The sequence below is a fragment of the Micromonospora sp. NPDC047548 genome (assembly GCF_040642975.1).
GTDB lineage: Bacteria > Actinomycetota > Actinomycetes > Mycobacteriales > Micromonosporaceae > Micromonospora.
Window position 1 is genome coordinate 56,617 of the sequence record NZ_JBEYTI010000024.1, and the last position, 44,413, is coordinate 101,029.

At 71.1% G+C, this 44,413-nt stretch carries 39 protein-coding genes and 3 pseudogenes (1 of these 42 cut by a window edge); 17 read left to right on the forward strand and 25 right to left on the reverse strand.

Annotation, left to right across the window (positions count from 1 at the left end):
* From ABZ807_RS22515 to ABZ807_RS22525, 3 genes are all read right to left on the reverse strand, one after another.
* Nucleotides 1-412: the beginning of an acetylxylan esterase gene (locus tag ABZ807_RS22515; protein WP_357161229.1), read on the reverse strand. It extends 581 nt beyond the left edge of the window; the window shows 412 of its 993 coding nt (coding positions 1-412); the start codon lies at nt 410-412; its stop codon lies off the left edge, out of view.
* A gap of 79 nt (nt 413-491) precedes the next feature.
* Nucleotides 492-2,360, reverse strand: a complete 1,869-nt coding sequence (locus tag ABZ807_RS22520) for a sialidase family protein (RefSeq protein WP_357161232.1) — start codon at nt 2,358-2,360, stop codon at nt 492-494.
* Nucleotides 2,361-2,612: 252 nt separating this feature from the next.
* Complete coding sequence (locus ABZ807_RS22525) at nt 2,613-3,311, reverse strand: FadR/GntR family transcriptional regulator (protein WP_357161234.1); 699 nt, start codon at nt 3,309-3,311, stop codon at nt 2,613-2,615.
* A 222-nt stretch (nt 3,312-3,533) separates the two neighbouring features.
* Here ABZ807_RS22525 and ABZ807_RS22530 point away from each other — a divergent pair, with 222 nt between their 5' ends.
* Nucleotides 3,534-5,525 carry a beta-galactosidase gene (locus ABZ807_RS22530; protein WP_357161237.1) on the forward strand — a complete coding sequence of 664 codons (1,992 nt, stop codon included), beginning with the start codon at nt 3,534-3,536 and terminating at the stop codon, nt 5,523-5,525.
* Nucleotides 5,526-5,570: 45 nt separating this feature from the next.
* Here the strand turns inward: ABZ807_RS22530 and ABZ807_RS22535 are convergent, their stop codons facing one another.
* Complete coding sequence (locus ABZ807_RS22535; RefSeq protein WP_357161240.1) at nt 5,571-6,797, reverse strand: sialidase family protein; 1,227 nt, start codon at nt 6,795-6,797, stop codon at nt 5,571-5,573.
* 169 nt (nt 6,798-6,966) lie between these two features.
* On the opposite strand from ABZ807_RS22535, the gene ABZ807_RS22540 reads away from it, so the two are divergent.
* The 3 genes and pseudogenes from ABZ807_RS22540 to ABZ807_RS22550 form a co-directional block, all read left to right on the forward strand.
* Nucleotides 6,967-7,251 carry a DUF427 domain-containing protein gene (locus ABZ807_RS22540; protein WP_357161243.1) on the forward strand — a complete coding sequence of 95 codons (285 nt, stop codon included), beginning with the start codon at nt 6,967-6,969 and terminating at the stop codon, nt 7,249-7,251.
* Nucleotides 7,252-7,300: 49 nt separating this feature from the next.
* On the forward strand, nt 7,301-8,023 hold the full coding sequence (locus ABZ807_RS22545) for an RICIN domain-containing protein (RefSeq protein WP_357161246.1): 723 nt from the start codon (nt 7,301-7,303) through the stop codon (nt 8,021-8,023).
* Between the two features lie 180 nt (nt 8,024-8,203).
* Nucleotides 8,204-8,426 (forward strand): annotated as a pseudogene (locus tag ABZ807_RS22550) (DJ-1/PfpI family protein); the annotation flags it as partial.
* A gap of 58 nt (nt 8,427-8,484) precedes the next feature.
* Here ABZ807_RS22550 and ABZ807_RS22555 read toward each other — a convergent pair.
* From ABZ807_RS22555 to ABZ807_RS22585, 7 genes are all read right to left on the reverse strand, one after another.
* Nucleotides 8,485-8,961 (reverse strand): hypothetical protein, encoded by a 477-nt coding sequence (locus ABZ807_RS22555; protein ID WP_357161249.1) that lies wholly within the window; start codon nt 8,959-8,961, stop codon nt 8,485-8,487.
* 307 nt (nt 8,962-9,268) lie between these two features.
* On the reverse strand, nt 9,269-10,333 hold the full coding sequence (locus ABZ807_RS22560; RefSeq protein WP_357161251.1) for a hypothetical protein: 1,065 nt from the start codon (nt 10,331-10,333) through the stop codon (nt 9,269-9,271).
* 74 nt (nt 10,334-10,407) lie between these two features.
* Nucleotides 10,408-11,058: a response regulator transcription factor gene (locus ABZ807_RS22565; protein WP_357161254.1), complete on the reverse strand. Its 651-nt coding sequence runs from the start codon at nt 11,056-11,058 to the stop codon at nt 10,408-10,410.
* Nucleotides 11,055-12,362 (reverse strand): histidine kinase, encoded by a 1,308-nt coding sequence (locus tag ABZ807_RS22570; RefSeq protein ID WP_357161257.1) that lies wholly within the window; start codon nt 12,360-12,362, stop codon nt 11,055-11,057. The genes ABZ807_RS22565 and ABZ807_RS22570 overlap by 4 nt, the downstream gene beginning before the upstream one ends.
* Before the next feature lie 79 nt (nt 12,363-12,441).
* Nucleotides 12,442-12,939, reverse strand: coding sequence for a hemerythrin domain-containing protein (locus ABZ807_RS22575; protein WP_357161259.1), 498 nt, complete (start codon nt 12,937-12,939; stop codon nt 12,442-12,444).
* 5 nt (nt 12,940-12,944) lie between these two features.
* Nucleotides 12,945-13,913 carry an aldo/keto reductase gene (locus ABZ807_RS22580; RefSeq protein ID WP_357161262.1) on the reverse strand — a complete coding sequence of 323 codons (969 nt, stop codon included), beginning with the start codon at nt 13,911-13,913 and terminating at the stop codon, nt 12,945-12,947.
* A gap of 103 nt (nt 13,914-14,016) precedes the next feature.
* On the reverse strand, nt 14,017-14,883 hold the full coding sequence (locus ABZ807_RS22585; protein ID WP_357161265.1) for a hypothetical protein: 867 nt from the start codon (nt 14,881-14,883) through the stop codon (nt 14,017-14,019).
* 47 nt (nt 14,884-14,930) lie between these two features.
* Between ABZ807_RS22585 and ABZ807_RS22590 the strand changes: the two genes are divergently transcribed.
* The 3 genes from ABZ807_RS22590 to ABZ807_RS22600 all read left to right on the forward strand — a co-directional run bounded on the left by ABZ807_RS22590 (nt 14,931) and on the right by ABZ807_RS22600 (nt 19,157).
* On the forward strand, nt 14,931-15,494 hold the full coding sequence (locus tag ABZ807_RS22590) for a TetR family transcriptional regulator C-terminal domain-containing protein (RefSeq protein ID WP_357161268.1): 564 nt from the start codon (nt 14,931-14,933) through the stop codon (nt 15,492-15,494).
* A gap of 55 nt (nt 15,495-15,549) precedes the next feature.
* Nucleotides 15,550-16,545: an L-glyceraldehyde 3-phosphate reductase gene (mgrA, locus tag ABZ807_RS22595; protein WP_357161271.1), complete on the forward strand. Its 996-nt coding sequence runs from the start codon at nt 15,550-15,552 to the stop codon at nt 16,543-16,545.
* Between the two features lie 338 nt (nt 16,546-16,883).
* The gene (locus ABZ807_RS22600) at nt 16,884-19,157 is read left to right on the forward strand and encodes a DUF4153 domain-containing protein (protein WP_357161274.1); all 2,274 of its coding nucleotides are present in this window, start codon (nt 16,884-16,886) and stop codon (nt 19,155-19,157) included.
* A 122-nt stretch (nt 19,158-19,279) separates the two neighbouring features.
* On the opposite strand, the gene ABZ807_RS22605 is transcribed toward ABZ807_RS22600, so the two are convergent.
* The 7 genes from ABZ807_RS22605 to ABZ807_RS22635 form a co-directional block, all read right to left on the reverse strand.
* Nucleotides 19,280-25,291, reverse strand: a complete 6,012-nt coding sequence (locus ABZ807_RS22605) for a ThuA domain-containing protein (protein ID WP_357161277.1) — start codon at nt 25,289-25,291, stop codon at nt 19,280-19,282.
* A gap of 98 nt (nt 25,292-25,389) precedes the next feature.
* Nucleotides 25,390-26,241: a sugar phosphate isomerase/epimerase family protein gene (locus ABZ807_RS22610; protein WP_357161280.1), complete on the reverse strand. Its 852-nt coding sequence runs from the start codon at nt 26,239-26,241 to the stop codon at nt 25,390-25,392.
* Complete coding sequence (locus ABZ807_RS22615) at nt 26,238-27,413, reverse strand: ABC transporter substrate-binding protein (protein WP_357161283.1); 1,176 nt, start codon at nt 27,411-27,413, stop codon at nt 26,238-26,240. Before ABZ807_RS22615 ends, ABZ807_RS22610 begins: the two co-directional genes overlap by 4 nt.
* A gap of 32 nt (nt 27,414-27,445) precedes the next feature.
* Nucleotides 27,446-28,450 (reverse strand): ABC transporter permease, encoded by a 1,005-nt coding sequence (locus ABZ807_RS22620; RefSeq protein ID WP_357161286.1) that lies wholly within the window; start codon nt 28,448-28,450, stop codon nt 27,446-27,448.
* Nucleotides 28,447-29,472: an ABC transporter permease gene (locus tag ABZ807_RS22625; RefSeq protein ID WP_357161289.1), complete on the reverse strand. Its 1,026-nt coding sequence runs from the start codon at nt 29,470-29,472 to the stop codon at nt 28,447-28,449. The genes ABZ807_RS22620 and ABZ807_RS22625 overlap by 4 nt, the downstream gene beginning before the upstream one ends.
* Nucleotides 29,469-30,971, reverse strand: coding sequence for a sugar ABC transporter ATP-binding protein (locus ABZ807_RS22630; protein ID WP_357161292.1), 1,503 nt, complete (start codon nt 30,969-30,971; stop codon nt 29,469-29,471). Before ABZ807_RS22630 ends, ABZ807_RS22625 begins: the two co-directional genes overlap by 4 nt.
* A complete protein-coding gene (locus ABZ807_RS22635; protein WP_357161295.1) occupies nt 30,968-32,095 on the reverse strand; it encodes a Gfo/Idh/MocA family oxidoreductase in 1,128 nt (375 codons plus the stop codon). The genes ABZ807_RS22630 and ABZ807_RS22635 overlap by 4 nt, the downstream gene beginning before the upstream one ends.
* A gap of 133 nt (nt 32,096-32,228) precedes the next feature.
* On the opposite strand from ABZ807_RS22635, the gene ABZ807_RS22640 reads away from it, so the two are divergent.
* The gene (locus tag ABZ807_RS22640) at nt 32,229-33,401 is read left to right on the forward strand and encodes an ROK family transcriptional regulator (protein WP_357161297.1); all 1,173 of its coding nucleotides are present in this window, start codon (nt 32,229-32,231) and stop codon (nt 33,399-33,401) included.
* Nucleotides 33,402-33,451: 50 nt separating this feature from the next.
* On the opposite strand, the gene ABZ807_RS22645 is transcribed toward ABZ807_RS22640, so the two are convergent.
* On the reverse strand, nt 33,452-34,237 hold the full coding sequence (locus tag ABZ807_RS22645) for a nucleotidyltransferase domain-containing protein (RefSeq protein ID WP_357161299.1): 786 nt from the start codon (nt 34,235-34,237) through the stop codon (nt 33,452-33,454).
* A 128-nt stretch (nt 34,238-34,365) separates the two neighbouring features.
* Nucleotides 34,366-34,773 (reverse strand): MmcQ/YjbR family DNA-binding protein, encoded by a 408-nt coding sequence (locus tag ABZ807_RS22650; protein ID WP_357161302.1) that lies wholly within the window; start codon nt 34,771-34,773, stop codon nt 34,366-34,368.
* A gap of 272 nt (nt 34,774-35,045) precedes the next feature.
* On the opposite strand from ABZ807_RS22650, the gene ABZ807_RS22655 reads away from it, so the two are divergent.
* Genes ABZ807_RS22655 through ABZ807_RS22665 form a run of 3 tightly spaced genes read left to right on the forward strand, consistent with a single transcriptional unit; the run spans nt 35,046 to nt 37,482 of the window.
* Entirely contained in the window at nt 35,046-35,963 is a 918-nt protein-coding gene (locus ABZ807_RS22655) for an NAD(P)-dependent oxidoreductase (RefSeq protein WP_357161305.1), read from the forward strand.
* Complete coding sequence (locus tag ABZ807_RS22660) at nt 35,960-36,925, forward strand: RNA polymerase sigma-70 factor (RefSeq protein WP_357161308.1); 966 nt, start codon at nt 35,960-35,962, stop codon at nt 36,923-36,925. Before ABZ807_RS22655 ends, ABZ807_RS22660 begins: the two co-directional genes overlap by 4 nt.
* Nucleotides 36,926-36,954: 29 nt before the next feature.
* A complete protein-coding gene (locus ABZ807_RS22665) occupies nt 36,955-37,482 on the forward strand; it encodes a GNAT family N-acetyltransferase (RefSeq protein WP_357161311.1) in 528 nt (175 codons plus the stop codon).
* A 127-nt stretch (nt 37,483-37,609) separates the two neighbouring features.
* Here the strand turns inward: ABZ807_RS22665 and ABZ807_RS22670 are convergent, their stop codons facing one another.
* Nucleotides 37,610-38,068 carry an Lrp/AsnC family transcriptional regulator gene (locus tag ABZ807_RS22670; RefSeq protein WP_357161314.1) on the reverse strand — a complete coding sequence of 153 codons (459 nt, stop codon included), beginning with the start codon at nt 38,066-38,068 and terminating at the stop codon, nt 37,610-37,612.
* 100 nt (nt 38,069-38,168) lie between these two features.
* Between ABZ807_RS22670 and ABZ807_RS22675 the strand changes: the two genes are divergently transcribed.
* Nucleotides 38,169-39,101 (forward strand): SMP-30/gluconolactonase/LRE family protein, encoded by a 933-nt coding sequence (locus ABZ807_RS22675; RefSeq protein ID WP_357161317.1) that lies wholly within the window; start codon nt 38,169-38,171, stop codon nt 39,099-39,101.
* A 203-nt stretch (nt 39,102-39,304) separates the two neighbouring features.
* On the opposite strand, the gene ABZ807_RS22680 is transcribed toward ABZ807_RS22675, so the two are convergent.
* Entirely contained in the window at nt 39,305-39,448 is a 144-nt protein-coding gene (locus ABZ807_RS22680) for a hypothetical protein (RefSeq protein WP_357161319.1), read from the reverse strand.
* Nucleotides 39,449-39,661: 213 nt separating this feature from the next.
* Here ABZ807_RS22680 and ABZ807_RS22685 point away from each other — a divergent pair, with 213 nt between their 5' ends.
* Nucleotides 39,662-40,054, forward strand: a complete 393-nt coding sequence (locus tag ABZ807_RS22685; protein WP_357161322.1) for a VOC family protein — start codon at nt 39,662-39,664, stop codon at nt 40,052-40,054.
* A gap of 237 nt (nt 40,055-40,291) precedes the next feature.
* Here ABZ807_RS22685 and ABZ807_RS22690 read toward each other — a convergent pair.
* Nucleotides 40,292-40,591: pseudogene (locus ABZ807_RS22690) on the reverse strand (HAD-IA family hydrolase); the annotation flags it as partial.
* A gap of 80 nt (nt 40,592-40,671) precedes the next feature.
* On the opposite strand from ABZ807_RS22690, the gene ABZ807_RS22695 reads away from it, so the two are divergent.
* Nucleotides 40,672-40,815 carry a hypothetical protein gene (locus tag ABZ807_RS22695; RefSeq protein WP_357161325.1) on the forward strand — a complete coding sequence of 48 codons (144 nt, stop codon included), beginning with the start codon at nt 40,672-40,674 and terminating at the stop codon, nt 40,813-40,815.
* Between the two features lie 57 nt (nt 40,816-40,872).
* Here ABZ807_RS22695 and ABZ807_RS22700 read toward each other — a convergent pair.
* Both ABZ807_RS22700 and ABZ807_RS22705 read right to left on the reverse strand, forming a co-directional pair.
* A pseudogene (locus ABZ807_RS22700) lies at nt 40,873-41,171 on the reverse strand (cyclic-phosphate processing receiver domain-containing protein); the annotation flags it as partial.
* 91 nt (nt 41,172-41,262) lie between these two features.
* On the reverse strand, nt 41,263-41,754 hold the full coding sequence (locus ABZ807_RS22705) for a helix-turn-helix domain-containing protein (RefSeq protein ID WP_357161328.1): 492 nt from the start codon (nt 41,752-41,754) through the stop codon (nt 41,263-41,265).
* Between the two features lie 73 nt (nt 41,755-41,827).
* Here ABZ807_RS22705 and ABZ807_RS22710 point away from each other — a divergent pair, with 73 nt between their 5' ends.
* From ABZ807_RS22710 to ABZ807_RS22720, 3 genes are all read left to right on the forward strand, one after another.
* Entirely contained in the window at nt 41,828-42,415 is a 588-nt protein-coding gene (locus ABZ807_RS22710) for a dihydrofolate reductase family protein (protein WP_357161331.1), read from the forward strand.
* Nucleotides 42,409-43,224 (forward strand): MBL fold metallo-hydrolase, encoded by an 816-nt coding sequence (locus ABZ807_RS22715; protein ID WP_357161334.1) that lies wholly within the window; start codon nt 42,409-42,411, stop codon nt 43,222-43,224. Before ABZ807_RS22710 ends, ABZ807_RS22715 begins: the two co-directional genes overlap by 7 nt.
* Nucleotides 43,225-44,089: 865 nt before the next feature.
* A complete protein-coding gene (locus ABZ807_RS22720; protein WP_357161337.1) occupies nt 44,090-44,407 on the forward strand; it encodes a hypothetical protein in 318 nt (105 codons plus the stop codon).
* Nucleotides 44,408-44,413: the final 6 nt, after the last annotated feature.

Genomic DNA, 44,413 nt, shown 5'->3' on the forward strand with positions numbered 1-44,413 from the left:
GCGACCCGAACGGGTCCGGGTCCGGGGTGTCCCCGGTGAGGGAGCCGTCCGCGCCCTGGCCGCGGGTGTCCATCACCAGGTGGGCGTAGCCGGCGGCGCTCCAGAAGAGCCAGTCGTGCGGGAGGCCACGGCCGCTGCCGTAGCCGATGTACTCGACGACGCAGGGCAGCGGACCGGTCCGGTGGCGGGGCCGCAGCAGCCAGGCGCGGACTGGCTGGCCGGCGTGACCGGCGAAGGTGACGTCGTACACCTCCACCGTGGCGAGCCCGGCGTCGTACGGCTCCAGTCGCGCCGGCCAGGCCGCGGTCGCGGCCTGGCCGGTCGTCGCGGCCCAGAAGTCGTCGAAGTCGTCAGGCTCGATCCGGGCCGGCCGGTAGTCACGCAGCTTCTCCAGTGGCCAGTCGACAAGCACGGGTGTCCTTTCTCATCATTCCGTCGCCCGGCACGGCGGCGCCCGCCTGGGCGCCGCCGTGCCGGGTCAGCGACAGCGGTCAGCGCACGGTCTCCAGCGGGAGCCGCAGGCCCAGTTCGCCGCCGATCTGCAGGTTCTGCTTGCGGATCAGGTCCAGCTCGGTGGGCGACAGGGCCCGGCGGTAGAGGCGGGCCTCGTCGAGCGTCCCACGGAAGCGGTCCGCGCCGTCCACCCGCTGCCCGAGGTGAATCCCCTGGACACCGAACTCCTTGCCCGCCGTCACCGAGCCGGGCGGCACCGCCGCGGCGGCGACCTCGGCACCGTCGATCCGCAGCACCAGGCGGCCGTCGACGCGCTGCAGCACCACATGGTGCCAGTTGCCGTCGTTGTACGCCTGAGGTGAGGAGACCGAGATGTTGAACCGGTCAACCATGATCAACGCTCGGATCCGGTTGCTGGCCGGCTCGGCCCGCAGCCACAGCTGGGGAGTTGTGCCGCTACCGGTGCGGTACGCCCACATGATGGCGTGCGAGCCCTTCGTCTCCGCGTACCGGATCCAGGTCGCGAACGTGAAGTCCTCGCCGCCGAGGTCGACCGAACGGTCGAACGGCACCTCGACCCGGTCGTCCACGCCGTCGAGGTACAGCCCACCGCCGTAGCGCCCTGACGTCGGCTGCGCGCCGCCGCGGACGTACGCCGGGTTGTCGTGGGGCGAGATGTCCGGCGTCGTCGGTCCCGGCGCCGGCGGTCCCGGAATCCCCGGCGGCGTCGGGTTCGGGGCGGCCAGGTATGCCTCGTTGAACCGGGCGTACCGGATCGTCTCGTACGGGCTGGCCTGCCCTGCCTCGTACATCAGGGCGGCCTCGTCCCCGTCGAGCCGGACCAGGTCGGAGTAAGCGGTCGGACCCCAGTAGAAAACCTTGCCCTCGTCCCAGCGCTGCCAGCTCCGTCCCTCGTCGAAGGACGAACGGACCGTCATCACCTCCCGCGCCACCGGGTGGGCCGGGGAGGAGAGCAGGATCCGGTCGGAGGCGTCGCCGGCATCGGTCGCGCTGAACCGCAGCGTCGAGGCCTGCACGTCGGGCATCTCCAGGTCGGGGATGGTCCGGAACGGGGCGTCGAACGTCTGTCCGCCGTCGCTGCTGGTCGCGTACGCCCGGTGCCCCGGGTCGGTGCCCCGTTCCCGGGCGAGCGCGTAGATCCGGCCGTCGATCAGCTCGACGACGGTCACCTCCTGGGCGATCACCGAGCCGTCGTCGCGGAACGTCTCGGCGCCGATCTGCCAGGTCAGGCCGCCGTCGTCGCTGTAGAGCAGGTGGGTGCCATAGAGGTGCGCCCCGACCCCGTCATAGCTCTCGAAGCTGGCGCCGACCACCAGCCGGCCGGCGTGCGGGCCCCGCTGCAGTTGGATGCCGTGCATGGGCCCGGTGGCGTACCAGAAGTTCCACCCCGGGCGCTTGGCCTCGGTCAGCTCGCGCACGGCCGACCAGGTCGCGCCGTGGTCCTCGCTGGTCACCAGGAACGGGTCGCGGGGGCAGCCGTTCGGGCAGGGGGCCGCGCCGTTGCCGGTGCCGACCACCGCGACCCGCCCGGTGCGCTCGTCGACGATGGGCACCGGGTTGCCCCGGGTCTGGCCGTTGCCGTCGATGACCACCTGGAGCGGCCCCCAGGTCCGTCCGCCGTCGGCGGAACGACGCAGCACGAGGTCGATGTCCCCGTCGTCGCCGCAGTCGTCGACCCGCCCTTCGGCGAACGCGAGGACCATGCCGTTCTTCGCCCGGACCACCGCGGGGATCCGGAAGCAGGCGTACCCGAAGTCGCCACGCCCGTAGAGCACCTGCTCGTCGACGAACGGGGCGGCGGCGCCGGTCACGTCGGGCCCGCCTGCCGCCCCGGCGGCGCCTGCGGTGGTGGGAGCCGCGAGCGTGCCGACGATCAGGCCCGCCACAGCCAGCAGGACACCCGCCCGTCGGCGGGTCGACCGCCGACTGGCGTGCTGCCGTGTTCGATGTCCATCTTCCATGTCGTCGCGCCCTTCTGATCGATGAAGGTTGGCGACGGTCATCCTATGTGGGACGTGGGATGTCCGGAAGGGAGAAATTCCACGATTGCCGGCGGCGGGCGGGCCGATCCGCCACGACGGGGCGCGTGCCGGGCGGGCCCGCCCGGCACCGCCAGCCGCGAAGCCGCGAGGGCAAACTCAGGCCGGCTGCTGACCCGCCTCGGTGAGCCAGCGCTCGGCCCGGGCAATCCTGGCCTTGACGTCGCGGAAGTGCAGGCGCATCGCCTCCTGGGCGCCGCTGCCGTCGCGGTCGCGCAGCGCCTCGACGATCCGCCGATGGTTGGCGACGATGTCCGCGGCCCGGTCCTCGGGCGGGCCGAGTGCCGGCTCAACCTCGTGGTAGACGTCCCAGAACAGCCCGATCAACTGGAGTACGAGTTCGTTGTCGCAGGATTCGTAGAGCAGCGAGTGGAAGGCACGGTCCGCCTCCTTGTCCCGGGCCATCGCGGTGACCAGGGCCTCCAACGCCGCCAGCCGGGCCTCGCTGATGTCGAGCACCACCGACCCGATCAATCCGGTCTCGAGGAGCTCGCGGACGGCGACCAGATCCTGCAGCGCACGGATCCCATGCCCGGGCCGGGTACGCACCCGGAAGGTCAACGACGGGGTGAGCACCCCCAGCGGGGCATGCCCCACGAACGTGCCGAAGCCGTGCCGGATCTCCACGATGCCCAGCGCCTGCAGGGCGCGAATGGCCTCCCGCACGCTGTTGCGGCTGGCGCCGAGCAGGTCCATCAACTGCGGCTCGGTCGGCATCGCCGCGCCCGGCGCCAGTCGCCGCTCGTGGATGAGGGAGACGATGCGCTCCTGCAGGCTCTCCCTCGCGCGTGCCCGCATGTTGCCTCCCACACTCCGCGCCAGCACTCTTCTCGCGCTCCTAACATCCCACGTCATGGCACCGACGAGGCGAGGCGGTGGGGAGAATTTACACCGGAGCGCCTTGACGGTCACCACACCCCGACCTAGATTGCCCGAAGGACGGATGACATCCCATGTCCGCCTCGCCCGAACTGGGAGTGTCCGGGGCGGTTTCCCCGACCCGACGAGGAGTGGACCAGGATGACCATGCCCCGAATCATGTTCGGCGGAGACTACAACCCGGAACAGTGGCCGGAGGACGTCTGGGCCGAGGACATGAAGCTGATGGCCGAGGCAGGCGTCTCGCTGGTCTCGGTGGGCATCTTCGCCTGGGCCCGGGTGGAGCCGCGGCCGGGCGAATATGACTTCGCCTGGTTCGACCGGGTGCTGGACCACCTCGCGGAGGCCGGCATCGGGGCGAGCCTGGCCACCATGACCGCCTCACCGCCGCCCTGGTTGTCCCGGCTGCACCCCGAGATGCTGCCCCGCCGGGCCGACGGAGTCCAACTCTGGCCCGGCGCCCGCCAGCACTACTGCCCGTCGAGTCCGGTCTACCGGGAGTACTCCGCCCGTCTCGTGGAACGGATCGCCGCGCGGTACAGCGACCATCCGGCCCTGCGTCTGTGGCACGTCGGAAACGAGTACGGCTGCCATGTCCGGGCCTGCTACTGCGACGTGTCCGCAGCGGACTTCCGGCGGTGGCTACGCGAGCGCTACCGCGACGTGGACGCGCTCAACACCGCCTGGTCAACCGCATTCTGGTCGCAGCGCTACGACGACTGGGCCGAGGTCCTGCCGCCGCGTACCGCGCCCACCTTCGGCAACCCGGCCCAGAAGCTCGACTTCGCCCGGTTCAGCGACGACGCGATCCTCGCCTGCTACACCATGGAACGCGACATCCTGCGCCGGCACACCCCGGACGTCCCGGTGACGACCAACTTCATCGGCCTCGTGCACAAGCCGATCGACTCCTTCGGGTGGGCGGCCGAGCAGGACGTGATCAGCCTCGACAGCTATCCCGACCCGTACGACCCGCGTACTCACGTCGACGCCGGGTTCGGCTACGACCTCGTCCGGTCGGCCCGCCAGGGGCAGCCCTGGCTGCTCATGGAGCAGGCACCGAGCGCCGTCAACTGGCGCGAACGCAACGCCCCCAAGCCGCCGGGGCTGATGCGGCTGTGGAGCTGGCAGGCGGTCGCCCAGGGTGCGGACGGGGTGCTCTTCTTCCAGTGGCGCCAGGCCGCGGGCGGCGCCGAGAAGTTCCACTCGGCCATGCTGCCGCATGCCGGAGCGCACACGCGTGTCCACCGCGAGGTCCGCGAACTCGGTGCGGAGATCGCGGCGGCGGCCGAACTGGCCGGCACCCGGGTGCGGGCTGAGGTGGCGCTGATACACGACTGGCCGAACTGGTGGGCGGTGGAGGGCGAGGCCCATCCGGCTCCGCTGGACCTCCTGGCGGCCCACCGGGCACACTACGCGCCGCTGTTCGACGCTCACGTCACCTGCGACGTGGTGCCACCGGACGCCGACCTGGACGGGTACCGCCTGGTGGCCGTACCCAATCTGTATCTGCTCTCGGCCCCGACGGCCGCAGCCCTGCGCGACTACGTGGACCGTGGCGGAACCCTGCTGGTGTCCTACTTCTCCGGCGTGGTCGACGACACCGAGCGGCTGCATGCGGGCGGCGCGCCGGGCCCGTTGCACGACCTGCTCGGGCTGCGGGTGGAGGAGTTCTGGCCGCTACCCGCCGACGGCACGATCGGCCTGGACATCGACGGCCACCAGGGTCGGGGCCTGGAGTGGTCGGAATGGGTGGAGCCGGCGGGCGCGCAGGTGGTGGGCACGTTCACCGAGGGTGAGCTGGCTGACCGGCCGGCTGTGCTCCGGCACAGTCACGGAGCCGGCACCGCCTGGTACCTGGCGACCCGCCCCGACCCGGCGCTGCTGCGCATGGTGCTCGACCGGGTCCGCGCGGAGGCCGGAGCCGCACCGGTCCTGCCCGATCTGCCCGACGGCGTGCAGGCCGTCCGCCGGCACGGTGCCGACCGGTCGTACCTGCTGCTGCTCAACCACGGTGACACCGAGGTCACCGTGACGCTGCCGACGCCGGCCGTCGACCTGCTCGGCGACGCGGACCGCCCCACGGACCTCGTCACCCTGGCGCCGCGTGGCGTCGCCGTGCTGCGCTCCTGACGCGCGGGTGTGCGCCGCAGCTCAGGCCGCGGCGCACACCCGCGCTCACCCGCGTGGGATCAGCTCACCGGTCGGGACCCGGCGGAACGTGATGGTCTCGTACGGGCCGAAACTGCCCGTCTCGTAGAGCACGCCAACCGTGCGCGAGTCCAGCTGCACCAGGTCGGAGTATCCGGCGGGCAGGCCGGACAGTGCCAGGGCGGGTCGCCAGGTGGCTCCCTGGTCCGTGCTGATCCGCAGCGTCATCGCCGCCCGGCTGGCCGGATCTGCGGGGCCGGAGAAGAGCAGGGGCGCCTTCGGCCCGGTCAACTGCAGGACGCTGCCCTGCACGACCGGCCCTACCAGGGTCGCCTGCGGCCGGTACGGCAGCACGAGGGTCTCGCCGCCATCGGCGCTGTAGGTGTCGGCCCGGTTGCCGGGCGCGCTGCCATTGTGCTCCCGGGTGTTCAGGTAGAGCCGGCCGTCCGGCAGCTCCGCAGCGGTGGACTCGTTGACGTTGACGTACCCGTTGGGGTTGTCGTCGACCGCACCGATCTGCCAGCTCTCACCGCCGTCGTCGCTGTAGAGCAGGTGGCCACCGTAATACTTGGCTTCCGTGCCGAGATCGGCCGAACCGGCCGGTGGTGCGATCGAGTGGTTGGCGGGCACCACCAGCCGGTGCCGGTGGGCCGCGCCGACCAGCCGCACGGCGTGGCCCGGTCCCGTCGCGTACCACCGCCAGTTCTGCGCCTTGGCCTGCCCGGTGATCTCGCGCGGAGCCGACCAGGTCACCCCCTCGTCGTCGCTGTGCTGGACGAAGACCCGGCGGCTCTGCTCGGCGGTGACCTCGCCGCGCATGATCGCGGCTTCTGACGCGGCTGCGGCGTTGACGGTGGAGAGCAGCACGAGACGGCCGCCCGCGGTCAGGACCGGCGCCGGATTGCCGGCGGTGTCCGGCCCTCGATCGTGGACCACCTGCAGCGGCCCCCAGGTGCATCCGCCGTCACTGGACCGCTTGAGGACGAGATCGATGTTCCCGGCGTCGCTCAGCGAGCCGTGTCGGCCCTCGGCGAAGGCCAGCAGGATCCCGGACCGGGCGGTCACCACCGCCGGAATCCGGAATCCGGTGTAGCCCTCGGCGCCGGAGACGAACGGCACGGAGGCGTCGCACCGGTGCCCGCCCACCGGCGCGCCCGCCGTCGCGGGCGGGGCGCCCAGGGCCAGGGATGCGGCGAGCGTGACACCGGCAAGAGCGATCATCGAGCGGGGTGATCGGACTGTCATGACGGACATGCAGGCCTCTTTCGTGGTGGTCGGGGGCCTCCTTGTCGCGGCGCCAGTGCCGTCGCGCGGCAGCGCGTGAGACGCGTCAGCCGAGGAGGTAGGACGTCCACTGTCCGATCCAGAACCTAATGGTGGAGTTCGATGTGGTCAAGGTCGATCGAGGACCTAGTCTTGCGGCATGCCGAAAGCCGTCTGGAACGACCTGGTGATCGCCGAGAGCGACGACACCGTCCTGGTGGAGGGTAACCACTACTTCCCCCGCAGCGCGCTGCGCGACGACCTGATCCGGGAGTCCGCGACCCACACGGTCTGCCCGTGGAAGGGCACCGCCTCCTACTACACGTTGGATCACGACGGCCGGGCCAGCGCGGACGCGGTCTGGTACTACCCGGACCCGAAGCCGAAGGCCGCGATGGTGCGCGACCGGGTGGCGTTCTGGAAGGACGTCACGGTCGTCGACTGAGTCACCGCCGGCCGGGCCGGGTGGCCACCGCCCGGCCCGGTGGGTCAGGATGCCCCCCATGTCCGCCCCCGACGAACGCCCCGACCCCTCCGGCACCGTCTACGGCGCCCGCCGGGCCACCCGACCCGGGCTGCCCCGAGACCCGCTGATGCGGTTCGCGCTGGCCATCGGGCTGGTCGGCGTACTGCTGGGGGGCTTCTTCGCCACCGGCGTGCTCGGCGGCGGCGACCAGCCGGTGGTGCCGACGGCGGCCGCCTCCGCTCCCCCGCCGCAGGCGCCGTCGCCCGAGGTCACTGAGCCGGCGGAGACCACCCCGGCCGCGCCCTCGCCGACCGCCCCACCCACCACCCCGCCCGCCCCGGTGGCCGGGCCGAAGGTGTTCCGGGCGGCCTCCGGCCTCTGCGTCGGCACCGACGGCGACGGCGAGAAGGCCACCGCCGAGCTGGCCGCCTGCACCGGCGGGCCGGAACAGCAGTGGGTTGCCAACCCGGTCGCCCCCGACCTGGTCACCCTGACCAACGCGGCGTACGGCCAGTGCCTGGACGTCGAGGGCGGCAGCACCGACGACGGCGCGAAGCTCCAGCAGTATCCCTGCCACGGGCAGGCCAACCAGCAGTGGCGGCTGACCCCGGTCGGCACCGGGCCGGTGCTGCTGGTGGCGGTGCACTCGGGCAAGTGCGCCCAGGTCGACGACGCCGGCACCGAGGCCGGCGACGAGATCCGCCAGGTCCCCTGCACCGGCGCCGCCGAGCAGCAGTGGACGGTGGGCTGACCGCTCAGCCCCGGTAGCTCCAGGCCCGGGCGGGCGACGCCACCACGGGCACCGGCACCGGTTCCCGGCGGCGCAGCAGCAGGGAGAGCCCGGCCGCGCCGATCGACAGCGCCCCGGCGACGCACCAGGCCAGCGCGTAGTCGCCGAGCCGGTCCCGGACCAGGCCCGCCCCGGTCGCGGCGAATGCTCCCCGACCACGGGCTCGAACTCGTCGAGGCCGCCGACACGGTGGTCGTGCCGGGCATCCAGAGCGGCGCGGCGATGACCGACGGCACCATCGACCCGGAGGTGGCGGCGGCGCTGCGGGCCGCCCACGCGCGGGGGCGCGCGGATCATGTCGATCTGCACCGGCGCGTTCGTGCTGGCCGCCGCCGGGCTGCTCGACGGCCGGCGGGCCACCACCCCCACGGGACCGGGGGCCGCGTACCCCGGCCACCGTCGGCCGGGCTGCCGCCGAGCGGTCAGGCCGGTTGGGGGTGCGGACGGAGCATGCGCAGTTGGGCCAGGTGCTTGGGCAGGTGGACGCGGGTGTGCAGGTCGAGGGTCCGGGACCAGGGCAGGGGCTCGTCGACGAGCAGGTCGAAACCCTCGCGCAGGTGGGTGTCGACCGGGGTGTCCGCCGTCGGGCCGAGCCGGTCCACCAGCGTGCAGAGCTTCTGGCTGGTCGCCCGCAGCAGGGTGGCCAGCCCGTCCAGGCCGCCGCACTGGGCGACCAGCGTGTCCAGCTGGGGGTGGTGGATGGTCTCCAGGTCGTAGTAGGCGAAGGGCGACCCGGCCAGGACCGCCGCGGTGGCCTCGCTCAGCAGCTCGTCGTTGGCGGCCAGGTGGGCGACGATCTGCTCGGCGCTGAGCTGCCCCGGCGGCGGCTCGCCGAAGCCGCCCGCCTCCACCTCGGCGAGCAGCTCGTCGTAGGTTCGCCGCAGCTCAGCGCTCTCCACGCCCCCAGTCAACCCCGCCGCCGTACGCCGGCCGGGGCGTTACCGCACCACGGTCACCCGGACGGGCGGCTCAGCGCCGGCCCCGCCGGGCGCGCAGGTAGTCGGAGACCACGTACTCGCCGAGGTCGTCGAGGTCCGGGGTGAACATCCGGCCCTTCGAGCGGCGGGCCACCGCGTCGACGAAGCAGCGCAGGCCCGGGTCGTCGCCGCCCGTTTCCGCCCGTCCGTGGCGAGCCGGGCCACGGGCGGGCGGATCGGCGCGACCGGCAGCGGCGGGCCCCCGTCGCCCGCGACCCGCCGCTGCCGGTCAGTCCCGGCCGCAGCGGCGGCAGGCGCCCCGCCGGCGCAGGTGGTAGGCCAGGGCCGCCGCGCCGAGGGCCACCCCCCACAGCGGCCAGAGCAGCATCGGCGCCGTGGTCAGGCTCAATCCGTGCTCCCAGAACTGCGGGGTGGAGAGCAGCCCGAGCGAGGCCGCGGTGACCGACAGCGCGACCAGCCCGGCGGGGACCACCGCGAGCGCGATCGGCACCCGCCGGCCGGCCAGCCCGACCAGCCAGCGCGGGAAGCGCTCGCCCCAGGGCCGGACCAGCCCGACGGTGAGCACGGCGCCGACGGTGGCGAAGGCGGCCAGGCCGGCACCCGCCCAGACCAGCCCGGTCTCCTGCATCTCGTCGAGGAACTCCCGGGAGATGCCGAGCGGGATCCCGGCCGCCCAGGCCATCCGGGTGACCGCGTAGGTCAGCGGAATCGCCGCGGCGACCCAGGTCGCCCAGCGTCCCCAGCGGGCCGCCGACCCGGGCGTGGTCCAGCCCCGGGCGTGGCCGTCGCGGCCGCAGGCCAGGCAGGCCCCGGTGGCGCGCCGCTGACCGGCCAGCAGCGCCCCGGCGAGCAGCATCCCGCCGACCAGGGCGGCGCACCGGGCGAACAGCGGCCAGGTGAAGATCTCGGCGTAGTCGACCGGCGGCCAGCCGAACGGCGCCCCGAGGACGAGCATCGGCGCGTACCCGAGCACGACCAGCACCCGGGCGTCGGGGACCACCACGGCCAGCACGAAGGTGAGCGCCCAGCCGTAGCCGAGCAGCAGCGCGCGGAACGGGCCGCGGACCGGGGCGGACAGGGCCAGGGCGGTGACCGCCCCGACCAGCAGCAGCCCGGCGAGCAGCGGCGCGCCGACCGCCACCGGAACCAGCCGCAGCAGGTCCGCCCCGCCGCTGTGCGGGTCGTTCGCGCCGAACGGGTAACCGGCGCCGGTCAGGGTGGCGACCAGGGCGAGCACACCCCAGCCGGCCAGCCAGGCGGCGGCCACCGGCGGGGCCAGGTCGAGCCGGATCCGGGCAGCCCGGCGGGACGTCGATGAGGTGAGTGTCGTCATGGCTCCAGCCTCGGCGGCGCGCCGTTCGCGCCCCTCCCGCGCGGTGACGAACCCGCTCCCCCGGCAGAGGGGGATCAGCCGGCGGGGACGACGAAACCCGACTCGTACGCGGCGATCACCGCCTGGGTGCGGTCCCGCACGCCCAGCTTGGCCAGCACGTTGCCGACGTGCGTCTTGACCGTCTCCACCCCGACCACGAGCTGCCCGGCGATCTCGGTGTTGGACAACCCGGTGGTCATCAGCCGCAGCACCTCCGCCTCCCGCTCGGTCAGCCGCGCCCCGGCCAGCCGGTCCCCGCCCGGCCCCGCGTACGCCCCCGCGAGGCGACGGATCGCGGCCGGAAAGAGCAGCGAGTCACCGGCGGCGACCGCCCGGACGGCGGTGACCACCTCCGCCGGGCGGGCCCGCTTGAGCAGGAACCCGCTCGCGCCGGCGCGCAGCGCCTCGTAGACGTACTCGTCGTTCTCGAAGGTGGTGACCACCAGGACGCGCGGCGGGTCGGCGGAGGCGGCGAGCAGCCGCCGGGTGGCCTGGATGCCGTCGATGGCGGGCATCCGCACGTCCATCAGCACCACCCGGGGTCGCAGCCTCGCCACCAGCGGCGGCACCTCGGCGCCGTCGGCGGCCTCCCCCACCACCCGCAGGTCCGGCTGGGCGTCGATGATCGCCCGCAGCCCGACCCGGATCAGCTCGTCGTCGTCGACGATCAGCACGTCCGTGCTCACCGCGTCTCCCCCCTCGGCACCGGCAGCCGCACCCGGACCCGCCAGTGGCCGTCCTCCGGGCCGGCGGTGATCCGCCCGCCGAGCAGCAGCACCCGTTCCCGCATGCCGTCCAGGCCACGGCCGCCGCGTCCCGGCCGCGCCGCGCCGCCCAGCAGGTTCTCCAGTTCGATCTCCAACCAACGGCAACTCCAGCTCGGCGCGTCGGACGCCGCGGGTTGCCCGGGAGCCGTCGCCTCCCCGGGTACGTCCACCCGCAGGCGCACCAGGCCACGGCCGTACCGGGCGGCGTTGGTCAGCCCCTCCTGCACGATGCGGTAGCCCTCCCGGGACACCGCCGCGGGCAGCTCCGTCAGCTCGCCGTCGACCCGCGCCTCCACCGGCAGCCCGGCCGCCCGGGTGTCCGCGACGAGCCGGTCGAGCTGGGCCAGGGTGCGCTGCGGCGCGGTGCCGGCCGGGGCGCGGCCGCCGTCCTCGGTCTCCCGGAGCAGGCCGAGCACGTGGTCCAGGTCGTCCATCGCGTGCCGGCTGGTCTCCTCGATCGCGGCGAGCGCGCGGCGGGCGAACTCCGGGTCGCCGTCCAGGAGTTCGCGTGCCGCGCCGGCCTGGAGGGTGGCCACGGTCAGCGCGTGGCCCACCGAGTCGTGCAGCTCCCGGGCCAGCCGGTTACGTTCGGCGAGCCGGGTGGCGCGGGCCTCCAGGGCGGCGATCCGCTCGCCCTGGGAGGGGCCGAGCAGCACCGGCGCCATCGAGGCGGCGAGCGTGCCCAGCCCGGCGACCGCGTAGCCGAGGCCCAGCAGCATCACCACCCCGGTGAGGGTGAGCCAGCCGGTGTCCCGCCCGTCGAGCGGCCCGAAACGTTCCTGGGCGATGGTCTCCGCGCCGACGCCGAACTGGGCGGCGATGAACGCCAGCGCCATCGGCAGGGCGCTGATCAGCGCGAACATCACCAGCCCGCCGACAATCATGTGCAGGGCGATCCAGAGCGCGGCGCGCAGCCGGGTCTCCCGGTCGGCCGGATGCCCGGCGGCGGGCTCCGGCAGCGACACGCCGAGCAGGGCGCGCGCGGCGGCGATCTCCAGCGCCCGGCTGCCGTCGAGGAAGAACGGCACCGCGCCGATGACGGCGGCGATCGCCACCAGCCCGAAGACCAGCAGCCAGGGCACCTCCCCGCGCGTGAGCAGTTGGACGAAGGTGCCGACGAGCAGCACGTACGGCAGCGCGAGCACCCCGCCGAGCAGCAGGAACACGCCGCGTCGCCAGGTGCTGGCACGGATCAGCGGCGCGATCAGCGCCCGAGGACTCACCCGGCAATTGTCCCGCGCCGCCGCGCCCGGCGACTCCCCCGCGTCGGGGAGATCGCCTGGTAGCTCGGCTCACCGAGGCTCAACGGTGCTCCTGTACGTACTTCTCCGGGTCCTTGTCGGCGAAGGTCAGGTTGCGACCGTTCTTGTGCTCGCCATAGAAGGTCAGCCAGCGGGCGCCCAACTCGGCGCGGAGTTCCACGCCGGCGTGCCGGCGGAAGTCCGGCAGCGCCCCGTCCTCCTCCTCAGCGAGGTGCTCGCTGTTCTCCCGACGGGCCTTCCACACCGCCGCCCACCACTGGTCGGAGCCCACCGGGTGCAGCTTGGACTCGGCGATCGCGTCGCGGATCTCGTTGTGGTCGCCGATGGCGTCGGTGGTCTCGTCCTCGCCGTCGTCGCCGTGCCGCACCAGGTGCGGGTAGAGGATCGTCTCCTCCGCCTCGGCGTGGATGTCCAGGTGCAGGGCGAGCGCTTCCCAGACGGCCAACAGCTCGGTGGGGTCGCAGGCGTCGTCGAGCCGGGCGAAGCCGCGCCGGAAGGCGGCGTGGTCGTCCAGGATCAGCGCGGTGATGTCATCCATGCTGCTCACTTCCCCGCTCGAGCGCGGATCAGCTTCGGCACCGCGGCCAGGCCGGTGACCGGCTGGAACTGCCGGGCGGCGGTGGCCAGGGCGGCATACTCGTCGTCGGTGAGGTCGATCTCGGCGGCGGCCGCGTTTCGTTCCATCTGCTCCACGCCGGACGCGCCGGGGATGGCCACCACGTTCGGGTGGTGCAGCAGGTAGGCCAGCGCGATCTGGCTGGGGGTGGCGTCGTGCGCGTCGGCCACCTCGCGCAGCGTCGCGATCAGGGCGGCGCCGCGGGCCAGGTTCTCCGGCAGGAAGTACGGGTTGGCCCGGCGCACCGCCCCGCTCGGCGGGTGCTTCGGGTCGTACCGGCCGGAGAGGAAGCCCTGCGCGAGCGGGCTGTACGAGATGACGATCCGGCCGGCCTGCTCGGCGTACGGGATCAGGTCCTTCTCGGGACCCCGGTCGACCATGCTGTAGCGGACCTGGTTGCTCAGCACCCGCCGGCCCAGCGCCGCCTCGGCGAACTGCCAGCGGCGCAGGGTGTAGTTGCTCACCCCGACCTCGGCGACCAGGCCGACGTCCTGCAACGCCCGCATGCCGCGCATGGTGGTGGCGTCGGCGACCACCGGGTTGGGCTGGTGCACCTGGTAGAGGTCGATGCCGCGGACGCCGAGCCGGGCCGCCGAGGCGATCGCCCGCTGCTGCACCACCGGGGCGATCGGCAGCACCGGGAAGATCTTGCTGGCCACCACGACCTTCTCCCGGTCGGCACCGAGGGCGGCACCGAGGATCCGCTCGCTGCGGCCGAAGCCGTACAGCTCGGCGGTGTCGAAGAGGGTGACGCCGAGGTCGAGCGCCCGCCGGACGATGTCCGCCGCGAGGCGCTCGTAGTCGGGGCCGTACCCCCACTCCCGGGAGCCGAACTGCCAGGTACCGAGACCGATCTTGGAAATGGGCTTGAGGGTCTCCAGCGGGATGTATCGCATGATTCGACGCTACCCGGATAGTCCGGCAGGGCACCGGTGTTGGCTCCCATCTTGGACGCACGCCGCGACACCAGCACCGGCACCGCGGCGCTCATCGTGCGCACTAGATCCGGAAGACCCGCACGATCCACGGGGTGTCGATCAGCGTGTGCGGCGCGATGGCGTGGTAGGCCCACAGGTGCACCCAGGCATTGCCGGTCCGGACGGTGAGGAACGCCTTGAACATGCCGGGGAACGTGTAGACCAGCAGCACCAGCCCGATCGAGGTGACGGCCTGCTCGACCGTTTCGAACCGGGCCCAGGCATCGCCGAGGTGCAGTGCGGCGTACGTCAGGCCGCCCAGGAGCACGGCGCCCGAGGTGCCGGTCAGCCGGGCGAATCGCGGTACCAGGATCGCCTGCACGAAGACGAGCGTCGGCAGGCCGGTGCCGAGCAGGTACAGGGTGAAGGTGAGGGGTATCCCGAGCGTGAGCTGGCGAGGGTCCAGGGCCAGGATCGCGGCACTGAGGCCGACGAGTTGGCTGACCGTGCTGAACGCCAGGACGACGCCGATGACGAGGAGATCGCGACGTCGGTCGGAGCTGCGCAGGCACAGTGCGGTGCGGTCGTAGCGGCGGCGGAACCACAGGTACGGCGCGACCGCGTACACGGTGAGGTTGTAGGCGCACCAGCCGAGCGCCTCAGGGATCCCGATGGGCTCATGGCCGCCGATCAGTGTCCCTGCCAGGTGGAAGCTGATCGGGTGCCATCCCAGCGCGATGCCGATGGCCGCTCCGAGCAGTTGGGCCGTCAGCCCGTACGCCAGGACACCGATCGTCTCGCGGCGAGCGGTCGGAACCGCCGGGGCCCGCCCGGCGATGTCCGGCGCCGAGTGCCGGGTGAGGGCCCAGACGAGCAGCGCGAGCACGACGGCCTCTGCCCCTGCGCTCGCACCGATCTCGACGAGCGTTATTTGATACGACTGTGCCACGGAAGCAACGTAACACGACTGTGCTAAAAAGAGGTATGCCGAAAATCGTGGACAGCGTCGCCCGACGTGCCGCGCTCGCCGAGGCCGTCTGGCGGGTCGTCCGCCGGGAGGGACTCGCCCACGCCTCCGTGCGCAACGTCGCCCAGGAGGCCGGCCTGTCGACCGGATCGCTGCGCAACTCGTTCGCGTCCCAGTCGCAGCTGACGGTGTTCGCCATGCGCCTGGTGGCGGAGCGGATCCAGGCCCGGATCGAGGCGATCGACGGCACGGGCGACCCGGTGGACGTGGCCGAACGGGTGATAGCGGAGATGCTTCCCCTGGACGCCGAACGGCTCGCCGAGTGTCAGGTGTGGCTGGCCTTCTCCGCCCAGTCGATGGTCGACCCGGAACTCGGGGCGCTCAGCGGAGAGATGCACCAGCTGCTCCTGCGGGCCTTCACCACCATCGTCGACCGGGTGGCCCGACCCGGCGTCGACCGCCCGTTGAATGCCCACCGGCTCTACGCCCTGGTCGACGGACTGATCCTGCACCTGACGTTGCACGGCGAGAGCCCCGACCGGAGCAGGGCAGTCATCCGGGCCCACCTCGACGCCCTGGCGTCCACCGGCTGACCGCAGAAACGAGCAGGGCGGACCACGGCGGTGGACCTGGCGGGAAGTTACGCTCATGATCGTGACCTACCTCGCCGCGGACGACCGCTACGACACGATGACCTACCGGCGCAGCGGGCGCAGCGGCCTGCGGCTGCCCGCCATCTCCCTCGGCCTGTGGCACAACTTCGGCCCAGACCGGCCCTTCGAGCGGCAGCGGGACATCGTCCGCCGGGCGTTCGACCTCGGGGTCACCCACTTCGACCTGGCCAACAACTACGGCCCACCGCCCGGCGCCGCCGAGGAGAACTTCGGCCGGCTGCTGGCGACGGACCTGAAGCCGTACCGGGACGAGCTGGTGATCTCCAGCAAGGCCGGCTACCTGATGTGGCCCGGCCCGTACGGCGAGTGGGGTTCCCGCAAGTACCTGGTCTCGTCGCTGGACCAGTCGCTGCGCCGGATGGGGCTGGACTACGTCGACATCTTCTACTCGCACCGCTTCGACCCGGACACCCCGCTGGAGGAGACGATGGGCGCGCTCGACGCCATCGTCCGCTCCGGCAAGGCGCTCTACGTCGGCATCTCCAACTACGACTCGGAGCAGACCGCCCGGGCCGCGGCGATCCTGCGTGACCTGGGCACGCCGCTGCTGATCAACCAGCCGTCTTACTCAATGCTCAACCGCTGGACCGAGGACGACAGCCTGCTGGACACGCTGGAGGAGGTCGGCGCCGGCTGCATCGCGTACAGCCCACTGGCCCAGGGCCTGCTCACCGACCGTTACCTCGCCGGCATCCCGGCGGACTCCCGGGTCCGCACCAGCGTCTTCCTCAACGAGAGCGACCTGACCGAGGAGAAGCTGGCCACGATCCGGGAGCTGGGCAAGGTGGCCGAGCGGCGGGGGCAGACCCTGGCCCAGCTCGCCCTCGCCTGGGCGCTGCGCGACCCGCGGATGACCAGCCTGATCATCGGCGCGAGCAGCGTGGCGCAGCTGGAGACGAACGTGGCCGCGGTGCAGAACCTCAACTTCACCGCCGAGGAGCTGGCCGAGATCGACCGCCTGCTCGGCTGAGCCGCACCGTGGTCGTCGGGCCGGGTCCGCGCCGTCCGGCCGCGGACCGGGTCCGCGCCGACCGTGGCGGGTCGACCGCCCGCTGGTCGTCGCGCGCTGTGGACCTGATGACGTGAACGACTCACCAGGCCGACGTCGCGGACCCGCTCGGCGACGTCCGGACCGTCAGCGGTCCGAGTCCGCAGCGTCGGCACTCACCAGCTGCGGCGGTGGCCGGCGTGCTGGAGCCGAGGTTGTCGGCGCAGACGTCGACGCTGCTGATCCACCGCTGACGGGGCGGCGGACGACCGGGGTTGCCTCTACAGTGACCGCACCTCTGGATGCTCAAGGAGCGTGTCGTGTCCGAGTCGCCACCGACAGCAGACTCCCCCGAAGCCGCCGCGCCACCGGGAAGCCCACCACCCGCGGCGGGGACGCCGTACCTGCTGGTCATGCCCACCACCGAGGGCGCGCCACCCGGGCTCGTCTGGCCGGGCCAGGAGGGGCAACCCGCCTGGGCCATCCCGGTCAGCGTCCCGCCGGGAACCCGGGGCTTCGCAGTGTTCGTACCGCTGGTGCCGCCTGAGGCCTCCGAGCAGGGAGCCGGCTCGGCGGGCCGGCCGGCCGTCACGACCACCACACCCGCGTACGTGGCACTCCCGGCCACCGACGGACCGTCCACCACCCCGACGACAACGCCGGTACCCGCAACGACGGCCACCGGCGCGACCACCCCGGCACCGACCGACGGGGGTCTGCGGGAAGGCAGGCCGGTCCCCACGCAGCGCACGGAGGACGTTCCGGCCACGGGCCCCGCCGCGTCGTCGACGTCCGCCGCGTCGAGCGACCCGCAGCAGGCGGACGCCCGGACGGCCGGTGTCCCCGCCTGGCAGGGCGGGACGTCCCAGCCCCCGGCCCCCTCCACCGCACCGCCGCAGCCCGGTGCCGTCCCCGCCGCCGCGCCGAGCGGAACCTCCCCACCCGGCGCCGTCCCGGCCGGCCCGGCGAGCGCAGCTTTCCCACCCGGCGCCGCGCCCCTCACCCCGGCGCCGCCGGTCGCCTGGCCGGGGATGCAGTCGCTGCCGCCCCGGGTGGCCCCGGGCGGCTTCCAGCGGCAGCCACCGCGGCCCACCTTCCTCCAGACCCGCTGGCCGGGCCCGAAGCCGGCCACCGGCTGGGCGGCGCCCGGCGCGGTGCTCGCCGCGGCGCTGGGCGTGGCGGCCTTCGTGCCGCTGAGCCGAGTCGGCATCGGCTGGTTCCTCGGCGGGCTCACCCTGACCGTCGCGGTGCTGGTCGGGGTCAGGCGGCACACCGCGGCGCTGCCGCGCACCGAGCGCCTGGTCCGGGCCGGCTGGGCGGCGGCGGCCCTGGCGCTGCTGTCCGTGCTGGCCTTCCGTAACGCCTGGTGGCTGGTGACGTTCTGCGTGCTCGGCGCGCTGGGTTGCGCGGCGCTCGCGATCGTCGGCGGCAGACTCGTCCGCTCGATCCTGTTCAGCCTGGTCGCGACCCCGTTCGCGGCGTTCCGCGGGCTGCCCTGGATACGCCGCCATGTCCAGGCCGCCCCCGACGCGGGGGCGGTCCGGCGGGTGGTCTGGTCGGCGGTCGCCACCGTGCTGGTGCTGCTGGTCTTCGGCGGCCTGCTCTCCTCGGCCGACGCCGCCTTCTCCGAGGTGCTCAACACGATGGGGCCGCAGGTCGAGGTCGGCAGCCTGTTCCGCGGGGTCTTCCTGGCGGCGGTGGGCGGCCTGATCGCGGTCGCCGCCGTCTACACCCTGGCCGCCCCGCCGGACCTCTCCACGATCGACAGGGCGGCCGAACGCCGGCTCGGCATCCTGGAGTGGGCACCGGCCATCGGCGCGCTGACCGCGCTCTTCGGCGGCTTCGTGGCCGTGCAGTTCACCGTGCTCTTCGGCGGCCAGCGGCACGTCCTGCGCACCGCCGGCCTCAGCTACGCCGAATACGCCCGCAGCGGCTTCTGGCAGTTGCTCACCGTCACCCTGCTGACCCTGGCCGTGCTCGGTGGGGTGACCCGCTGGGCGCGTCGGGACCGCCCGGTGGAGCGCGTCCTGCTGCGGGTGCTGCTCGGCCTGCTCAGCGCGCTCAGCGTGGTGATCGTGGTGTCGGCGCTGTCCCGGATGTACACGTACCAGAAGGTCTACAGCTACACCGGTGAACGAATCTTCGTGATGGCGTTCGAGCTGCTGCTCGGGGCGGTGTTCCTGATGATCCTGGCGGCCGGCATGCGGTGGTGGGGGCGGTGGATTCCCGGCACGACCGTGGCCCTGGCCGTCGTGATGCTGCTGAGCCTGGCCGTGCTCAACCCGGAGGACTACGCGGCCCGCCGCAACGTCGCCCGCTACGAGCAGACCGGCAAGATCGACGCCTGGTACCTGCGGGCACTCTCCGCCGACGCCACGCCCGCCCTGGCCACGCTGCCGGACCGGGTACGCCGCTGCACGCTGGGCTGGATCGACGACGACCTCGCCGAGCCGGACCCCTGGTACGCGTGGAACCTGGGCCGCTCCCGGGCCCGCGCCGAGCTGGAGCGGCTCGGGCCGGGGGCGATCGGCGACCAGAAGGACTGCCGCAAGGTCGCCCAGTCCAACCTGCCCAAGACCCGCGGGACGCGGTGACCTGCCCGTCAAGCCGCCACGGTCACTGCACTGTGCCACCAAAGAAGACGAGGTGCCGGAGCACGCCACGCGTGCTCCGGCACCGGTCGCGAGCCGGCCGGCACCGGCCCGCCGTCATCTCCCTACAGGCGGGCCTTCAGGTAGGCGCCGGCCGCGAGCAGCTGAGTGCGGGCCGACTCGTCGGTGGCGGTACTGGCCGCCGCCGCGAACCGGTCCAGAGCAGCCCTGGCCTGGTCTGGCCGGTTCGCCGCCGCCGTACTCTTGGCCGCCTGGAGCTGGCCGAACAGGTTGTCGGCGAGCTCGTCGCTGAGCAGACCCTCCGCCTGGTACCGGCGCACCAGCGCCTGGGCGTTGTCGTAGGTGGCGACGATCTCGAAGGCGATCGTCACCTCCGTGACGTTGCCGGCCAGGTCGGTCGCCACGACGGTCAGCTTGTGACCGCCCGCCGTGGGCTCGACACCCGCACCGCTCTCGATCGCCACCCCGTCCAGGCGGAGGGCCACCGAGTCGACGCCCGACGTGGCGTCCCGTGCCGTCGCGACGATCGGCAGCGACGTGCCGACGTCATACTTGCCGCCCTTTGCCACGCCGTCGACGGTCACGACCGGAGCCGTGGTGTCGACGTGCAGGGAGAAGGCTGTCGGCGCGGAGATGTTGCCGGCCTCGTCGATCGCCCGGAACCGTAGCTCCCGCAGGCCGTCCTCGGTCACCCGGACCGGCTCGTGGTACTGCGTCCAGGCGCCGTCGCCCTGGGCGAACTCGATGCGGACCGGGCCGCCGCGGTCATCGCTCGCCGAAGCGGTGACCGTCGCCGGCGAAATGTACCAACCGAGCTGGCCGTTCGGCTGCGCCGGGCCGACCGACACGGTCAGGCTCGGCGCCGCCGTGTCGAGGACCCGGAAGTAGTCGAACGCGACCGTGACCGGCTGCACCTGCTCCGGACCCATCGCCATCAGGCCGAACGAGGTCATCGCGGCGTCGTTGGTGACCGGCTGGCCGAGCGAGGTCCAGTTGACCCCGCCGTCGCTGATCTGGGCCGAGTAGGTGTTCCCACTCCGGCTCAGCCGCAGGTAGTACCAGCCGCTCTCGGACGAGTCGGCGATGTCGATCGACCGGTTGCCGCCGTTGCCGAACTGCGCATTGCGTTCCGAGACGAGCTCGGCGTGCAGGTTGGTCGGCGTTCCGGCGTTGTTGTTGGCCAGGACGTCGAACTTCACGTAGTTGTCGTCGTTGTTGTAGACCATGAGGCCGGCCAGCTGCCACTTGTGCAGCATCGTCGGCGTCAGCCTGGTCTCGATCGTCCAGTCACCGCCGGCGACGTCCGCGGGGATCTTCTGCAGGATGAAGTTCCGCGGCGAAGCGTTGTTGGTGCCGTTGATGTCGCCCGGCTGGGTCTCGACGCGCAGCGCACCGCCGCTCACCGCGACCTTCGACGAGTCGTACCGCACCACCGCGTTCCACCGGCAGCCGTCGAGAGCGCTGCCTTCGAACTCGTCGCTGGGCGCGCGGACACCGTCGTCCGTGCCGTCCGGCGTGATGGTGAAGTGGTCGAACACGGCGTTGACCTGCGCCGTCCCGGTGTCCCCGGCGGCCGCGAGGCCGACGGTCGCGTTCGGGATGACGTTCGCGGAGCCGGCGAGCGCCGTCCAGGTCTGGCCGTCGGCGGAGTACGCCGCGGTCAGCTTCTGACCGTCGCTGACCAGTCGCAGGTGCGCGGTGGACGGGAAGTCCGCCGGCACACCCACGTTGGCGTGCCAGGTCCGCGTCCCGCCGGCCTCGGTCTGGAACTCCATGACCCGACCGCCGGACGAGGTGCGGGTGAACGCCACCTTGACGTAGTCGTTGTCGGTGCCGTGCATGAGCAGGCCGGCGTGCTGCCACTCGCGGTTGTGCGCGATCGTCAGCTTCGTGGTGATCGTCCACGGCCCGGTCTTGGCGCGCTGACCGGCGTAGCTGATCGGCCCGGTGGCACCCTCGTTGATGTCACCGTTGGTGACCGGCAGCACCAGCCCGCCGCTGGTGACCCGCACCGGCAGGTTCGGCGCGTTCCGCACCGTGGTCCACCGGTTGGTGTTCAGCGTGTCACCGTCGAAGTTGTCCGAGCCGCGGATCGCGCAGCCCGGAGCGGTCTCCGGCGGTGCCGGGTGGATGGCCCGGTCGACCAGGTTGAAGCCGCTGAACTTCACCTCGCTGGTGGCCGACGCGTTGTGCGCGGTGACCGCGAGGCCGATGTCCTGCGGGCTGGCCGCGCCGGGCAGCGTCACCGGGTCGCCGACCGCGGTGAACGACTTCCCGTCCTTGCTCCAGTACCCGTAGTACTTCCCGCCGTCCCGCACGATCCGCACCCAGGACGGGTAGCTGGTCGTGCTGGCGCCGGTGCTGGCGTCGAGCTGGCCGTTGCCGTCGGTGTCGCGCAGCCATTCGAACCCGGAGCCAGCCCGCAGCGTCATCGCCGCGTACCCGGGCGACTTGCCGGGCTGGGTGATGTCGTTGCGGACGATCAGACCGGCCTTGGCGGAATTGTTCGTGTTCGTCTGGCTCTCGATCTTCACCGTGGCGGTCCAGGTGTTGCCGGCCGCCGCCGGCAGGTACACCGAGCCGTACTGATCGGTTCCCTGCCACATGTTCGCGCCACCGGCGTTGATGACCCAGGTGTCCTGGTCCGGCCGGTCGAACGCGGCGGTGGTGTTGGTGTAGGTCTGCCAGGCTCCGTAGAGGTCACCGACCTCGACCTGCACGACGCGGGACTTCGTGCGGTAGCCCTTGTCGTTGGTCGCGACCGCGGTCAGCTGGTAGCGCTTCTCCTTGGGCGCGTTCCAGGTCATGGAGTACGGCGCCGTGGTGTCGGTGCCGATCGACGTGCCGTCGACGAAGAACTCGACCTTGGTGATCGTGTTCTTCGAGTCGCTCGCGTCGGCGGTCACCTGGATCTCGCCCGGCTCCAGCTTGTCGGCCGGCGTCGGGGAGGTCACCGCGACCTTCGGTTTGCTCGTCGGCGAGACGCCCTTGCCGTCGGCCTCGATGAAGTTCAGGCGCCGCTCACCCGCGCCGGGGAACACCGCGTACAGGGTGAACGTCTCGCCGGGGTCGGACACCTCGACCGGGACGTCCACGTAGCCGCCACTGGCGGTCGCCGGCACCTGCGCGATGCCAAGGAGCTCACCGTCCGGCGCGCCCCGCCGCAGCTCGATCTTGCTCGCGCTGGCGGCCGACACGCGCAGGACCAGCCGGTCCACGTTGTGCAGGTTGACCGGGTCGTACGACGCCCAGGCGCCGTTCTGGCCGGTGATGGAGTTCGCGTGGCCCTCGACGTCCCGCGACGAACCGACCGTCACGTTCGACGACTTGTCGAAGAATTCCGCCTCCCGCTGCTTCGGGAACAGCAGGGTGGTGTCCGAACCGGTCAGGCTCGGGATGCCACCCGCACCGCCCGAGTCGGCGTAGCGGCCGTCGAGCGCGTAGAAGACGTTCATGTCCTCGCCGTGCCCGCCACCGAGGTCGGTGACCACCGAGCCGGTGCGCCCGTGCAGCGGTTCGGCCGGGTGCGCGTGCTCGTCGTGGCCCATCGCCGGCTGGATCACCACGTCGGCGTCGTTGATCTGGGTGTCCTCGGCGTCGCTGACCGACAGGTCCCAGCTCACCTCGTCGCCGAAGTCGAAGAACGCGCCGTTGGGCGGCAGGTTGAACTTCACGTTCGGCCGCGTGTTGCCGACCGTGATCGGCACCGTCGTCGTCCCGGTCTTGCCGGCCGGGTCGGTCACCGTGAGCCGGGCGTTGTAGACGCCGTTCTTGGTGTAGGTGAAGGTCGGCTTCAGCTCGGTGGAGTCGACGACGCCGTCACCGGTGAAGTCCCACTCGTACCGCAGCTGCTCCTTCTCCGGGTCGGTGCTGCCCGAGCCGTCGAAGCGGACCTGCAGCGGCGCCTGGCCGGAGTCCGGCGAGGCGCTGATCTTCGCCGTCGGCGAGCGCGAGCCGGAGATGTAGTCGATCCGGTACAGCCCCGAGTTCGGGTTGTCACGGCCGAAGCCGCCGCCCCAGTCCAGCACGTACATCGAGCCCTCAGGACCGAACTTGGAGTCGATCGGCGCGAGGAACTGCTGCTGCGGCAGGAACGGGTTGACCTTCTCGACCCCACCCTGCCCGTTCGGGATGATCGAGTACATCTTGTTGCGGGCCCACTCGTAGAAGAACGGCCTGCCGTCGTAGTACGCCGGGAACTTGGTGTCCGACTGCAGGTTCGGGTCGTAGTTGTAGAACGGGCCGCCCATCGGAGCCAGGCCGCCACCCTGCGGGATCACCGACGGCACCGAGGAACGCTTGTAGCCGTACCACATCTGCGCCGGCTTGGCCGGCGGCAGCTCGGTCAGGCCGGTGTTGCGGATCGAGTCGTTGATCGGCTTGTTGCAGTCGAAGTTCGGGCCGACCGTCACCGGGCTCGTCCGGTAGTCGACGTCCCGGAACGGCTCGTTGTTGCCCATGCACAGCGGCCAGCCGTAGAAGCCGGGCTCGGTGATGAGGTTCCACTCGGCGATGCCGGCGGGTCCGCGGTCCGGGTTGTCGTTGCTGTTGTCCGGCGAGTAGTCCGCCATCCCGATGGCCCCGGTCTTCGGGTCGATCGAGAACCGGAACGGGTTGCGGAAGCCCATCGCGTAGATCTCCGGGCGGGTCTTCGCCGTGCCCGGCTTGAACATGTTGCCCGCGGGAATGGAGTAGGTGCCGTCCGGCTCGGGGCGGATCCGCAGGAGTTTGCCGCGCAGGTCGTTGGTGTTGGCCGAGGTCGCCCGCGCGTCGTGGAACGTTCCGTCCCGTTCGGACAACGGCGCGTAGCCGCCGGACGGCTCGGAGTGCGGGTTCACGTCGTCGCCGACGCTCAGGTAGAGGTTCCCGTCCGGACCGAACGCGAGGCCGCCGCCGGTGTGACCGGGCTCATCGGGGAGCCGGCGCGCCGGCACCTCGAGCAGGACCTTCTCCGTGGCGCGGTCGATCTGCGAGCCGGGCCCGACGGTGAGCCGGGACAGCCGGCTGACGAAGTTCGCCGGGTCGCTGTCGTTCGTGCTCGCCGGCGAATAGTAGATGTAGAGGTAGCCGTTCTGGGCAAAGTTCGGGTCGAGCGCGATGCCGAGCAGCCCGTCCTCACCGCCGGAGTACACCGGGATCGTGATCGCGGTGGAGGTGGTCTGGGTGCGCGGGTCGTACACCCGGATCTGGCCGCGCACCAGCTCGGTGAAGAAGACCCGGCCGTCCGGCGCGACGTCCATGGCAAACGGGGCGCTGGTGTTCTGGTCCAGCGAGACCCGCTCGTACTGGTCCCACACCGTGCCGCCGCAGTCGCCCTTGACCATGCCGGCGGCCCACTTCACGCCGCCGACGATGTGCTGCACCAGCCGCGGCTCGCCGGTGTAGTGCGCGCCGAAGTGGCCCATGCCGGTCATCCAGGCACGGCCGCCGTCGTACGGCTTGCACCACGAGATCGGATGGTCGTAGCCCATGGCGTTGCTGCCCGGGGTGTACGTCGTCTCGTCCATCGTGGCGAGCACGTGCGCGTCGCCGCGGACGTTGAGCGAGTAGTTGTACCACTCGTCGGCGCGTTCCCACCGCTGCGGCAGGTGCGCGGTGGATGGGTGGTCATCGTCCTCGACTCGGACCGTGCCGGGCTGCCCGGGGCTGGTGCCGGTGGCGGCGTGCCCGGGCATCAGCGCGCCGATCATCTTGTCCCACCACGCGTAGTTGCCGCGCATGTCGGTCGCGTTGTGGATGGCGACGATGCCGTGGCCGGCCTTCATGTAGCGCTCCATGGCCGCCTTCTCGCCGGCGGTCCACGGGTCGCCGGAGGCCTGGAACATCACGAGCGCGTCGAAGTGGGACAGGTCCTCGTCGTTGAAGATCGACGAGTCCTCGGTGTGCTGCGAGGTGATGCCGGCCTCGGCGAAGGCGGACTGCAGCACGGGCACGCCCTGCTCGATGGCCTCCGTGTGCCGGAACTGCGTGGTCTTGGTGAAGATCAGGACGTGGGCTTGGCCGTGCGTACCCTCGTGTGCGGCCGACGGCGATGCGCTGAGCATGGACAGCGCGAGCGCGCCGACGACTGGTATCGCGAACAACCGTCCCCACCGGGGACGCCAGGTCACGTTCATGAGATGCGGTACCTCCTGGGACGCGAGGAACTACTGGGGTGGTCATGACCGTGCGGCGTGCCGGCGCCGTCGGACTGGTGTGGAGGTGGCTGTCGGCGCTAGGGCATCACCGCCCGCAGGAACTTCAGGCCGTCCACGGCGATCGCGTCCTGGCTCGCGGCGAGCGAACGCCAGATGGAGGCGGCGGTCGCGATCGTCGCGTTCTCCGCGGTGAACGACTCGATGCACAGCGGGCCGGCGTAGCCCGCCTCGTCGATCGCGGCGAGGATCGCCGGCCAGTCCAGGTGGTCGGCGCCGGGCGTGCCGCGGTCGTTGCCGCACACCTGGACGTGTGCCACCCGGCCGGCGGCCGCGCGGATCGCCGCCGGGATGTCCGTCTCCTCGATGTTCTGGTGGTAGAGGTCGAGCGCGACCCCGCAGTGCGGCAGGTCACCGATCGCCTCGAGGGTCTGGCCGATGGTGTTGAGCAGGCTCGTCTCGTAGCGGTTGAGCGGCTCGACGGCCACCGTTACGCCGGCCGCGCCCGCGTACTCGACGACGGGGGCAAGGCTCTCCCGCAGCTGCGTGTACGCCGCGGCCCGCTCGTCCGGCGACAGCCGCCAGGTCCGGCCGACCGAGGCGTACGCCGGCCCGGCGATCACCGGCGAGCCGACCGTCGCGGCGGCGTCCACCACGCCAAACAGGTAATCCTGTGTGGATCGGATGGTGGCCCGGTCGGCCGCGGCCAGCTCACGACCGGGTGGCATCACGAGGCACACGGTGGCGCCGAGACCGTGGTCGGCGAGCACCTGGGCGGCCCGCTTCGGCTCCCAGTCGCCCGGGTTCTCCACCGGGAGCTCGAGCACGTCGAAGCCCCACCCCGCGACCTTGGCCGCGAGGGCGGCCAAGGTCGCGTCGGTCAGCGGCGAGGTCCACACCCACGTGTTGACCCCGAGCGGATGTCCGCTCACTTCCACGGTCCCGGGTAGCCCGGCATGTCCTCGCAGCCGCACATCGCGTAGTGCAGCGGCGGCATGTCCTGCTTGACGTACTCCTTGACGTTGTCGCCGGTGATCCGCGGCTGCGGCAGCACCCACTCCTTCGGCACCTGCTCGCCCTTGAGGATCTTCAGCGCGGCGATGACCGGGGTACGCCACTGGTAGGTGGGATAGGTCGGTGCGACCGCGGCCAGGCCCTCGTCGACCCACAGCCGCAGGAAGTCCTGCTGGTCCTCGCCGACGATGGCGGGCACGTCGACCCCGGCGTCCTGGAACGCCTCGACCGCGGCGACGCTGGTCGCGCCGGCATCCATCCACACGCCGTCGATCTGACCCTCGCGCTGGATGTAGTCAGCCACGATGCTCTTGGTCTTGGCCGCGTCACCGTCGGTGAACTCCACACCGACCACCTTGAGCCCGCTGCCGGCGAAGATCTCGTTGGCGGCCGCCCAACGCTGCTCGAGCACGTCCACGCCGGGCAGGATGCGCAGGGCGAGGATCTTGCCGCCCGGCTTGACCTTCTCCTTCAGGAACTCCGCGCCGTCGGCGCCGAAGGCGAAGCCGCCGATGGGGTGGATGAAGGTGACCGGGCAGCTGGTGTTGACGCCTCGGTCGAACACGATCACCGGCACGCCGGTCGCGCACGCCTGCTCGACGGCCGGCGTCAGCGTGGCGGTGGTGTTCGGCGAGATGATGATCGCGGCACAGTTCTTGGCGGACAGCGACTGGATGTCGCTGATCTGCTTGTCGTCCTTGGCCTCCGCGTCCAGCACGGTGAACGTGGTGATCTCCGGGTGCAGCTTCACCTCCTGCTGCATGGTCTTGTAGCCCACCTGCCGCCACGGGTTGTTCACCGCGGCGTTGGAGAAGCAGAGGGTGTAGTTCCCGCCGGGCTTGGCGAACTTTGCGGTGTCGACCAGTTCCGGCTGGAGCATCTGCTCCCACGGCTTGCCGTCCGGGCCTTCCGGCTTGGCGTCGCGGAACGCCAGCTGGCGGTTGTACTCGGCCTGGTCGAAGAACTTCGACTTGCCCGCGTCCGAACTGGATGACTTGCCGGTTGCCGGCTTGTCGTCGGGCAGGTCGCTCGAGCACCCGGCGAGCGCGAGCGCGCCCGCCACGACCACCAGGGACAATTTCTTGGTCATTATCGTTGATCTCCTTACTAACCTCGGGGACTTCAGGAGGAGGCGGTTTGCGCGGGTCGCGCGTTCCGCTGTCTCGGCCACAACCGCAGCCGCACACCGCCGCCGAGGGAGGCGTAGGCGACGGCGGCGATGATGATCACGCCCTGCACGGCCGACTCGAGGGCGCCACTCACGCCGAGCAGGTTCAGCAGGGTGAACAGGGCCTCCAGGGACAGTGCGCCGGCGGCGGCCGCGACCACCGACCCGCGCCCGCCGCCAAGTAGCACGCCGCCCAGCACGACGGCAGTGATCGCCCGGAACTCCAGGCCGTTGCCGACCTGCGCCGAGACGCCGGCGAACCCGCCAAGCAGGATCGCGGCGACCGCGGCGAGCAGTCCGGAGAGGACGAACGCGAGCAGCCGGAGCCGGTCGACCTGGCCGCCGGACAGCCGCACGGCGGCCTCGTTGTCGCCGACCGCGACCAGCGCCCGGCCGGTGCCGCCGCGCATGAACAGCGCCGCGGCCACCAGGATCGCCAGCAGGATGAGCACCGACCACGGGACCTCGCCGAGCACCGGGACATCCACGGCGCCGCGCCCGAACATCCGGAACCCGGCGGACAGCGCCCCGCGTGGGGCACCACCGGTCCACAGGAAGATCGCGCCGTCGAGCACGAGCAGCATGCCGAGCGTAACGATGAACGACGGCACCAGGAGTTTCGTCGTGATCAGCCCGTTGACCAGGCCGACCAGCAGGCCGAACCCGAGCACGAGCAGGATCACCCCCGCCGTTGCGGACTCATCCCCGTCGATAAGCCGGGCCGCGATGACCACCCCGGCGGTCACCAGCGCGCCAACCGACAGGTCGAACCCGCCGGAGACGATGACGAAGTACTGCCCGATCGCGAGGATCATCAGCGGCGCGGCACGCTTGAGCAGCGCCAGGTAGCCGGACGGCTCGTCGTAGGCCGGGCCGGCGATCGCGAGGCCGATGAGCAGCAGAAGTAGGACGACGAGCACCGGCGCGGTGCCCTCGGCCAGGCGGGGACGCCAGGTCATGTCAACCTCCCGCGGGCGCGGTTGGCGGTCATGCGCCGGGCGTAGAGCGCGACCGCGGTGACGAGTACGATCCCGCGCACCACGTCCTTGAAGAACGAGTCGACCTCGAGGTCGTCGAAGATCGTGTCCAGGGTGGCGAGAATGAGGACGCCGCCGATGGTGCCGACGATGCCGCCCCGGCCGCCGGCGAGCAGCGTCCCGCCGAGCACGACGGCGGCGATCGACTCCAGGTCGTACCCGGCGTCGGTGCCGACGTACGGGGCGCCCGAGCCGAGCCGGCTGGCGAGGTAGATCCCGGTGAGGCCGGCGGCGAGCGAGCACAGCACGTGCGCGGTGATGATGACCCGGCGGGTCGGCACCCCGGACAGCCGTGCCACCTCGATGTCGCCGCCGACGGCGTACATGTGGTAGCCGGAGCGGGTCCGTGACAGGTACCACCAGGACAGCGCGGCGACGGCCAGCATGAGCAGGGCTGCGATCGGCACCGGGCCGATCCGGTCGTAGCCGAGGTGCTGGAAGCCGCGCGGTACGTCGCCGGCCGGGCCGGTGTAGTTGTCCTCGAGGTAGCCGCGCAGGATCAGCGCCACGCCGAGCGTCGCGATGAACGCGTTGGCCTTGAGGACGGTGATGACCAGCCCGTTGACCAGACCCACGCCGGCGGCCACGGCGAGCGCGAGTAGCAGGCCGGGCACGACCATGCCGTCCCGCCCGGCCATCGTCTCCGCCGCGAGCAGCGAGGTGAGGCCGACCAGGTAGGCGACGGACAGGTCGAGGGACCCGGTGAGGATCACCATCGTCTGCCCTATTGCGACGATGCCGAGTGCGGTGGCCCGGGTGAGGATGTTGAGGATGCCGCCCTGGTCGAGCAGGACCTCGCCGCGCAGCCCGACGAGCACGCTGCCGACGACAAGCAGGGCGACGAGTGCGATGTAGATGATGACGGCCGGAGTGAACGGCCGGCGCACCGTCGGCCGCGTGGCCTTCTGCTTGACCGGTAAGGTGTTCTCCTGAAGAGTGCTCACGCCACCTCACCGATCCCGTGCCCGGTGGCCAGCGCCATCACGGCCCCCTCGCTCGCGCCGGCAGGCAGCTCACCGGCCGGCGCACCGTCGTGCATGACAAGGATCCGGTCGCTCATTCCGATCAGCTCGGGGAGCTCGGAGGAGATCATCAGCACCGCCACCCCGCGCTTCGCGAGATCGCGCAGTAGCTCGTGCACGGCCCGCTTCGCGCCGACGTCGATGCCGCGCGTCGGCTCGTCAACGACCAGCACCCTCGGCTCGACCGCCAGCCACTTGGCGAGGACGACCTTCTGCTGGTTGCCGCCGGACAGGAAGCGCACCTCCTGGTGCTCGCCGCGGGCCACCACGGTCACCACGTCGAGCAACGCCGGCACGTCCGACCTCGCGCGGGAGCGCGCGCCACGCAGCGCGGCACGGCGCACCAGCAACGTGTTGTCGCGCACGGACTGGCGAAGTGCCAGCCCATCCCCCTTGCGGTCCTCGGTGACCAGCGCGATCCCGAGCCGCACCGCGGTGCGGGGCCGGGTCACCCGCTGTGTCACCCCGTCCACCTCCAACAAGCCGCGGGTGAACGGCTCGACGCCGAACACCGCGCGCGCGACCGCCGATCGGCCAGACCCTTGCAGCCCGGCCAGCCCGACGATCTCCCCGGCGCGCACCTCGAGGTTCAGGTCGCTGACGCGGTCGTTGCCGGCGCCGCGCAAGGCGAGGCGGACCGGCCCGAGGTCGTCGGGGACCGCCCGGTCCGGGTAGTACTCGCCCAGGTCACGGCCCACCATGTGCCGGACGAGGTCCTCCGAGGTCAGCTCGCCCGTCGGGGCGCAGGTGACGAACCGGCCGTCCTTGAGCACGGTGATCCGGTCGGAGAGGTCAAACACCTCGCGCATGCGGTGCGAGACGTAGAGAATCGCGATGCCCCGCTCGCGCAGCCGGCGCACCAGGTCGTACAGCAGCTCGACCTCGTGATCAGCGAGCGCGGCGGTCGGCTCGTCCATGCCCAGCACCCGAGCGTCGGTCGACAGCGCCTTGACAATCTCCACGACCTGCCGCTGGGCGACCGACAGCGACGACACGGCGTCGGCCGGATCGATCCCGTCCTCGCCGAGCCAGTCCAGCAGGTCGCGGGTGTCGGCCACCATGCGCCGCCGGTCGACCTGCATCCGCCGCACGGGCTCGCGGCCGAGGTAGACGTTCTCGGCGACGCTGCGGTGCGGCAGCAGGGTGAACTCCTGGTGGATGATCGCGATGCCGGCCCGCTGCGCGTCAGTGGGGCTGGCGAAGGACACTTCGGCGCCGTCGACCTCGATGGTGCCGCCGTCTGGCCGGTGCACCCCGGCCAGCACCTTGAGCAGCGTGGACTTGCCCGCGCCGTTCTCGCCCATCACCGCGTGCACCTCGCCGCCCCGCAGCTCCAGGTCCACACCGCGCAGCACCGGCACGCCGAGGAAGGACTTGCTGATCCCGGTCAGCCGCACACTCGTCGTTATGCCGGGCGTCATGCCGGCACCTCTGTCCACGCTCCGTCCGCGGCCGCGGAGGCCAGCACCGCGTCGGTGATCCGGACGGCACGCAGGCCATCCGCGAACGTGGGCAGGCCGTCCGGGACACCCTCACCGCGCACCGCTCGATAGGTGTCGGCGACGAACGCGTCGAAGCAGTCCTGGTAGCCCTGCGCGTGCCCGGCGGGCAGCCGGACGTAGCGGGCGGCGGAGGGGTGCAGCGTTCCGGGGTCACGCAGCAGCGTCTGGCCGCCCTCGCGCCGGCCGACCCACAGCCGCTCCGGGTCCTCCTGGTCGAAGCCGAAGCTCGCCTCGGTGCCGGAGAGCTCCAGGTGCAGCCGGTTCTTGCGACCTGCGGCGACCTGCGACACCACCAGCGTGCCAACCATGCCGGTGGCGGTGGTGAAGTGGACGCCGGCCAGGTCCTCGGTGGGCTTCCCGTTCCTGCGGGCGCGCTCGTGCACGACCGCGGTGCGCGCAGACAGGCGGGCGATCCGGTCGCCCGTAACAAACTCGAACAGGTCGCACCAGTGCGAGCCGATGTCGGCGAACGCCCGCGACGGCCCGCCGAGCACGGCGTCGACCCGCCAGTCGTCGTCGGACGGGCGGGACAGCCAGTCCTGAAGGTAGCCGCCGGCCACGCTGGCGACGACGCCCGCCTCGCCCGCGGCCAGCCGGGCCCGCAACTCGCGCACCATCGGGTGGAAGCGGTAGACGAACGGCACCGTGGCCACCCGATCGCCGGCCGCCTCCACCAGCGCCACGGCCTCGGCGCTCCCCGTGGCGAGCGGCTTTTCGCAGATGATGTGCACGCCGGCGGCGAGCGCGGCGGCGGCGACGGGGGCGTGCGACGCGTTGGGCGTGCACACATGCAGCACGTCGACCTCGGCGTCGTCGAGCAGGGTCGCCAGGTCCGGGTAGCCCTCGTCCGCGCCGACCGCGCGAGCCGCGGCGGCGGCGCCCTCGGGGCGCGACGCCACCGCGGCCACGACGCTCGCCCCGGCGCGCCGGGCCGCCTCCGCGTGCACCTGCCCCATGAACCCCGCGCCTACAACCGCCACGCGCAGCGTCTGCTGCTCGGATTCGAGCCCACCAGACGCCGTTATTAGATCGGTCACAGACATGCGACGACGGTAACCCCGACTTACGGCGATGGTCAACCAAAAGCTGCCTCGGCGTCCCCGGTACTGAGATGATCAACGTCTCAGATCGGACGTGTTGGCCGACGAAACGCGGCCGCTTCGCTTTAATTGAGGGATGAACCACGGGCAAAGCGCCGCCCCGACGTCGGCCGGCGAGCTGCTTCGACTGCTGCGCGACGGGCAGGCACGCACCCGTGCCGAGCTCGCGGCCGAGACCGGACTGGCCCGGTCGACCGTGCGCCTGCGTCTCGACGCGCTCATGGACGCCGGGCTGGTGACCGACTGGGGCACCGACGCCGTCACCGGCGGCCGGCCCGCGAGCAGGTTCGTGTTCAACACCCGCGCACGGGTGGTGCTGGCGGCCGCCGTCGGGGCCACCCAGGCCACCGTCGCCATCGCCGACCTGACCGGTGAGCCGCTGGCCATCGAGAGGCTCACGCTGGACGTCGCCGACGGCCCCGACACGGTGCTCGGCCTGCTCATCGACACCTGGCGACGGATGCGCGCCAACCACGGCCCCACCGCCCCCGTCGCCGGCGTCGGCATCGGGCTGCCCGGCCCGGTCGAGCACTCGACCGGCAAGCCGACCCACCCGCCGATCATGCCGGGCTGGAACGGATACGACGTGCCCGCGCGGATCGCCGCCGACTTCGCCGTGCCGGTCCTGGTGGACAACGAGGTCAACCTGATGGCGCTCGGGGAGCACGTCCGCTGCTTCCCCGACGAGGCGCACATGATCTTCGTCAAGGTCGCGACCGGCATCGGTGCCGGCCTGATCAGCAACGGCCAGCTGCACCGAGGCGACGTCGGCGCGGCCGGCGACCTCGGGCACATCCTGGCCCCGCACGCGGGCGACGTGCACTGCCGGTGCGGCAACAGCGGGTGCCTGGAGGCCGTGGCCAGCGGCCCCGCCATCGCCGCGAAGCTGCGCGCCGCCGGCCTCGACGCGACGAACAACGCCGACGTCGTGGCCCTTGTGCAGGCCGGCAGCCCGATCGCCGGCCAGGCCGTGCGGCAGGCCGGCCGGGACATCGGCGAGGTGCTGGCCGCCGGCGTCAGCCTGTTCAACCCGTCGCTGATCGTGGTTGGCGGGGCGCTCGCGCAGGCCGGCGAGATGCTGCTGGCGGGCGTGCGGGAGTCGATCTACCGTCGCTCGCTGCCGCTGGCCACCGAACGCCTGCGCATCGTCACCTCACAGGCCGGCGCGAACGCGGGCGTCGTCGGCGCCGCGGCGATGGTCGTCCAGCACGCCCTTTCCCCCACCTTGCTGGACCGCGAGCTGGCCTGAACCATGCGGGGCTGCGGGGCTACCCGACTGATGGCCGAGGCCCTTGCGGCTCAGGCGATCTGGTCGCCCCAGCGCTTCCAAGCGTCGTCAGTTACGGCCTCAATGCTGCGAGCGACTTCCCGCATGTCCACCCCGGTGAACGATTCCTTTTGACCGGCGCGCCACTGGACCGCCCGGTGGGCCAAGGATTCCCATTCGGAAAAGATCTCAGCAAGGTACGCTGCGGCGCCGGCCTTCGAGGTGACGTCCTCGTAGGCGAGCGTGTAGTGCAGCCGGGCTGGACCGAGGATGCACCACGCGACGTCGGAAGCATCCACTGGAGCGTCTGCGGATAGCTCGGCAACGGCCTGATGGATGCTCGGAACCGCTGGCTTCCAATAGTCACGAAGGTTCTCAAGGTTGTACCGGCGCAGCGCCGCCGAGTCGACGTGTACGCCGAGTTCGTCGACCTCCGGCCCGCGAACCCGGATGCCGTAGCGCTGCAGGGTCAGCCAGAGCACTGGAGTCAGTTCGCCGCACGGCTTGTCGATGCGGAGCTGGCCATCAACTACGAATGGAACCACCCGACGATCACCGAGGAACTCCTCGAACGTCGCCTGATCGAGGTACACGCCGTCCAGGTGCGGCTTGGCTGGCATGGCCTGGTGAACCTTTTCCAGCGCAGCGAGGTCACGCGGGCTCGCGACGCGTGATGTCACGATGACCGTATCGACGTCGCTGGCGTTGGGCACCCAGGCCCCGACTGCCGCCGAGCCCACGACGTAGAGCTTCGCGACGAAGCCCGGCAGCGCCTCGTCCACCGCTTGGAGGTACGCGTCCGTCAAGCCCTTGATCACCTGGGCACCGTATCAGCGGGCGCCAGCTGACCAAGCGCACTGATTTGCCGCAGGTCGTGCGCGTCGGTCGTCCGCGCGCCCGTCACTGTCCCTACCCATTTGGACCAACGGAGGAGCGCTACGTCGACCTACTGATCGGCTCCGCTCAGATCTGGGCTGAACGAATCGGTGCCGTCATTGAGGTCACCGACGAGCGAGTCCGGGGCACGCATGCGCCACGCGTCGGTGACGAGCTCCTTCAGGCGATCGGCGCTTACCTGCGTCAGCCGCAGCATGACCAGGGGCATCCCGTCATACGCGGGCGTGGTGAAGAAAACCCCGGGCTCGCCGAGGAGTAACGCCTGCTTCTCCGCTTCGTCGCCGACGTACAGCACCGCGATGTCGGTCCGGATGAGGCGCGACGTACCGGGTCTGCGCTCTGGGTAGGACCAGACGAATCCCTTGCCGGCGACCCGGAAGTCGAAGCCTTCACTGTCGATCTCGACCACGTGAGGCAGCGCCAGCGCCAGCTGACGGACGTCGTCGGCGTCAGCCATCGAGGTCGCTCCAGGACACCGCCCCCTGCATCCGTCCAGCCTAACCACCGCGCAGCTCCGCCTCCCGCAGGACCCGGCAGCGAGACGACCCGCCGGTAGCGACAAAGGCACCTGTCATCGACAAGCATCAATAACATTCATCGGCCGCCGTCCGGGCAGTGTTCCCCATCCCGGCGTGCTTCCCCAACCTTCCTCGCTCCCCATGTCACAGACGGCCGGGCTGTCTCGTCTCGGTTCCGGAGACACGCTCTGGAATCAGAAGGGTGATGGTCATGCGGGTGTTCGTGGCAGGCGGGGCCGGGGTCGTGGGGCGGCGGTTGGTCCCGCAGCTCGTGGCCCGGGGCCACCAGGTGACGGCTACGACGACGAGCGCGGCCAAGTTGGGTTTGCTGGAGCAGCTGGGCGCATCTGGGGTCGTGATGGACGGGCTGGATGCGGTGTCGGTCGGTGAGGCCGTGGCCGAGGCCCGGCCGGACGTGATCGTGCACCAGATGACCGCAATCGCCCCCAAGCCCGATATGAAGCACCCCGATCGGTGGTTCGCGACCACCAACCGGCTGCGCACCGAGGGGACGGATCACCTGCTGGCGGCGGCCGAGGCGAGCGGCATATCCCACTTCGTGGCGCAGAGCTACGCCAGCTGGAACGGCATCCGCGAGGGCGGATGGGTGAAGACCGAGGAGGACCCGCTGGACCCGGGTGCGACGAGCGCGCGCAAGGGGGCGGAGGCGATTCGCCACGTCGAGGACGTGGTCGTCAAGGCTGGTGGCGCGGTTCTGCGATACGGCTGGTTCTACGGGCCGGGTGCCACCGACGACCTGGTCGAGCCGGTGCGCAAGCGGCAGTTCCCGCTCGTCGGGGGCGGCACCGGCTACACCTCGTGGGTGCACTTGGACGACGCGGCGAGCGCTACCGTCCTGGCTGTGGAGCAGCAGGCGAGGGGCGTGTTCAACATCGTCGACGACGAACCGGCCCCGGTCAGCGAGTGGCTGCCTTATCTGGCTGCGTGCGCAGGGGCGAAGCGACCGATGCGGGTCCCCGAGTGGCTGGCCCGGCCGCTGGCCGGGGAATGGGCGGTGACGATGATGACCGAGGGGCGCGGCTTCTCCAACGCCAAGGCCAGGCGGGAACTCGGCTGGCGGCTGCGCTACCCCTCGTGGCGCCAGGGCTTCAAGGAAGAGCTGGCGTGACCCGGACCGAAGACTTCGAGGAGCTGCGACCTCTGCTGTTCGCGATCGCCTACCGGATCCTCGGCAGCGTGAGCGAGGCCGAGGACGCGGTCCAGGAGACCTGGCTGCGCTGGGAGGCCTCCCCGACACAGCCCGCGTCGACCAAGGCTTTCCTCTCGGCCGTGGTCACCCGGATCTCGATCGACGTCCTGCGGTCGGCCCGCCGCCGGCGGGAGGAGTACGTCGGGCCGTGGTTCCCCGAGCCGCTGCTGACCGACCCGTACGCCGACCCGGAGCGCTCGGCGGAGCTGGCCGACTCGGTGTCGATGGCAGCCTTGCTGCTGCTCGAGCGGCTCAGCCCGCTCGAACGCGCGGTCTTCGTGCTGCGGGAGGTGTTCGGGTTCGGCTTCGCGGACGTCGCGTCGACCGTGGGGCGCTCGGACGCGGCGTGCCGCCAGCTCGCGGCTCGGGCGCGCCGCCACATGGACGCGGGCCGGCCCCGGTTCGAGGCCGACCGAAGGGAGCGAGAAGAACTCGCCGAGCGATTCTTCGACGCCTTCAGGGAGGGAGACGTCGACGGGCTGCGGGAGTTGCTCGCCGCCGACGTTCAGATGGTCAGCGACAGCGGCGGCAAGGCCCCGCGATGGGGCAAGGGCGCCTTCGGCGCCGAGAACGTGGCCCGGGTGCTCGCCGCGATCGTCGCGCCGTTCGTCCGGATCGGCGGTGTCGTGGAGCCGCACGAGGTGAACGGCCAGCCGGGGGCGATCTTCCGTGACCGGGACGGCAAGGTCCTCAACACCTGGACACTCGACATTCTCGACGGGGGGATCCAGGCGATCCGCGCGGTGATCAACCCCGACAAGCTCGGGCACGTGGGCCCGGTGACCGACGCCTGGGCGGTCGTCCGCGAGGCGCAGCAGGCTCGCCGGCCCACCTACCTCGATCTCGTGTCACCCGGGAAGACTTCCTCACCGGACAGTTAGGCTCCGCCGCACAACGAGAAGTGGGTTCCATGATCTACCGCGTACGCCGCATAGCCTCCGGGGAATGGCGGGCGTTGAGAGCCATCCGGCTGGAGGCGCTTCGGGACTCACCGATCGCGTTCAGCAGCTCGCTCGCCGAGGCGGCCGCCTTCAGCAACACCGTCTGGCAGCAACAGGCGGCCCGCGAAGCCGACTCCGCCTCGTCGGCGACATTCGTTGCCATGGATGAAGCAGGCGACTGGGTGGGGATGGCTGCCGCCGCGCCGCTTGCGGAAGTCCCCGACCACGCCCACGTCTACGCGGTCTACGTCAGCCCGGCGCACCGCGGCCCGGCTGGACCTGCCGCTGCCCTGATGGCTACGGCGATCCGCTTCGCCCGCGACCACACCGACGCCGCGTGGCTGACGCTAGGCGTCCACGAGGACAACCTCCACGCCCGGGCCTTCTACCGCAAGCTCGGCTTCGCCGAGACCGGCAAGGTGGTGCCCTACGTCCTGAACCCGTCCCGGAAAGTGCACGTCATGGGCTACCAGCACTTCCGCAGCGCTCCGAGGTGACCGATTCCCATTGCCCGCACCGTTCGAGCGCGCCACCAGACCCCAAAGTCCAACCGGGGCACGACTCGAAGCCCGACGATGATCAAGCTTCTTCTATCCTCGCACCATATCGCCGCCCGAGGCGGGGTCAGCTGGAACCGTTGCCGCCCAGAAACATGGGCCGCTCGAAGAAGGTCTCCAGTACGACGATGGTCTGGGTGCCGGTGACGCCGCCGACGGCGAAGAGGCGGCGCAGCACGGCCTGCAGCTCCTCGGTGGTCGAGGTGCGGATCTTCACCAGCAACGACGCCGACCCGGCGATGATGTGCGCCTCCTGGATCTCGGGGATGTCCGCCAGCGCGTCGCGGGTCGGCGGGTCGCCCATCCAGGCGCCTGCCTGCAGCATGACGTAGGACAGCACGCCGCGGCCGGCCGCGGCTGGATCGACGTCGACGGTGGTACGCCGGATGACACCACGCTCGCGCAGCTTGCGCACCCGCTCATGGGCCGACCCAGCCGACAGCCCGACCGCCCGACCCAAGGACGCGTACGACTGCGTCGCGTCGACCTGCAACTGCGCCAGCAAAGCCCGGTCGATGCTGTCCATACAACCCCAAGATGTGAAACGGGCAACATTGCCGTTGACCATATCAGATTTGGCAGGAGAGGCTTCTCGTCGAACATCATTCAAAGGCGAGGAGACTTCGGTGGCTGAGACCATCCCTGCCCAATTCCAGGTACTCGACGAGCGCTTCCGCTCTTGCGACGGCGACTTCGTCGTCGAACGCCTGCACACCGGCTCACGCAAATCGGAGGGCCCGGTGTACTTCCCAGCCGGGCGCTACCTCGTCTGGAGCGACATCCCCAACGACCGGCTCATACGCTGGGACGAAACCACCGGTGCCGTGGGTGTCTTCCGGCACTGCTCCGGGTACGCCAACGGCAACACCGTCGATCGCCAGGGCCGGCTCATCACCTGCGAGCAGGGCAACCGGCGGGTCACCCGCACCGAACACGACGGCACCATCACCGTGCTCGCCGACCGCTACGACGGCAGGCGCCTCAACAGCCCCAACGACGTCGTCGTACGCGCCGACGGCACGATCTGGTTCACCGACCCCAGCTACGGCATCGACGGCGACTACGAAGGCAACAAGGCCGACAGCGAGTTCGGTGACGCCTGCTACGTGTTCCGCCTCGACCCGACCACCGGCGACCTGCGCGTCGTCGCGGACGACTTCTGCCGCCCCAACGGTCTCGCCTTCTCCGCCGACGAGCAGCAGCTCTACATCGTCGACACCCGCCAGGAGCCCAGCCACATCCGCGTCTTCGACGTCACCGACGAGGGCACCCTGACCGGCGGGAAGATCTTCGCTGAGTGCGACTTCGGCCGCTTCGACGGCCTGCGTCTCGACGATGCCGGCCGGGTCTGGGCCGCGGCCTGGGACGGGGTGCACTGCTTCGACCCCGACGGCACCCTCATCGGCAAGCTGCTGCTGCCCGAGTCCGTCGCCAACCTCACCTTCGGCGGCCCCAAACGCAACCACCTGTTCATCACCGCCGCCACGAGCGTGTACACGCTGCGCGTCACCGTCAACGGCGCCCGTTATCCCGAGCCGACTGGCATTGACCCGCTCTGAAAAACAGGGTCGGTGTGGCGTCAGGCCCACACGCGATGGGCCGAGAGCAGCAGGAACGAGAAAAGCCCTGGTGGGAGATCGTGTCTCTCACCAGGGCTTTTTGCTTGGATGGACCGGATTGTGGCACAACCCGAACCGCATTCACACTGTTCGGAGCCGATCGTGACGCTACCGGCCGTGCGCCGACGCACCCCCTGACCGACTCAGTGCTCGCCACCCGCCGCAGCGCCGCCTGGCTGATTCGATCCGCGATCAGAATCGGCGCTGCGGTCCCGGTTGCCCAACCACCATTGGTAGATCATGGCGGCAAGCGTGGTGACAGCCTGCTGCTGATCCTCGGCCGACATCGCGCCGTCCTTGGTTCTCGAACTACCACAGAGGTTGTACGGTGCTTCGCTCCCGACAGGGTTAGGACAACGAGGGCCTCGGTCGTGGGGGACGATGTTGTTCAGTCTGACGCGGCCGGCTATACCGACTCCGCGGAGATTCCTATCGGCGCAGGTGCACTGACATGCCGAGAACAGTGCGTCGGCTTGGCTCGCCGGGGGTACCTTTCGGTGATGGCTGAAGTCAAGGTCAGACTCGACCACTGCGTGATCGCGGTGAGCGACTGGGATCGGTCGACAAGGTTCTATCGAAACGTCCTGGGAGCAGAGGTCGTTGACCGCCCTGACGGCCGAGCCGCTTACCGGTTCGGCGATCAGCAGCTCAACGTGCACGGAACGGGTTTGGACATCGGCGCACTGGTCGCGAGTCGGCCGGTTGCGCCCGGCGGGAGCGATCTCTGCTTCGTGTGGCCCGGCACCATCGAGGAGGCGCTGGCTCATCTCCGCCACCAACAGGTCGAGATTGAGGAAGGACCGATTGTTCGCTGGGGCGGGCGCGGGCGGGGCACGAGTGTTTACTTTCGAGACCCGGACGGTTCCCTCCTGGAACTGATTACTTACGCATAGCCAGCCCACGCAGGTCGTCAAGATGCATCCTCAAATGCCGCTGTCCGCGCGTTGGCCGCGCCCGGCGCATTGCGCTGGATGAGCGGACGTTCGGCGAACCGCTTGTCCACTCGGCGCGCGACGCTCGTTCTGGCCTTTCCGGCGGGCAATTCCCCGGCGACTCGGACCGGCCGGCGGACGCCGGATCATACTCGACTTCGCCCCTGCCGCAATGAAGGTTGTCGCAGGCGCACGCGCTCACACCTCGTCCAGCAGGGCCGGCAGTTTGCGCATATCGTCGAAGATCACCGTGTCGGGGCCTTCAAGCTGGCCTGCGGGGGTCAGCCCACCCGCGTAGCCGAGGCAGCGCATGCCGGCAGCGCGGGCCGCTTGCACGCCGTACCGGCTGTCCTCGACCACGATGCACGCCACAGGCGGGACACCCATCGTCGCCGCCGCGTGCAGAAACAAGTCGGGGGCGGGCTTGCCGCGGGCGACCTCGGTCGCGCTGAAGATACGGCCTTCAAAGCGTCGATACAAGCCAGTGCAGCCAGGAGAGACTAGCGGGGATCGGTGGGGCGGACCCTGCGGCGCTCACCTGTCCACCGAGGTGCCGGATCGCCGTCGCCACGGAGGTGGTGACCAAGCTGGGCAAGTCGGCCGCGTTGCGAGCCAGCACCACCGGCCGTTACACGACCAAGCCGATCGGGCACACTCATCTAGCCGCCGTCGGCGTGGAACGCTACGCGGCCATCCGCATCTGCCGCGAGGCGCTTGGTTGACGAAGCCTCTTGAGCGGCGTGCGGTCGCTGGTCACTGCCGGGTAGGCGGCGGGAGTCTCACCCGCCGCTTACCCGGCACTCTGTCGCAGTGGGGCTGCCGAGGTAGGCAACGGCCGCTGAGCCCGACTTGATGTGGACGCGGTAGTCCCATCGCCGGAGAGCGTGGCCCATCTTCGCGGCACCGACTGGGTTGGCGGAGTGGATGTTGATGACGCCGACATCAAACGGTCGGCCATCGAAGGCAGCGCGTTCCAGGACCTCGACAACCGGCCAGATCGTGTCGTCCTCGCAAGGTCATGATCAAGGCATAGCTCGTCCAGCCGCTGATGGCGGCACCGCTCGACTAGTACTGCAACGGCAGTAGGCGAATCGTCTTCGGGTTGGGTTCGTTGGTCTGGCTGCCACTAGCGACGACACGGCTACCCCTGACCAACTGCCGTTGCAGTACTAGTCGCGGCGTTCCTGCTCGGCGGCGTAGGCGGCGTTCAGGCGTTCGAGGGGGCCCGGGCCATCGTGGGGCTTCGGCAGGGCGTCGAGGTGGCGCACCCGGAGCTCGTCCATGAGCTCCTCGATGAACGCCGGGCCCGCGTCACGCATGATCCGCTGCCGGATCTGGAGCTCCTCGGTGCCCGGGCGCCAGTCGAGGCCCCAGTTGCCGAGCGCGTAGAGGACCGGAAGGGTCCGGATGCCAGCCTCGGTGAGGCTGTAGCGGGCGCGCTGCCCTCGCGCCGCAGTGCCGCGGGTGAGGATCCCCGCCTCGACGAGCCGCACGAGGCGGTCGGCGAGGATGTTCGAGGCGATGCCCTCGACCGACCCGGTGAGCAGCGCCCGGAAGTAGCGGCGGTCGCCGAAGATGACGTCGCGGAGCACGAGCAGCGCCCATCGGTCTCCGAGCACCTCGACGGCCGCGTTGATCGGACACCCGGACCGTGGTTCCACGACTCCTCCTTGACAGACACTTGGCCCCCAATATAGTAGTTGCAAATCGCAACCACTAGGGGAGGAGGGGATGATGGGCCGCTTCCTGTACTGGATGAACGTGTCCCTCGACCTGCGGATCGAGCAAGTTCCCGGGGACAACGGCGCCGGCGAGTGGCTGCGCATCGACGAGGAGCTGCACCGGGAGTTCAACGCGCGGGCGCGAACGCTCGCGGGCATGGTCCAGGGCCGGGTCATCTACGAGACGATGGAGGAGTACTGGCCACGGGCGCGCGAGGACGCGTCGCTGCCGGACTTCATGCGTGAGTACGGCGAGATCTGGACCTCCGCGCCCAAGGTGCTCGTCTCCCGCACCCGCAACAGCGCCGATCACGGCACCCGGATCATCGGCGGGGACGACGCGATCGAGCAACTGGCCGCCCTCAAGGCTGAGACCGACGGCACCCTCGGTGTGGGCGGCGCGGCGCTCGCCACGCAGGTGCTCCGGGCTGGGCTTCTCGACGAACTGCTGCTCTTCACCCACCCGGCGATCCTCGGCTTCGGCCGGCCGCTGTTCGATGACTGGGACATGCCGATCGAGCTCGACCTGCTCGAGCAGCGATCGTTCAAGCAGGGCGTCACGATGCACCACTACGCCATCCGGGAGGTGAGCTCGTGCTGAGGCAGGTCGCGGACGGCGTGCTGGTTCACGAGAGCGAATTCCTCCAGAGCAACACCACCGTCGTGCAAGGCCGCGCCGGCGTGTTGCTCATCGACCCCGGGTTGCAGGACCACGAACTGGTCTGCCTCGCGAACGACATGTCCGCATCGGGCCGGACCGTCGTGGCGGGCTTCTCGACGCATCCGGATTGGGATCACCTGCTCTGGCACGCACAGCTCGGCGAAGCGCCCCGTTACGGCACGGCCCGCTGCGCGGCCGCTGTCCGGGAACAGCTGTCCGACCCGGACGCGAAGGCCCACATCACCGAACACCTGGCCGAGACGGAAATCGCCGGGCAGGTCCCGCTGGACCTGTACGGCCTCATCACCGCCCTGCCCGCCGGGACGGCGCAGATTCCCTGGGACGGCCCGGGAGTCCGGATCATCGAACATCAAGCGCATGCGCCGGGCCACGCGGCGCTGCTCGTCGAGGAGCGCGGGGTTCTCGTCGCCGGCGACATGCTCTCCGACGTCCTGGTCCCGATGCTCGACCTGGACGGCGCCGCCGACCCGATCGAGGACTACCTCGCGGCGTTGCGGCTGCTGGAGAGCGTGGCGGCCGACATCGACGTCGTGGTCCCCGGCCACGGGTCGGTCGGCGGAGCCGGTCAGGTGCACGAGCGGATCGAGCGGGACCGGGCGTACGTGCTCGCCTTGCGTGACGGCCGCGAGCCCGGTGACCCGCGGATCGGCCCCTCGGCCAAACCCGGCTGGGAGTGGGTGAGCGATGTGCACCACGGGCAGGCCCAGGGCCTGGCCGCTGGTGACTAGGGTCTGTATCGAAGTCGGCCGGGCCCCCGAGCTGCAACGCTGTGGCGCAGTAGTCCGGCGGCGGTGACCTTGACGTGCCAACCACAGCCGGCGCCCGCCGGGCCGGTGTCTGGAGAATGAGGGCAATGCCCTTGGCCGACTCCGTCCGTCGAATCGCTGCAGTTCTTGGGCAGCTTGCGCCGCCGTTCGGGCCGCTGGAGCTGCCACCGCCGGTATCGCCAGATGAGTCACTCGACGACATCGCCCCCGGCTACGCCGAGTTCCTCCGCCTCGCCGACGGGGCTGCCTGTGGAAGCACCGGCGATATCCGCCTGTGGTCCGCAGCCTCCGTACGCCAGATGCCATGGACAGCTGATGACCTACCGGGCGGCAAAGTGCCGACGGTGCGCTATCGCGGACGTCCTGCAGAATCCCGTCCTCGTCGAGCGTGCCACCGGCGACGTGTGGTGGTTCTCCGACCTGAACATCGTCTGGCACACCGACGCTCAGCTTGCCAGTTTCGCCAAGGCGGCTGACGACGTTGCCGGGTTCATCGACCACCTCGTACTCGGACCTGGATACGTCCAGCACCTTTCGGGCGGGCGACACGACCCGTGGCTGCAGGCGCTGTCAAGCAGCGAGGCAGGCCAGCACGGCCGGCTCCGGCGGGCCTCGGCACCACCGCCGACTTCGACACAGGCCCTAGTTCCACTCCCGCTGCAATGGTACAGGCCACGTCCGCGCTGCGGCCATCAAAGAACGAGTGTAGATCGTCGATAAGGATAATCTGCCGCCGACCCCGCGCTCCGCGTCGCCCTGTCGAAGCTGATGAGCGTGCAATTGCGCCCAGCGGAGGACGCCTGGCCGGCCCGTGGACAATGTTCGGATGGAGTTGCGACCCGAGCTTTGCCCGCCAGTGGTCGGGCCACAACGCATCGCAGAGCTGTGTTCCGCCATCGAGGCCATCGCAAGGATGCTGGAGCGCGGCGAGTCGGCCAACGCAGCAATCGCCGGGTTCAGCGCCGAAACCGGCCATGACTACGCAGCCGATCACTTCCTCACCTACTGGAAGTCTCGCAACATCGAGGACTTCGCGCTTGAGGCCGCCCGACCCGCCACGGCCCCGGCGTTGTTCGGGAGTGTCCGGTTTGATCATGGTTTGTTAGATGCCGTAGACGGCGAAGACGTCGCTGCGGTCGTGTAGGTCGCG

Coding starts and splice junctions, on each gene's coding strand:
- ABZ807_RS22525 (WP_357161234.1), bottom strand. CDS start 3,311: ATGCGGGCACGCGCGAGGGAGAGCCTGCAGGAGCGCATCGTCTCCCTC.
- ABZ807_RS22530 (WP_357161237.1), top strand. CDS start 3,534: ATGACCATGCCCCGAATCATGTTCGGCGGAGACTACAACCCGGAACAG.
- ABZ807_RS22535 (WP_357161240.1), bottom strand. CDS start 6,797: ATGTCCGTCATGACAGTCCGATCACCCCGCTCGATGATCGCTCTTGCC.
- ABZ807_RS22540 (WP_357161243.1), top strand. CDS start 6,967: ATGCCGAAAGCCGTCTGGAACGACCTGGTGATCGCCGAGAGCGACGAC.
- ABZ807_RS22545 (WP_357161246.1), top strand. CDS start 7,301: ATGCCCCCCATGTCCGCCCCCGACGAACGCCCCGACCCCTCCGGCACC.
- ABZ807_RS22560 (WP_357161251.1), bottom strand. CDS start 10,333: ATGACGACACTCACCTCATCGACGTCCCGCCGGGCTGCCCGGATCCGG.
- ABZ807_RS22575 (WP_357161259.1), bottom strand. CDS start 12,939: ATGGATGACATCACCGCGCTGATCCTGGACGACCACGCCGCCTTCCGG.
- ABZ807_RS22580 (WP_357161262.1), bottom strand. CDS start 13,913: ATGCGATACATCCCGCTGGAGACCCTCAAGCCCATTTCCAAGATCGGT.
- mgrA (WP_357161271.1), top strand. CDS start 15,550: ATGATCGTGACCTACCTCGCCGCGGACGACCGCTACGACACGATGACC.
- ABZ807_RS22605 (WP_357161277.1), bottom strand. CDS start 25,291: ATGAACGTGACCTGGCGTCCCCGGTGGGGACGGTTGTTCGCGATACCA.
- ABZ807_RS22615 (WP_357161283.1), bottom strand. CDS start 27,413: ATGACCAAGAAATTGTCCCTGGTGGTCGTGGCGGGCGCGCTCGCGCTC.
- ABZ807_RS22620 (WP_357161286.1), bottom strand. CDS start 28,450: ATGACCTGGCGTCCCCGCCTGGCCGAGGGCACCGCGCCGGTGCTCGTC.
- ABZ807_RS22630 (WP_357161292.1), bottom strand. CDS start 30,971: ATGACGCCCGGCATAACGACGAGTGTGCGGCTGACCGGGATCAGCAAG.
- ABZ807_RS22635 (WP_357161295.1), bottom strand. CDS start 32,095: ATGTCTGTGACCGATCTAATAACGGCGTCTGGTGGGCTCGAATCCGAG.
- ABZ807_RS22640 (WP_357161297.1), top strand. CDS start 32,229: ATGAACCACGGGCAAAGCGCCGCCCCGACGTCGGCCGGCGAGCTGCTT.
- ABZ807_RS22650 (WP_357161302.1), bottom strand. CDS start 34,773: ATGGCTGACGCCGACGACGTCCGTCAGCTGGCGCTGGCGCTGCCTCAC.
- ABZ807_RS22655 (WP_357161305.1), top strand. CDS start 35,046: ATGCGGGTGTTCGTGGCAGGCGGGGCCGGGGTCGTGGGGCGGCGGTTG.
- ABZ807_RS22665 (WP_357161311.1), top strand. CDS start 36,955: ATGATCTACCGCGTACGCCGCATAGCCTCCGGGGAATGGCGGGCGTTG.
- ABZ807_RS22670 (WP_357161314.1), bottom strand. CDS start 38,068: ATGGACAGCATCGACCGGGCTTTGCTGGCGCAGTTGCAGGTCGACGCG.
- ABZ807_RS22680 (WP_357161319.1), bottom strand. CDS start 39,448: ATGTCGGCCGAGGATCAGCAGCAGGCTGTCACCACGCTTGCCGCCATG.
- ABZ807_RS22685 (WP_357161322.1), top strand. CDS start 39,662: ATGGCTGAAGTCAAGGTCAGACTCGACCACTGCGTGATCGCGGTGAGC.
- ABZ807_RS22710 (WP_357161331.1), top strand. CDS start 41,828: ATGGGCCGCTTCCTGTACTGGATGAACGTGTCCCTCGACCTGCGGATC.
- ABZ807_RS22720 (WP_357161337.1), top strand. CDS start 44,090: ATGGAGTTGCGACCCGAGCTTTGCCCGCCAGTGGTCGGGCCACAACGC.